At 64.9% G+C, this 54616-nt stretch carries 62 protein-coding genes and 2 pseudogenes (1 of these 64 cut by a window edge); 18 read left to right on the top strand and 46 right to left on the bottom strand.

Features of this window, described 5'->3' with window-relative positions:
* Positions 1–353: 353 nt before the first annotated feature.
* Positions 354–782, bottom strand: a complete 429-nt coding sequence (locus RMO25_RS04410) for a CBS domain-containing protein (RefSeq protein WP_309661390.1) — start codon at positions 780–782, stop codon at positions 354–356.
* Between the two features lie 103 nt (positions 783–885).
* Here RMO25_RS04410 and RMO25_RS04415 point away from each other — a divergent pair, with 103 nt between their 5' ends.
* Both RMO25_RS04415 and RMO25_RS04420 read left to right on the top strand, forming a co-directional pair.
* Positions 886–1188, top strand: a complete 303-nt coding sequence (locus tag RMO25_RS04415) for a hypothetical protein (RefSeq protein ID WP_309661391.1) — start codon at positions 886–888, stop codon at positions 1186–1188.
* Complete coding sequence (locus tag RMO25_RS04420; RefSeq protein ID WP_309661392.1) at positions 1185–1562, top strand: acyl-CoA thioesterase; 378 nt, start codon at positions 1185–1187, stop codon at positions 1560–1562. The genes RMO25_RS04415 and RMO25_RS04420 overlap by 4 nt, the downstream gene beginning before the upstream one ends.
* 11 nt (positions 1563–1573) lie before the next feature.
* On the opposite strand, the gene RMO25_RS04425 is transcribed toward RMO25_RS04420, so the two are convergent.
* From RMO25_RS04425 to RMO25_RS04450, 6 genes and pseudogenes are all read right to left on the bottom strand, one after another.
* Positions 1574–2029 (bottom strand): hypothetical protein, encoded by a 456-nt coding sequence (locus RMO25_RS04425; protein WP_309661454.1) that lies wholly within the window; start codon positions 2027–2029, stop codon positions 1574–1576.
* 162 nt (positions 2030–2191) lie between these two features.
* Positions 2192–2374: pseudogene (locus RMO25_RS04430) on the bottom strand (DUF4167 domain-containing protein); the annotation flags it as partial.
* A gap of 269 nt (positions 2375–2643) precedes the next feature.
* Positions 2644–3456 carry a peptide chain release factor N(5)-glutamine methyltransferase gene (prmC, locus tag RMO25_RS04435; RefSeq protein ID WP_309661393.1) on the bottom strand — a complete coding sequence of 271 codons (813 nt, stop codon included), beginning with the start codon at positions 3454–3456 and terminating at the stop codon, positions 2644–2646.
* Positions 3453–4538: a peptide chain release factor 1 gene (prfA, locus tag RMO25_RS04440; RefSeq protein ID WP_309661394.1), complete on the bottom strand. Its 1086-nt coding sequence runs from the start codon at positions 4536–4538 to the stop codon at positions 3453–3455. Before prfA ends, prmC begins: the two co-directional genes overlap by 4 nt.
* Positions 4535–5773: a histidine--tRNA ligase gene (gene hisS / locus RMO25_RS04445; RefSeq protein ID WP_309661395.1), complete on the bottom strand. Its 1239-nt coding sequence runs from the start codon at positions 5771–5773 to the stop codon at positions 4535–4537. The genes prfA and hisS overlap by 4 nt, the downstream gene beginning before the upstream one ends.
* Positions 5774–5813: 40 nt before the next feature.
* Entirely contained in the window at positions 5814–8600 is a 2787-nt protein-coding gene (locus RMO25_RS04450; protein ID WP_309661396.1) for a TonB-dependent receptor plug domain-containing protein, read from the bottom strand.
* On the opposite strand from RMO25_RS04450, the gene RMO25_RS04455 reads away from it, so the two are divergent.
* Positions 8506–10014: an amidase gene (locus RMO25_RS04455; RefSeq protein ID WP_309661397.1), complete on the top strand. Its 1509-nt coding sequence runs from the start codon at positions 8506–8508 to the stop codon at positions 10012–10014. The genes RMO25_RS04450 and RMO25_RS04455 overlap by 95 nt on opposite strands.
* Here RMO25_RS04455 and RMO25_RS04460 read toward each other — a convergent pair.
* On the bottom strand, positions 10004–10318 hold the full coding sequence (locus RMO25_RS04460) for a multidrug efflux SMR transporter (protein WP_309661398.1): 315 nt from the start codon (positions 10316–10318) through the stop codon (positions 10004–10006). The two genes, RMO25_RS04455 and RMO25_RS04460, sit on opposite strands and share 11 nt — an antisense overlap.
* A gap of 50 nt (positions 10319–10368) precedes the next feature.
* On the opposite strand from RMO25_RS04460, the gene RMO25_RS04465 reads away from it, so the two are divergent.
* Positions 10369–11019 (top strand): DUF1345 domain-containing protein, encoded by a 651-nt coding sequence (locus RMO25_RS04465; RefSeq protein WP_309661399.1) that lies wholly within the window; start codon positions 10369–10371, stop codon positions 11017–11019.
* Here the strand turns inward: RMO25_RS04465 and RMO25_RS04470 are convergent.
* The 6 genes from RMO25_RS04470 to RMO25_RS04495 are packed head-to-tail and all read right to left on the bottom strand — an operon-like array spanning position 11016 to position 14603.
* Entirely contained in the window at positions 11016–11921 is a 906-nt protein-coding gene (locus tag RMO25_RS04470; RefSeq protein WP_309661400.1) for a DMT family transporter, read from the bottom strand. The two genes, RMO25_RS04465 and RMO25_RS04470, sit on opposite strands and share 4 nt — an antisense overlap.
* A 17-nt stretch (positions 11922–11938) precedes the next feature.
* The gene (locus RMO25_RS04475) at positions 11939–12076 is read right to left on the bottom strand and encodes a hypothetical protein (RefSeq protein WP_309661401.1); all 138 of its coding nucleotides are present in this window, start codon (positions 12074–12076) and stop codon (positions 11939–11941) included.
* A gap of 33 nt (positions 12077–12109) precedes the next feature.
* Positions 12110–13249: a flavodoxin-dependent (E)-4-hydroxy-3-methylbut-2-enyl-diphosphate synthase gene (ispG, locus tag RMO25_RS04480; RefSeq protein WP_309661402.1), complete on the bottom strand. Its 1140-nt coding sequence runs from the start codon at positions 13247–13249 to the stop codon at positions 12110–12112.
* 40 nt (positions 13250–13289) lie between these two features.
* Positions 13290–13535, bottom strand: a complete 246-nt coding sequence (locus RMO25_RS04485; protein ID WP_309661403.1) for a hypothetical protein — start codon at positions 13533–13535, stop codon at positions 13290–13292.
* A complete protein-coding gene (locus RMO25_RS04490; RefSeq protein ID WP_309661404.1) occupies positions 13532–13738 on the bottom strand; it encodes a toxin-antitoxin system HicB family antitoxin in 207 nt (68 codons plus the stop codon). Before RMO25_RS04490 ends, RMO25_RS04485 begins: the two co-directional genes overlap by 4 nt.
* Positions 13739–13757: 19 nt before the next feature.
* The gene (locus RMO25_RS04495; protein WP_309661405.1) at positions 13758–14603 is read right to left on the bottom strand and encodes an SPFH domain-containing protein; all 846 of its coding nucleotides are present in this window, start codon (positions 14601–14603) and stop codon (positions 13758–13760) included.
* 145 nt (positions 14604–14748) lie between these two features.
* On the opposite strand from RMO25_RS04495, the gene RMO25_RS04500 reads away from it, so the two are divergent.
* On the top strand, positions 14749–15672 hold the full coding sequence (locus RMO25_RS04500) for an isoaspartyl peptidase/L-asparaginase (protein WP_309661406.1): 924 nt from the start codon (positions 14749–14751) through the stop codon (positions 15670–15672).
* Here RMO25_RS04500 and RMO25_RS04505 read toward each other — a convergent pair.
* The 6 genes from RMO25_RS04505 to RMO25_RS04530 form a co-directional block, all read right to left on the bottom strand.
* Positions 15648–16787 (bottom strand): GNAT family N-acetyltransferase, encoded by a 1140-nt coding sequence (locus RMO25_RS04505; RefSeq protein WP_309661407.1) that lies wholly within the window; start codon positions 16785–16787, stop codon positions 15648–15650. The two genes, RMO25_RS04500 and RMO25_RS04505, sit on opposite strands and share 25 nt — an antisense overlap.
* Positions 16774–17484 (bottom strand): glycerophosphodiester phosphodiesterase family protein, encoded by a 711-nt coding sequence (locus tag RMO25_RS04510; protein ID WP_309661408.1) that lies wholly within the window; start codon positions 17482–17484, stop codon positions 16774–16776. Before RMO25_RS04510 ends, RMO25_RS04505 begins: the two co-directional genes overlap by 14 nt.
* The gene (locus RMO25_RS04515) at positions 17459–17920 is read right to left on the bottom strand and encodes a RidA family protein (RefSeq protein WP_309661409.1); all 462 of its coding nucleotides are present in this window, start codon (positions 17918–17920) and stop codon (positions 17459–17461) included. The genes RMO25_RS04510 and RMO25_RS04515 overlap by 26 nt, the downstream gene beginning before the upstream one ends.
* A 155-nt stretch (positions 17921–18075) precedes the next feature.
* On the bottom strand, positions 18076–18822 hold the full coding sequence (locus tag RMO25_RS04520) for an SDR family NAD(P)-dependent oxidoreductase (protein WP_309661410.1): 747 nt from the start codon (positions 18820–18822) through the stop codon (positions 18076–18078).
* Entirely contained in the window at positions 18819–19451 is a 633-nt protein-coding gene (locus RMO25_RS04525; protein ID WP_309661411.1) for an HAD family hydrolase, read from the bottom strand. The genes RMO25_RS04520 and RMO25_RS04525 overlap by 4 nt, the downstream gene beginning before the upstream one ends.
* Positions 19448–19654: a DUF3572 family protein gene (locus tag RMO25_RS04530; RefSeq protein WP_405051841.1), complete on the bottom strand. Its 207-nt coding sequence runs from the start codon at positions 19652–19654 to the stop codon at positions 19448–19450. Before RMO25_RS04530 ends, RMO25_RS04525 begins: the two co-directional genes overlap by 4 nt.
* A gap of 108 nt (positions 19655–19762) precedes the next feature.
* Here RMO25_RS04530 and RMO25_RS04535 point away from each other — a divergent pair.
* Positions 19763–20110 (top strand): annotated as a pseudogene (locus RMO25_RS04535) (response regulator); the annotation flags it as partial.
* A gap of 118 nt (positions 20111–20228) precedes the next feature.
* Here the strand turns inward: RMO25_RS04535 and rpmG are convergent.
* Complete coding sequence (rpmG, locus tag RMO25_RS04540; protein ID WP_309661413.1) at positions 20229–20396, bottom strand: 50S ribosomal protein L33; 168 nt, start codon at positions 20394–20396, stop codon at positions 20229–20231.
* Between the two features lie 161 nt (positions 20397–20557).
* Here rpmG and RMO25_RS04545 point away from each other — a divergent pair, with 161 nt between their 5' ends.
* The 3 genes from RMO25_RS04545 to RMO25_RS04555 all read left to right on the top strand — a co-directional run bounded on the left by RMO25_RS04545 (position 20558) and on the right by RMO25_RS04555 (position 23818).
* Positions 20558–20866 carry a hypothetical protein gene (locus RMO25_RS04545; RefSeq protein ID WP_309661414.1) on the top strand — a complete coding sequence of 103 codons (309 nt, stop codon included), beginning with the start codon at positions 20558–20560 and terminating at the stop codon, positions 20864–20866.
* 114 nt (positions 20867–20980) lie between these two features.
* Positions 20981–22276, top strand: a complete 1296-nt coding sequence (locus RMO25_RS04550) for an amidohydrolase family protein (protein ID WP_309661415.1) — start codon at positions 20981–20983, stop codon at positions 22274–22276.
* Positions 22277–23818: a S10 family serine carboxypeptidase-like protein gene (locus RMO25_RS04555; protein ID WP_309661416.1), complete on the top strand. Its 1542-nt coding sequence runs from the start codon at positions 22277–22279 to the stop codon at positions 23816–23818.
* Between the two features lie 63 nt (positions 23819–23881).
* Here RMO25_RS04555 and RMO25_RS04560 read toward each other — a convergent pair whose 3' ends face one another.
* Positions 23882–24715 carry a cold-shock protein gene (locus RMO25_RS04560; RefSeq protein ID WP_309661417.1) on the bottom strand — a complete coding sequence of 278 codons (834 nt, stop codon included), beginning with the start codon at positions 24713–24715 and terminating at the stop codon, positions 23882–23884.
* A gap of 232 nt (positions 24716–24947) precedes the next feature.
* On the opposite strand from RMO25_RS04560, the gene RMO25_RS04565 reads away from it, so the two are divergent.
* Genes RMO25_RS04565 through rpoN form a run of 5 tightly spaced genes read left to right on the top strand, consistent with a single transcriptional unit; the run spans position 24948 to position 29014 of the window.
* Positions 24948–25571: a ribonuclease D gene (locus RMO25_RS04565; protein WP_309661418.1), complete on the top strand. Its 624-nt coding sequence runs from the start codon at positions 24948–24950 to the stop codon at positions 25569–25571.
* Positions 25572–25579: 8 nt separating this feature from the next.
* A complete protein-coding gene (locus RMO25_RS04570; protein WP_309661419.1) occupies positions 25580–26218 on the top strand; it encodes an LPS export ABC transporter periplasmic protein LptC in 639 nt (212 codons plus the stop codon).
* Positions 26219–26223: 5 nt separating this feature from the next.
* Complete coding sequence (locus RMO25_RS04575; protein WP_309661420.1) at positions 26224–26751, top strand: LptA/OstA family protein; 528 nt, start codon at positions 26224–26226, stop codon at positions 26749–26751.
* Between the two features lie 2 nt (positions 26752–26753).
* Positions 26754–27527 (top strand): LPS export ABC transporter ATP-binding protein, encoded by a 774-nt coding sequence (gene lptB, locus RMO25_RS04580; protein WP_309661421.1) that lies wholly within the window; start codon positions 26754–26756, stop codon positions 27525–27527.
* A gap of 11 nt (positions 27528–27538) precedes the next feature.
* Complete coding sequence (gene rpoN, locus RMO25_RS04585) at positions 27539–29014, top strand: RNA polymerase factor sigma-54 (RefSeq protein ID WP_309661422.1); 1476 nt, start codon at positions 27539–27541, stop codon at positions 29012–29014.
* Positions 29015–29081: 67 nt separating this feature from the next.
* On the opposite strand, the gene RMO25_RS04590 is transcribed toward rpoN, so the two are convergent.
* The 12 genes from RMO25_RS04590 to RMO25_RS04645 form a co-directional block, all read right to left on the bottom strand.
* The gene (locus tag RMO25_RS04590) at positions 29082–29852 is read right to left on the bottom strand and encodes an endonuclease/exonuclease/phosphatase family protein (RefSeq protein WP_309661423.1); all 771 of its coding nucleotides are present in this window, start codon (positions 29850–29852) and stop codon (positions 29082–29084) included.
* Positions 29853–29886: 34 nt separating this feature from the next.
* Positions 29887–32433, bottom strand: a complete 2547-nt coding sequence (gene gyrB / locus RMO25_RS04595) for a DNA topoisomerase (ATP-hydrolyzing) subunit B (protein WP_309661424.1) — start codon at positions 32431–32433, stop codon at positions 29887–29889.
* Positions 32434–32531: 98 nt separating this feature from the next.
* The gene (locus RMO25_RS04600; protein ID WP_309661425.1) at positions 32532–33959 is read right to left on the bottom strand and encodes a DEAD/DEAH box helicase; all 1428 of its coding nucleotides are present in this window, start codon (positions 33957–33959) and stop codon (positions 32532–32534) included.
* A gap of 222 nt (positions 33960–34181) precedes the next feature.
* A complete protein-coding gene (recF, locus tag RMO25_RS04605; protein WP_309661426.1) occupies positions 34182–35240 on the bottom strand; it encodes a DNA replication/repair protein RecF in 1059 nt (352 codons plus the stop codon).
* A gap of 17 nt (positions 35241–35257) precedes the next feature.
* Positions 35258–35578: a hypothetical protein gene (locus tag RMO25_RS04610; protein ID WP_309661427.1), complete on the bottom strand. Its 321-nt coding sequence runs from the start codon at positions 35576–35578 to the stop codon at positions 35258–35260.
* Entirely contained in the window at positions 35575–36678 is a 1104-nt protein-coding gene (gene dnaN / locus RMO25_RS04615) for a DNA polymerase III subunit beta (protein ID WP_309661428.1), read from the bottom strand. The genes RMO25_RS04610 and dnaN overlap by 4 nt, the downstream gene beginning before the upstream one ends.
* Positions 36679–36772: 94 nt before the next feature.
* Positions 36773–37342 carry a fasciclin domain-containing protein gene (locus RMO25_RS04620; protein ID WP_309661429.1) on the bottom strand — a complete coding sequence of 190 codons (570 nt, stop codon included), beginning with the start codon at positions 37340–37342 and terminating at the stop codon, positions 36773–36775.
* 72 nt (positions 37343–37414) lie between these two features.
* The gene (locus tag RMO25_RS04625) at positions 37415–38644 is read right to left on the bottom strand and encodes a hypothetical protein (protein WP_309661430.1); all 1230 of its coding nucleotides are present in this window, start codon (positions 38642–38644) and stop codon (positions 37415–37417) included.
* Between the two features lie 100 nt (positions 38645–38744).
* Positions 38745–40001, bottom strand: a complete 1257-nt coding sequence (locus RMO25_RS04630) for an MFS transporter (protein ID WP_309661431.1) — start codon at positions 39999–40001, stop codon at positions 38745–38747.
* The gene (locus tag RMO25_RS04635) at positions 39998–41161 is read right to left on the bottom strand and encodes a class V aminotransferase (RefSeq protein WP_309661432.1); all 1164 of its coding nucleotides are present in this window, start codon (positions 41159–41161) and stop codon (positions 39998–40000) included. Before RMO25_RS04635 ends, RMO25_RS04630 begins: the two co-directional genes overlap by 4 nt.
* 13 nt (positions 41162–41174) lie before the next feature.
* Positions 41175–41942 carry a tryptophan 2,3-dioxygenase family protein gene (locus RMO25_RS04640; RefSeq protein WP_309661433.1) on the bottom strand — a complete coding sequence of 256 codons (768 nt, stop codon included), beginning with the start codon at positions 41940–41942 and terminating at the stop codon, positions 41175–41177.
* Positions 41943–41985: 43 nt separating this feature from the next.
* The gene (locus tag RMO25_RS04645; RefSeq protein WP_309661434.1) at positions 41986–42462 is read right to left on the bottom strand and encodes an outer membrane protein assembly factor BamE; all 477 of its coding nucleotides are present in this window, start codon (positions 42460–42462) and stop codon (positions 41986–41988) included.
* A 150-nt stretch (positions 42463–42612) separates the two neighbouring features.
* On the opposite strand from RMO25_RS04645, the gene RMO25_RS04650 reads away from it, so the two are divergent.
* Both RMO25_RS04650 and RMO25_RS04655 read left to right on the top strand, forming a co-directional pair.
* Positions 42613–43128 (top strand): ubiquinol-cytochrome C chaperone family protein, encoded by a 516-nt coding sequence (locus RMO25_RS04650; RefSeq protein WP_309661435.1) that lies wholly within the window; start codon positions 42613–42615, stop codon positions 43126–43128.
* Positions 43125–43652, top strand: a complete 528-nt coding sequence (locus RMO25_RS04655) for a DUF177 domain-containing protein (protein WP_309661436.1) — start codon at positions 43125–43127, stop codon at positions 43650–43652. Before RMO25_RS04650 ends, RMO25_RS04655 begins: the two co-directional genes overlap by 4 nt.
* Before the next feature lie 9 nt (positions 43653–43661).
* On the opposite strand, the gene ssb is transcribed toward RMO25_RS04655, so the two are convergent.
* Entirely contained in the window at positions 43662–44141 is a 480-nt protein-coding gene (gene ssb, locus RMO25_RS04660; protein ID WP_309661437.1) for a single-stranded DNA-binding protein, read from the bottom strand.
* Positions 44142–44209: 68 nt separating this feature from the next.
* Positions 44210–44674 carry an Lrp/AsnC family transcriptional regulator gene (locus RMO25_RS04665; protein WP_309661438.1) on the bottom strand — a complete coding sequence of 155 codons (465 nt, stop codon included), beginning with the start codon at positions 44672–44674 and terminating at the stop codon, positions 44210–44212.
* Between the two features lie 89 nt (positions 44675–44763).
* Here RMO25_RS04665 and RMO25_RS04670 point away from each other — a divergent pair, with 89 nt between their 5' ends.
* Positions 44764–45177 (top strand): GNAT family N-acetyltransferase, encoded by a 414-nt coding sequence (locus RMO25_RS04670; RefSeq protein ID WP_309661439.1) that lies wholly within the window; start codon positions 44764–44766, stop codon positions 45175–45177.
* 15 nt (positions 45178–45192) lie between these two features.
* Positions 45193–45552 (top strand): VOC family protein, encoded by a 360-nt coding sequence (locus tag RMO25_RS04675; protein WP_309661440.1) that lies wholly within the window; start codon positions 45193–45195, stop codon positions 45550–45552.
* A 13-nt stretch (positions 45553–45565) separates the two neighbouring features.
* Here RMO25_RS04675 and RMO25_RS04680 read toward each other — a convergent pair whose 3' ends face one another.
* The 10 genes from RMO25_RS04680 to RMO25_RS04725 all read right to left on the bottom strand — a co-directional run.
* Entirely contained in the window at positions 45566–47533 is a 1968-nt protein-coding gene (locus RMO25_RS04680) for a cytochrome c/FTR1 family iron permease (RefSeq protein ID WP_309661441.1), read from the bottom strand.
* A 51-nt stretch (positions 47534–47584) separates the two neighbouring features.
* Positions 47585–48235, bottom strand: a complete 651-nt coding sequence (locus RMO25_RS04685; protein WP_309661442.1) for a COQ9 family protein — start codon at positions 48233–48235, stop codon at positions 47585–47587.
* A 7-nt stretch (positions 48236–48242) separates the two neighbouring features.
* The gene (locus RMO25_RS04690) at positions 48243–49136 is read right to left on the bottom strand and encodes a DMT family transporter (RefSeq protein WP_309661443.1); all 894 of its coding nucleotides are present in this window, start codon (positions 49134–49136) and stop codon (positions 48243–48245) included.
* A 9-nt stretch (positions 49137–49145) separates the two neighbouring features.
* A complete protein-coding gene (ribH, locus tag RMO25_RS04695; protein ID WP_309661444.1) occupies positions 49146–49577 on the bottom strand; it encodes a 6,7-dimethyl-8-ribityllumazine synthase in 432 nt (143 codons plus the stop codon).
* 4 nt (positions 49578–49581) lie between these two features.
* Positions 49582–50865: a 3,4-dihydroxy-2-butanone-4-phosphate synthase gene (gene ribB / locus RMO25_RS04700; protein ID WP_309661445.1), complete on the bottom strand. Its 1284-nt coding sequence runs from the start codon at positions 50863–50865 to the stop codon at positions 49582–49584.
* A gap of 43 nt (positions 50866–50908) precedes the next feature.
* Positions 50909–51523 carry a riboflavin synthase gene (locus tag RMO25_RS04705; protein ID WP_309661446.1) on the bottom strand — a complete coding sequence of 205 codons (615 nt, stop codon included), beginning with the start codon at positions 51521–51523 and terminating at the stop codon, positions 50909–50911.
* 9 nt (positions 51524–51532) lie between these two features.
* A complete protein-coding gene (ribD, locus tag RMO25_RS04710) occupies positions 51533–52486 on the bottom strand; it encodes a bifunctional diaminohydroxyphosphoribosylaminopyrimidine deaminase/5-amino-6-(5-phosphoribosylamino)uracil reductase RibD (protein WP_309661447.1) in 954 nt (317 codons plus the stop codon).
* Positions 52487–52496: 10 nt separating this feature from the next.
* On the bottom strand, positions 52497–52820 hold the full coding sequence (locus RMO25_RS04715; RefSeq protein ID WP_309661448.1) for a hypothetical protein: 324 nt from the start codon (positions 52818–52820) through the stop codon (positions 52497–52499).
* Between the two features lie 47 nt (positions 52821–52867).
* The gene (locus RMO25_RS04720) at positions 52868–53518 is read right to left on the bottom strand and encodes an energy transducer TonB (protein WP_309661449.1); all 651 of its coding nucleotides are present in this window, start codon (positions 53516–53518) and stop codon (positions 52868–52870) included.
* Positions 53519–53605: 87 nt separating this feature from the next.
* Positions 53606–54616, bottom strand: the 3' portion of a protein-coding gene (locus RMO25_RS04725; protein ID WP_309661450.1) for a glutamate--tRNA ligase. It continues 309 nt past the right edge of the window; 1011 of the gene's 1320 nt are visible here — the last part of the coding sequence; the start codon falls outside the window, past its right edge; the stop codon is at positions 53606–53608.

The raw sequence follows: 54616 nt of genomic DNA on the forward strand, positions 1-54616 counted from the left end.
GGAGGTTCCAGGAGACCGGGCCGCCGCCCACATGTCCCTTCATCAAAACCAACAATGTCAAAGAGCCGACACGCATCCAGCCCCGGTTCGAATCGCTCCGGGCATCGGTTGTACCGACAAAGTAGAAGCGCGAACAAAGGCCGTCCCCGTTGGGGCCGCCTCTGCTTGCTGGGGCTGCCTATATGGGCCGACCCCGGTTGCGTCAACCGCCTTGGTGCGATTTCTCGCCCGGGCCGCCTCACACAGCGCGAGATCCGGACACGCCGGCACGCCTTCGCTGAGGCCAAGATAGGGCGGAAACTTGCCGATTCAAGGGCGTAAGCCGCTGATTCCGGCCAGTTTGGGGTCTCGCCTCAAGCGCTCTGAATATAGCTGCGCATCGCATCCGCTTCGGCTTCGATGCGGTCCATGCGATATTTCACCAGGTCGCCGATCGAGACGATGCCGATGATCCGACCGCCTTCCATCACGGGTAAATGGCGGATCCGGCGCTGCGTCATCAGCCCCAAGGCGGACATCACTGGGGTCGTCGGATCGGCGGTGATCGCCGGTGCGCTCATCACCCGCGACACCGGCCAGCCGAGCGCTTCGGCGCCATGATCGCGCAGGCAATAAATGACATCGCGTTCGGACATTATGCCAACAATGCGGCCATCCTCGACCACCGGCAGCGCACCGATGCGGCGCTGGCCGAGCGTCTCAACCGCGGCACTGACCCGATCCTCGGCGCCGATCGTCGCAACCTCGCTGCCCTTGGATGATAGGATTGCCGCGATGGTCATGGAAGCCTCCCGCTGAGTCGGAACCGAACCTTGATAGGCGCTGCGGCTGGCCTTGATAATCCCGCAGGGTTGCTAGTCGAATTGGGCGCGGCCAAAGGGAGCCATGCCCAGCCCCGACCCGGTCCCCAGCCCTAACCTCAACCCTAATCCCAACCTGTCGTTGCTCCGCCGCTTCCGCAAGATCATGGCGTGGCTGGCGCTTTTCTCGATCGTCATCGCCGCCATCGCCGTCTTGCTGGTGGCGCGCGGCGACAGCGGTATGCACATCCATATGTTGATCGCCACGGCGCTTGGCGTCGGGCTGACTGTGCTGCTGGCGACGGGACTGATGAGCCTGATGTTCCTGAGTTCAGCGAGCGGGCACGACGATGCCGCGGCAAGGCCCACACATGAGGATGACCTATGAGCAGTCTTGAACGGGTGCCGGTCCTGCGCGTCGTGCCGGGGCCGGGCGACATTAACGCCAACGGCCACATCTTCGGCGGCTGGGTGCTCTCCCAGATGGACATCGCCGCGGGTATCGTCGCCTCGTACCGCGCCAACGGATCGGTCGCGACGGTGGCGATCGAGCGGATGGAATTCCTCGCCCCGATTCACCTGCGCGACCTGATTTCGGTGTTCGCCACCGTCGAGCGGGTCGGGCGGACGTCGATGGGCGTGCGGATCGAAGTCATCGCCAACCGCGACCGCGGCGCCACCGAGATCAAGGTCACCGAGGGCCTGTTCACCTTCGTTGCGCTGGACGACCAGAACCGGCCACGGCCGGTGGACCCGGAGTAATTCCTTAAGGACTAGCCCGCCGGAGCGGCGTCGGTATCACCACCGGTGGCGCGCGGCTTGCGAACCGCGCGGCGCTTAGGGCGCGGAGCGTCCTCTGGGTTGTCCGGCTCGACAGCGTCAACGCGGCCGATCGCCGGCGGCAGCGCGTCGAAGGCGATGCTTTCGGGGCTGGCGGCGAGCGGCGCATTGCCACCGCGGTCGGCGGCCTCTTCGCCATTGCGATCGTCGCGCGCATAGCGCGGACGGCGCGGATTGCGCTCGGCAGCCTGGGGCCGGTCGTTACGCTCCGGGCGCTCGCTGCGCTCCGGACGGGCGTCGCGCTCAGGGCGCTCATTGCGGTCTGGACCCTCATAGCGGTCGCGCGATTCGCGCGGCTGCGGCCGGTCGCGTTCGTAGCGATCGTTGCGCTGCGGGCGATCATCGTCGCCGCCATCATCCTGGGATCCCTGATCGTCGCCGGCATCCATCTGATCGTCGTCGCCAGGCTGAAAACCAGGCTCGTTATAAGACGAGCCGTTGTCAGCATCATCGACGTCTTCGCCGCGGGCCCGGCGCTGCTCATCAAAACGGGCGCGGCTTTCACCGAGAATGCGGTAATAATGATCCGCGAACTGCAGATAATATTCGGTCTGGACGCGATCACCCGCAAGCTGCGCATCGCGGGCCATGCTCTTGTATTTTTCCAGGAGCTGGGCGGCGTTGCCACGCTGGCGATTGTCCTGACGATTGCCGTCTGGCCGTCCACCGAGATTCTGGGGCCGTTGGCCTCCGCGGCCGCGACGGCGACCACCCTGTTGTCGATTATTGATCAAATGCTACTTCCCTCAAAGTAGAAGCTATCCCTTTCGCTTCTGGCGGGCAGGGCGGCGACCTTCTCCTAAAGCAGGATCGGGCGCGGCTCTGACCCTTTCGTTCCGGTCTGCGCTAAATGCGCCAAGCGAACGGCCGAAATGCGTCGGGGGTGGAGACGGGCTGCGCTCAATCGTTAATGGTGGAGCGGGCCCGACCCTGTCCAACGATGTAGTGCCGCATTGGATGAATGCCAAGCGATTTCGTTCAAGCGCATGTTATCAAACACAGGTTAGCAAGCCGTTAGCAGAATAGCGCGGGGCCGGCCGGCGAGATCGCGTGCCAGGTTCGCCGAAAGTCCGCCGTTCGCCAGCAGGGCAGCGGCGGCGTCCGACTGGTCGTAACCAATCTCGACCGCCGCGAGCCCGCCAGCGCCGAGCAGCGGTGGCAATTGCGGGGCCAGCCGGCGCAGTGCATCGAGGCCGTCGTCGCCAGCGAACAAGGCCGTGTGCGGCTCATACTCGGCGACCCCCGGGCCGAGCGTGGCGGATGTGGCGACGTAAGGCGGGTTGCACAGGATCAGGTCGAAGCGCTCGGTCATGCCGGCGGCCCAGTCGCCGTGGCGGAATTCGGCACGGTTGGCCATGGCGAGCCGTTCGGCATTGCGCTGCGCAATGGCGAGTGCGGCGGGCGAGCTGTCGATGCCGAGGCCGGTGGCTTGTCGCCACTGATCCAGCGCGGCGAGCAACAGCGCGCCCGAGCCGGTGCCGAGATCGAGGATGCGCCTGGGACCCGGTGTGTCGCGAAAATGCGCGACCGCGGCATCCATCAGCGTCTCGCTGTCGGGGCGCGGGATGAGCACGCCCGGACCGACGTCCAGGTCGATCGACCAGAAGGCGCGCGTGCCGAGGATGTAGGCGATTGGTTCGCCAGCCAGACGCCGCGCCAGCAAGGCTTCGAATTCAGCCGGAACGTCGGCGGGCGGTTTCAGCAGCAGCTGCTTGCGGTCGACGCCAAGCGCGTGCGCGAGCAGCAGTTCGGCATCGAGCAAGGGCGTGTCGGACACTTGGCCCAGCCGCTGCGCCGCGTCGGCGAGCGGGGTCACACCTCGTCGAGGCCGGCGAGCCGCTCGGCTTCGTCTTCCGACACCAAAGCTTCGACCAATTCGCTCAGGCCCGGACCTTCGAGGATCGCGTCCAATTTGTGCAGGGTCAGATTGATGCGGTGATCGGTGACGCGGCCTTGGGGGAAATTGTAAGTGCGGATGCGCTCCGACCGATCGCCCGATCCGACCATCGACTTGCGCGCCCCGGCGCGTTCGTCGGCCAAGCGGTTGCGCTCGAGTTCGTAAAGCCGCGTGCGCAGCACCTTGAGCGCCTTGGCCTTGTTCTTGTGCTGCGATTTTTCGTCCTGCTGGATGACCACCAGACCGGTCGGCAAATGGGTGATGCGGACCGCGCTGTCGGTGGTGTTGACCGACTGGCCGCCGGGGCCAGACGAGCGGTAGACGTCGATCCGCAGATCGTTGTCATTGATCTGGACGTCGACGTCCTCGGCCTCGGGCAGCACCGCGACGGTCGCCGCCGAAGTGTGGATGCGGCCGCCGCTTTCGGTCGCCGGGACGCGCTGGACGCGATGGACGCCGCTTTCGAATTTCAATTTGGCGAACACGCCCGAGCCGGCGATCGAGGCAATCGCTTCCTTATAGCCGCCGATGTCGGATTGGCTGGCCGAGATCAATTCGAAGCGCCAGCCGCGTTCCTCGGCGAAGCGCTGGTACATCCGCAGCAAATCACCGGCGAACAAAGCCGCTTCATCACCGCCGGTACCGGCGCGTACTTCGAGCATCGCGGCGCGGTCGTCGGCGGCGTCGCGTGGCAACAGGTGCACCGCCAGCGCCCGCTCCGCCTCGGGCAGGCGGACGCGAATATCACTGGCTTCAAGCTCGGCCATTTCGCGCAGCTCGGCCTCGGCGCTCTGATCGGCGGCGAGATGGGTCAGCACCTGAAGCTCGGCGCGCAGGCGGCGCACTTCGCGGGCGGCGTCGGCGACCGGCTCAAGCGCCGCATATTCCTTGGACAGCCGGACGAAATCATCGCGCCCGAGATCCTCCGCCGCCATCGCCGCCGACAGCTCATGCTTCCTCGCCTCGATCGAGGCGATCCGTTCCGGCGAAATGGTGGTCATGCCGCGCTTGGCTCCGGCCAGACAAAGCCCCTCAATGCGGCCTCGATTTTTGCCGGGGAAACGCCACTCAAGCGCATGGTAATGCGGTCTTCACCGATATCGAGAGTCAAAATGTTCTCGGCACCCCTTTTGACAGCTCGATCGCGCCTTTTGCGGGGTGAGCCGGTCGCATAGATTTCTGCTGACAGGCCCTTGGCGCGCAGTTGCGCAACGACGCCGACGGCTGACATGTTGGCGCGATTGTCCTCAGCCACGATAGCCACATCAATGACCTCGGTCGCGGGAGCCTTGATCATCATCGCCAGCCGCTCAATGCCGGCCGCCCAGCCGACCGCTGGGGTGGGTGGGCCGCCGAGGGCTTCGATCAGGCCGTCGTAGCGGCCGCCGGCGATGACCGTACCCTGCGATCCCAAGCGGTCGGTGACGAATTCGAATGCCGTATGGCGGTAGTAATCGAGGCCGCGCACAAGGCCCGGGCTGCGCGTCCAGGCAACGCCTGCAGCATCGAGCCCGGCCGTGACGGCTCCGAAGAAATCGGCCGCTTCCGGCGTCAGATAATCGTCGATCGCGGGGGCCGACGCAGCCAGCGCTCGGTCGCGCGGATCCTTGCTGTCGAGGATTCGCAGAGGGTTGCGGTCGAGCCGGGCGACGCTGTCTTCGGACAAGGCCGAACGATGCGCGCTGAAATATTCGACCAGCTTGGCGCGCCAAGCATCGCGCGTTTGCGGATCGCCGAGCGTGTTCAACTCGAGCGTCACACCGTCGGATATGCCGAGCTCGCGCAGCAGTTGGTCGCCGAAGCACAGGATTTCTACGTCCGCCTGCGGCTCGGCGGCGCCGATGATCTCGGCGTCGAGCTGGTGGAATTGGCGGAAGCGGCCTTTCTGCGGGCGCTCGGAGCGGACCGCGGGTCCGTGGGTCGCGACCGTCCCCGGCGCATGCTGCTGCCAGCCTTCGGAGAGATAGGCGCGGGCGATGCCGGCGGTGAATTCGGGGCGAAGCGTGATCGAATCGCCGCCGCGATCCTCAAATGTGTACATTTCCTTGGAGACGATGTCGGTGGTTTCGCCGATCGAGCGGGCGAATACCGCCGTATCCTCGATGATCGGCACTTCGACCCGCTTGAAGCCGAACAGCCGGCGCACGCGATCGAACGCCGCCACGACCGCGGCCAGGCGGTCGGCGTCCTCTCCCAACAGGCTTTGCGTCCCCCGGACCGGCTGCAGCGTGGTCATTGGCCGCGCTAAAGCACATTTCGGCGACGCGCGGAAAGACTTAGCTTGCCGGGGTCGGCGGCGCTGAGCGGCGGAAGAAGCTTGGCGGCGGCGAGAACAGCTTGCGGATCGAGACGCTGACGGTGCGGCCCAAGGGGTCAAGAAGGTCGGGCTGATAACTGTTCGGCACCAGGCCGGCGGCGTCGCGAACATTAGGTTTGGCATCGAACATGTTCTTAACCTCGAGCCGGACCTGGGTGCCGCGCAACCAAGGATGCTTGGCGACCAAATCGAAGCGCTCGCCAAGGTTGGCGAACAATCGCAAGTCGAACGTCGCCAGCGACGAGAAATGCAGATTGCCGGCAGTCGCGCTGTCGACCGTGGTGCCGCTGCGCCAATTGCCCGATAGCCGAGCGCCGAGACCGTTGTTCGACCAGCCCGCTTGGGCCTCTACCTCGTGGCGCGAGCGCCCGCCGGACGACCCGAAAGCGTCCCCGTGCAGATAGTCAAGCTCGGGCAAGCCGGGCCGGATAGTCACTCGATCGACGAAAGTGATGGTGTCGGTCAGAGAGAAGGTCAGCCGGCCGCCCTGCCGCCTGCCACCAAAGCCGCCACCGCCAAAGCCGCCCCGGCCACCGCCGCCAAATCCGCCGCCGCCGCCACGATCGCCGCCATCGTCCGGCCGCCCGCCTTCGGGCGGAGCGCCGCCGGCAGCTGCCCGACGCGCGCGAAACTGGTCAATCAACGCCTGCGATGGTCGCGCCGATTTCAGCGGCTTGGTGCAATCGAACCCCCAGCGCAGCGTGTCGCGCGTCGCGCTGTCGAAATTGACCGGACGGAGGTCGGCGCTGATCAGCTGGCCGGAGCCATTGCGGACGAAGCGTTCGGGGAACGCGGCCTCGAGCGCCGCGCTCGGCCCAGGGAAGCTGGCGATCGGCCGGTCGATGGTCGAGTGGACGTAATCGGCGCGCAGCCGCAAATCGAGCTTGGTCGAGGGCCGCCAGTTGGCGCCGAACTTGAGCACGTTGCGGCGGTCGGCCTGGAGATCGGGATTGCCGCCGGTGGTGACGTTGGCCACCACGGTTTCCCCCGAGGTGAACTCGAATATTCGGGTACCCGGCGTGTCGAGGATCGGGTCGCCAAGCTGCGCGACCGACGGCGCGCCTTCCTCGCGGGTCCAGCTGGCGATCAGGTTGAGCGGCGGCTTTGGTGACCAGTTCGCACCGGCACCGAAGAGGGCCAGCGTACCGAAGTCGGACAATTGGTCGACCTCGGCGTTGGTGTTCAGCGACAGATTGCCGAGCGCGCTGAAACCGCGACCCCGGCGCGAAATTGGCAAGTCGAAATTGGCCGACGCTTGGCCTTGGGTGCGACCGAGCGAACCGGAGGTAATTACGTCGCCTCGGCGCGTACGGCTGTTCTGGTGCAAGGTGCTGCCGCCGACCCGGAAAGTGGCGGTAGCATCGCCGGCGGGAAGCTTGAACAATGGCCCGTTGGCATTGAGATCGAGATTCCCGGAAGCGCGATTGGATCGGCTGCTGTCACGAAACGCGGGCGGCTCGTTTGGATCGCTCAGGGTGAGATTGCGTGACAAGTCGGCATTGCTGGTCGCCGACCAGCGCCATTTGTCCTTGTCCCAGTTGAGCGCCACGCCGGCATGGGCCGTGTCGGCCGACGTATCGCGCACTCTGGGATCGAGCGGCCCGGAGAGCGGGAAGCCGATCAGGGACTTGCCTTCAGAATGTTCGAGCTCGCCGTTGATCGTCGCCGACACGTTGCCGAGAATCTTGCGATTATGGGTGATCGTGCCGCGCAGGTCGCGCTGCGACCCGATCAAAGTCCGCGCATCGGGAGAATTGATATCGCGCTCGCTTTCGGTCAGCGCGCTATTGCCTTCGGCGTGGAGATTGACCGTCGTCCGGCTGTTGCGGCTGAGCATGATCCGGGTGACGTCGGCAAGACCGCTCACCTCGCCGCCTTCGGTCGCGGCGCCGGCCTGAAGCTGGACTGCAGTCGAGCGGAAGCGTTCCCGCAGAACGATATTCACCACGCGCTGGTCGGCGCGGTAGCCATATTTAAGGGCGACTTCCTCGGGCAAGATCTCGACCCGCTGAATGGCTTCGGTCGGGATGTCGCGAAGTTCGCGAAACCCGGAGATCCGCTGTCCGTTCAAGAGTAGGATCGGCCGCTCGCCGCCGCGGCCACGCGCGCTGCCGATCTGCGGGGCGAGCGCGTCCAGCAGTTCCGTGATGTTGGTCGCCCCAGTGGCGCGGACGTCGCGGCCGGTCAGCGTGTTTTCGGGCGGGATGTCGCCGACCACCGACCCGCGCGGACGCTGGCCGGTGACGACGATGTCTTCCTCGTCGCCACTTTCGTCAGGGTTGGCCTGCGATGCAGGGGCAACCGTCGCCGGCTGGGCAGTTCCGGGGGACTGCCGGGGTGGCGGCGTGTCCTGGGCGAAAGCCGGCACGGCGACAACGAAAGCGGAGCCGGCAAGGAGAATGCAGCGCTTGGTTGAGTTAGTCATGGGCGCGGCGGTGAAGGCGGGGACGTGAACATCCGCTGACAACATGCCACGCTTCGACAAAGTGCCGTGCCGGGCCGACGAGTCGCCAAGCCGCGATCCGTCGATTAGGCAGTGTCCGGCGACCAAAGGTGGGGAACCCGTGATGAACAAGATTGCAGTTTTGAGCCTGATGGCGACGCTAGGTGGCTGCTCGACCACGCCGTCCCCGCCGGCAGCCGTAGCCCCGGTGCCGATCATCGCCGCGTCCGAGCCGGTAGCCGCCGCGCCCGTGGTCGCGGCGGGGCCGGCCGAGGCCGCGACCTTGGAGGCGATCGCGCGCATTCAGCAGATTGACCCGCAGCTGGGATCGATCATTGCGATCGATCCGACCGCAGTTGAGCAAGCGCGGCGCCTGGATGCATCGGGGACCAGCGGGGCACTCGCTGGGATAGCGATGGTGATCAAAGACAATATCGAAATGGCCGGCCCGGTGCCGACCACCGCCGGCAGCCTGGCGCTGGCCAACAACGTCACCAATCGCGATGCGCCCTTGGTGGCGCGGTTGCGCGCAGCGGGTGCCATCATCGTCGGCAAGACCAATTTGAGCGAATGGGCCAACATCCGTTCCAATAGTTCAATTTCGGGCTGGAGCGCGGTCGGCGGCCAGACCCACAATCCCTACGCGCTCGATCGCAGCCCATGCGGATCTTCGAGCGGCAGCGGCGCGGCGGTTGGCGCCGGCCTGGTTCGCATGGCGATCGGCACCGAAACCGATGGGTCCGTCACTTGCCCGGCGGCAATCAACGGCATCGTCGGCTTGAAGCCAACCGTCGGCCTGGTCAGCCGAACCTATGTCGTCCCCATCAGCCACAGCCAGGACACGCCGGGGCCGATTACGGCCAGCGTCCGCGAGGCGGCCGAACTATTGACTGTGATCGCCGGCAGCGACCCGGCCGATCCGGCAACGCGCGAGGCCGACCAGCGCAAGACGAATTATGCCGCGACGCTCGACGCTGGCTCGTTGCGCGGCAAGCGCATCGGCGTGATGCGCTTCGCCTCGGGATTCGGCACCGACGCCGCTCTCGAAACCGCGCTTGCGGTACTGCGCGAACGCGGCGCGACTTTGGTCGAGATCAAGAAATTCGACGACAAAGCGATCGGCGGCAACGAACTGACGGTGCTGCTCACCGAGCTCAAGGCGGACCTCAACGCCTATCTGGCGGGCAGCCCGGCGCCGATCCCGGTGCGCACGCTGGCCGACGTGATCGCGTTCAACACCGCCCATTCCGCCGAGGAATTGGCGCTGTTCGGGCAGGAGACATTCGTCAAAGCGCAAGCGACCAAAGGCCTCGATGATCCGGGCTATAAGAAAGCCCGCCAAACCAGTTTTCTCGCCGCTGGACCAAATGGGATCGACCGGCTGTTGAAAGCCAACATGCTGGACGCGCTGGTCGGGCCGACGATGCCGCCGGCGTGGAAGATCGACGCGGTCAACGGCGACCAGGTTTCGGGCGGCGGGGCTGGCTCGCTGGCGGCCGTCGCCGGCTATCCGCACCTCACCGTGCCGATGGGCCTGGTCAAGGGGCTGCCGGTCGGGCTGAGCTTCATCGGCCCCAAGTGGAGCGAGGCGCTGCTGCTGTCGCTGGGCTATGCCTACGAGCAGGCGCGGGGGCCATTTCCGACGCCGAAATTCTATCGCTCGATCGAGGAAAGCCCCGACATCGCGCCGCTTTTGAAGCCGGCGGTTAGGCGGTAAGTCGCAAGCCGGCGATGGCGGCGACGATTGCCAGGATCAACAGCGCGCGAACCACCGACGCCGGCTCGCCGAACCATAGCATGCCAACGATAACCGTTCCGATCGCGCCGATGCCGCCCCACACCGCATAAGCGGTACCCATCGGGATAGTGCGCGCGGCAAGCTCGAGGAGCGCCATGCTGATCGCCACCGAAACCAGGAAGGCCAGCGTCCATGGGCCGTTGCGGAAGCCGTCGACGAAACGCAGCGTCGTGGTGAAGCCGACTTCAAACAGCCCACCGACGATCAGATAAACCCAGGGCATCGGTAACCTTTCGCTGGACCGGCGCGGATCGCGCACTAGGTTGCGCGGCCATGGCAAAGCGCAAAGGCATCGGCAATCGCTTCGCACCGATGCGGTTCCTGCTGTTTCTCGCGATGCTGATCCTGGGCGTCGGATCGTCGGTGCTGGTTTCGCCCTGGTGGCTGGGCGTGATGTACGGTTTCGACTTTGCCGCGCTGGTGTTCGTCCTGAGTTGCATCAACCTGTTCCGCCACAAGGAAAAGGAGATGCGCCTCGCGGCCGAGGAGAATGACGCGAATCGCGGTGTGCTGCTGATCGTCGCCTTCGCGCTGACCAGCGTCGTGCTGGTCGCGGTCGGCAGCCAGCTGGCGATGACCACCAAGACCAGCCTGGCAGATATCAGCCTGACTATCCTCACATTGATCATGGCCTGGGTGTTCGCCAACGCGGTCTATTCGCTGCATTACGCGCATCTGTTCTACACCTCGGACGACGGCGGCAAGGACATGGCCGGGATTGAATTTCCCGGCACCGGCAAACACCCCGAATTCGCCGACTTCGTCTATTTCGCTTTCACCATCGGCTGCACGCTGGCGGTGTCCGATACCAATGTAACCTCGCCCCACATCCGCAAGGTGGTGACCGCGCATTCGGTCGCCGGTTTCATCTATAATGTCGGGGTGTTCGCACTGACCGTGAACCTGCTCGCCGGGCGCAGCTAGGCCGCGACTTCCATCTCGGGCGCGGCATCGCTGGGCTCGCGCCGCGCCGCCACCAGGCAGCCGCCGACGATCAGCACCGCGCCCGCCAGCGTGTACAGCGACACCGGCTCATGAAACACCAACCAGCCCAAAGCGGCCGCCCACAGGAAGCCGGTATATTCGGTGACCGAAAGATAGCCCGCCTCCGCCCGGGCATAAGCAAACGAAAACAGCAGCACGCCGGAAAATGACATCAGCGCGGCGACGACCACCCAGCTCCACTGCAGCCCGGGCCACGCCGGGGGGCCGAGAAACGGCACCGAAGCGACCAGCAGCGCGGTCACGGTCAGGCTCTGAAAGAAGCTGATCTCGAGCGGCTTGGCGGCCAGCGCCTGGTGGCGCATGAGCACAATGTTGCCGGCGTAGCAGATCGCCGAGCCGAGCACGGCCACGCTGCCGACTAGCACGCCCGGGCCAAGCTCGGCGCGGAGCTGGCCAAGGACGATGACGATCACCCCGGCGAACGCTGCGAACGAACCGATGATCGAGCGTGGGCCGATGTGCTCCCCAAGGAACAGCGCGGCCAGCACCAGCGCGATTAGCGGCGAGATGAAGGTCAGCGCGATCGCCTGGGCCATCGGGATTCGGCCCAGGCCCCAGAAAAACAGCAGCCCCATCACCGTCACCAGGACGCCGCGGCCAACATGAATCTTGAGCGTCGCGCGGCGCGGCCACGGCAAGCGCCGCGGCAAATAGAAGGTGCCGGCAAGAATCAGGCCGACCAGCGCCCGCCAGATGCTGACCGCATAAAGGCCGATGGCCAGCACCAGCGCTTTCATCACGGCGTCCATCGCCGACAGCACGCCGACCGCGGCGAGCGCGACAAGGAAAGCCTGGACCGGATGTTGGGCGACGCGGTTCACGCGCCGCGCTTAGCAGGCTAGTCGGGGACGTCGAGAGATGCGGTGCTGGTCGGGGCTGGTGAAGCGTCGATCAGGAGCGGCGGATCGGACCGCGATGTTGCAAGCTGATCGGCGAACGCGCCGCCCAGAATCAGGATCAGTAACAGCTTGGTCATGGCGCCAAGGTGCGCCCGGAAAGTGAAAAAAAGCTAAACCTGCTCGGCGGCGTGGAGCTTTGTTTCCGCCATTTCGGCAGCGTCGATTTCCGCCGCTTTGGCTTCGACCAAATGGACGATGTGGTCGATCATCGCTTCGTCGCGGATGTGATGGTCGGTAACCCCCGACAGATAGACCATGTGGGTGCCATTGCCGCCGCCGGTAATGCCGATGTCGGTCTCGCGCGCTTCGCCGGGGCCGTTGACGACGCAGCCCAGCACCGACAGCGACATGGGTGTGCGGATATGCTGCAGCCGCTCCTCCAGCGCTTCGACGGTGCGGATGACGTCGAAACCCTGACGGGCGCAGCTCGGGCAGGACACGATGCGTACCCCGCGATTGCGAATGCCGAGGCTCTTGAGGAGCTCGTAGCCGACGCGGACTTCTTCTTCGGGCTCGGCCGAGAGCGAGACGCGGATGGTGTCGCCAATCCCCGCCCACAGCAAGGCGCCCATGCCGATCGACGATTTGACGGTGCCGCCGATGAGGCCGCCAGCTTCGGTGATGCCGAGGTGGAGCGGGCAATCGACCTGGTCGGCGAGCTGCTGGTAAGCGGCGACGGCCAGGAACAGGTCGGACGCCTTGACCGCGACCTTATAGTCGCGAAACCCATGGTCCTCGAGAATGCGGATATGGTCCATCGCGCTTTCGACCAGCGCCTCCGGGCACGGCTCGGCGTATTTCTCGAGCAAATCCTTCTCGAGGCTGCCGGCGTTGACGCCGATGCGGATCGCGCAGCCATTGGCGCGGGCAGCGGCGATGACTTCCTTGACCCTTTGCTCCGAACCGATGTTGCCGGGATTGATGCGCAGGCAGGCGGCGCCGGCGTCGGCCGCTTCAAGCGCGCGCTTATAGTGAAAGTGGATGTCGGCGACGATCGGCACGTTGGCCGCGCGGACAATCTCCTTCAATGCCGCGGTGCTTTCGACGTCGGGGCACGACACGCGGATAATGTCGGCGCCGGCTTCCTCGCAGCGGCGGATCTGGTCGATCGTTGCCTTGGCGTCGCTGGTCGGCGTATTGGTCATCGTCTGCACCGTGACTGGCGCATCGCCGCCGACGGCGACATTGCCGACCATGATCTGGCGCGATTTGCGCCGCACGATATCGCGCCAGGGACGGATTGAGGACATGGGCCACGATATAGGCGCGGAACCCGCCGTGATCAAAGACCTAGTCGTCTTTGCCCCAGCGCCAGCGCCAGCCGCCGCGCGTGGTGCGGGCGGTAATCACCAACAGGATGGCAACTGCCGGAACCAGGATCGAAGCAAGAATCAATGGCTGCCTGGCGAAGACGGCGGTGGCGCCAGCGGTAATCGCGAAGAATGCGGCCAACACCACCCAGCCCTGCCAGGCAATCGGCATGCCCGAGCCAAGACCGTAGCGCTTCGGGGCAAACCATTCGGGATTATCGCTCATTTTGCCTCCTTGGGTGGGCGGCCGCGCTTGCGCGGGACCGCGGCCTTCAATTTGACGCCGCGGGCGCGCAAGGCCTCGCGCAGCAGGCATTCAACCTCGGCGTTGATGCTGCGCAAGTCGGCGGCGGCGCAACGTTCGACCGCGCTCCACAGGGCCGTGTCCACCCTGAGGGGATAGACTTTTCGCTCGGCGCCGCCGTTCATTTAATTGGCCGCCATCGACCTACTGGTAGAGCGTTCCGGTGTTGACCACCGGTTGAGTGTCGCGCTCACCGCACAGCACGACCATCAGGTTCGAGACCATCGCCGCGCGGCGATCGTCGTCGAGCTCGAAGACCTTTTTCTCGCTGAGCATGGCCAGCGCCATCTCGACCAACCCGACCGCGCCCTCGACCAGCGTCTTGCGCGCCGCGACCACCGCTTGTGCCTGTTGGCGGCGAAGCATCGCGCCGGCGATTTCCTGCGCGTAAGCCAAGTGGGTGAAGCCGCATTCGTCGACCGTGATGCCGGCCACCGCGAGGCGCGCCTGCAACTCGCCGCGCAGTTCGACCCCGACTTGGTCGTGATTGCCGCGCAGCGTGATCTCCTGATGTTCGAAATCGTCATAGGGATAGCGCGAGCCGATGGTGCGGATCGCGGCTTCGACCTGGACGCGGACAAATGCCTGATAATCATCGACGTCGAATAACGCCTGCGCACTATCGACGACGCGCCAGACGATTTGCGCCGCCATCTCGATCGGGTTGCCGCGCAGATCGTTGACCTTGATCTTGTCAGAGATGAAATTGTTGGCGCGAACCGAGACTTTCTTTTTGCCCATCCACGGCCAGGTCCAGCGCAATCCCGTCACTCGATCCGTTCCGCGATAATCGCCGAACAAGGTAATCGCGACCGCCTGGTTGGGTTGCAGCATGTAAAAGCCGGGGGCGATCAGGATCAGCAGGATCGGCCCGACAATCACGCTCAGGACCGGTAGCCAGCCCGCCGCATGGTTACTCAGGTTGACGACCCCCGCCACCTGCAGGGCAATCACCACCAGCAGCGCGAACAGCATTGCAAAACCGCTCATGGTCGACGCCAGTCGTTCCCGGCTCGACGTCAACGCGATCACATCATCTTTTGCCACAACATCCTCCCTTAATTTGATATCATAATAATATCACTCGACGATGAGTCAACTGGAATCGTCGGATGGGTGCGGCTATGGGCCGCCCATGACAGGCAATTGGAAACTGGTAATCCACGGCGGCGCGGGGGCGATGGGCGTCGCCGACATGGACCGCGAAAAAGAGTCGAGTGCGCTCGACGGGCTCGACGAGGCCATGGCCGCCGGTGGGGCAATTCTCGATAGCGGAGGCAGCGCACTTGATGCGGTCGAAGCCGCGGCCCGCGTACTGGAAGAGGATCCGTGCTTCAACGCCGGGCGCGGCAGCGTGCTCGCCCACGACGGCCACATCGAACTCGATGCAGCATTGATGGACGGCGCCACGCGCCGCGCTGGAGCGGTCGCGGGGTTGCGCACGACGCGGGCCCCGATCAGTCTTGCCCGGCACCTGCTGGAGCACGGCCCGCATGTCTTCCTGTCGCACAGCGGCGGCGATGCATTCGCCCGCACGGCGGGTTTGGAGCAGGTCGAGAACAGATGGTTCGAGATTCCCGAGCGGCGGCGCCAGCTCGAGGAGTTGCTGGCTGGCGGCGGCTTCGACGACCAGATGAAATACGGCACCATCGGCGCCGTCGCGGTCGACATGAATGGCCATGTCGCGGCGGCGACCTCGACCGGCGGCCTGACCGCCAAGCGCTGGGGCCGGATTGGCGATTCGCCTTTGATCGGCGCCGGCACCTACGCCGACGACCGCGCCGCTGCCATCTCCGCGACCGGATCGGGCGAATATTTCATCCGTGCTGTCGCCACGCACGAAGTGGCGGCGCGGGTGCGGATCGGTGGCGAACCGCTGCAACAGGCGCTCGACGCCGTGCTCGCCGACATCAAGGCGCTCGGCGGCAAGGGCGGGATGATCGCGGTCGCGCCGTCGGGCAAAATGGCATGGGGCTTTACGACCCCGGCGATGTACCGCGGCGTCGCTGATGCCAGCGGCCGCCGCGTCGCGGTCTATCCGGACGATGCCGCGCGATAAGGCAACGCCGCCCGCTCCCATTCCGCCTCGGCCGCGATCGCCGCTCTCTCACCGCCGAGGTAGGTTGCGACCGCCTGGCGCAGGCCCGGATCGGCGAGGAAATGGGCCGAGCGGGAAATCACCGGCTCATAGCCGCGAGCGAGCTTATGCTCCCCCTGCGCGCCGGCCTGGACTGACGACAGGCGATGCTCAATCGCCCATTCAATCGCCTGATAATAGCTGAGCTCGAAATGGAGGAAGGGGACTTCTTCGATGGTGCCCCAGTAGCGGCCATAAATGATGTCGGGGCCAACCAGGTTGAGCGCGCCGGCGATCGGCCTGCCGTCGCGGTAAGCTAGCAATAGCAGCAGACGGTCGCCCAACTCCTCGCCGATTCGGTCGAAAAAGGCCCGGGTGAGATAGGGCTGACCCCATTTGCGGCTGCCGGTGTCCTGGTAGAACGCCCACATTGCGTCCCATTCGGCCGCGCCGATGGCGCTGCCGGCAAGCGCGGCGAACTCCAAACCGTCGCGGGCGGCGGCGCGCTCGCGGCGGATCGCCTTGCGCTTGCGGCTGGTCAGCGCGGCGAGGAAGTCGTCGAAGCTGCCATAGCCGCGGTTGTGCCAATGATATTGGATGCCGTGGCGGATCAGCCAGCCGCGCCGATCACACTCGGCCGCGCCGGCGTCATTGAGAAAGGTGATGTGGGCCGAAGACAGGCCATTTTGCACCGTCACTGCTTCCGCCGCGGCGAGCAATTGTTGCGGGAAATGGCCAAGCAGCCGCGGACCCGGCACGGGCGTGAACGGCACGGCGATCTGCAACTTGGGATAATATTGCCCGCCGGCCCGCTGATACGCATCGGCCCAGCCGTGGTCGAACACATATTCGCCCTGGCTGTGGGTCTTCAAATAGGCCGGTGCGGCGGCGGCCAGCGCGCCGGTTTCGTCCTCGATGATGATCGGGGCCGGCGTCCAGCCGGTGCCGGGGCCGACGCTGCCCGAGTCTTCAAGCGCGCTCAGGAACGCGTGGCTGAGAAACGGGTCGCTCCCGGCCAGGCGGTCCCAGGCGCCGGCATCGATGGCCGCGACCCCCGGCGCGAGGCGCACGCTCAGCTCGGTTTCACGGTCGGCCATCGGCTTCCCAAATGAGGGCGTCGGCGTGAACCGAGGCTGTCCGCCGTTGCTCGGCGGTATCGACTGCCCAGGCGTAGACCGGCAGGCGCTGACGCCCACGGGCGACCCAGTCCTGACCGAGCGCGGCCTTGTCGATGGCGAGAAAGTCGGGCGCAGCCAGCCGTAGCGCCAGCCAGCGCTTGAGCGGCGACATGGAATGGCGAATTACAAGCCCTCGCCGAATGGCCGGAAGGTTGGTCTTGAGGAGACGCGCCAAACGCGGATCGAAACTCATCACGCCAAAGCGCCCGCCATAGCCATCAAGATCCCGACGAAGGGCCGGAATCCAGCGCCAGAGGTCGCCGTCGACCTTGACTTCGAGCAGCAGCGGGACGCGCCCGGCGACCAGGGCCAGCAGGCTGGGAAGGGTCGGAATCGGCCCCTCGCCGACCCGAAGCCGATCGAGCTGGCCATGGGTCGACGCGCCAATCCGCAGCGGGCTCGCGCACATCCGCCAGGCATCGGCATCGTGAAACACGAGGATTTGGTCGTCGGCCGTCAGCCGCAAATCGCACTCGATCCCGGCGCCGTATTCCACGGCGGCAGCGAAGGCGAGCAGACTGTTTTCGGGGAAGCCGGCGCCATAATGCAGGCCGCGATGGGCAAAGCCAGCGGAGCCGGGATCGAGCGGATCAGGCCTTGATGGCGACGATTGCATCGACCTCGACGGCAACACCCAGCGGCAGGACGGCGACGCCGACCGCGCTGCGGGCATGGCGGCCCGCTTCGCCGAACACTTGCTGCATCAATTCGGAGGCACCGTTGGCGACTTTGGGCTGGCCGGTGAACGCCGGTGTACTGTTTACGAACACGCCCAGCTTGACGATCCGTTCGACCCGGTCGAGCGACCCGAGCGCCGCCTTGATTTGCGCCAACAGCATCACGCCGCAGCGCCGGGCCGCCGCGATGCCGCCTTCCAAATCGACGTCCTCGCCCAGCCGGCCGGTGATCAGGCTGCCATCCTCGGCGAAACTGATCTGGCCGGAGACGTGGAGCAAACCCCCGATTTCGACCGCGGGGACGTAAGCGGCGACGGGCGCGGCGGGTTGCGGAAGGGTGATGCCAAGCTCGGTAAGGCGCTGATCAATGCTCATGGCTGCGCCCTCAACACCGATGCTCGGTTTCGGTCAACCTCAAAAGCCCCTCCCCTTGATGGGGAGGGGTTGGGGAGGGGTGGAGTCTCCGGAAGGAAGCTGAGGCAGCGCCACCATCACCCCCACCCTGCCCTCCCCCATCATGGGGGAGGGTTTTATTGGTCGCGGGCGACGGCAAAGCCGGCGAAGCTCTGACTGACCGGCATCAATTCGATCGCGTTGATGTTGAGGTGCGGCGGCAAAGTCGCGATCCACCAGATGGTCCCGGCAAGATCATCGGCCGTCATCGGGTCCATCTTGGCATAGAGCTCGTCGGACGCCTGTTGGTCGCCGCCGGTGCGGACCAACGTGAACTCGGTTTCGGCCATGCCCGGGTCAATCGCCGTCACCCGCACCCCGGTGCCGGCAAGGTCGCAGCGCAGGTCGAGCGAGAATTGCCGGACGAACGCCTTGCTGGCGCCGTACACCGCGCCGCCGCGATAGGGGTAAGTCGCGGCCACCGACGACAGGTTGATGACCGCGCCCTGGCGCTCGATCAGCATGGGCAGCAACGCGTGGGTCAAGGCGACAAGGCCGGTGATGTTGGTCTGAACAGTGTTTAGCAGCGGCTCGAGCGCGGCGCCCTGCAGCACGTCCATCGGCGGGGCGAGCCCGGCATTGTTGAGCAGCACGTCGATCTCGCCCCACGGCGGCGACAGCTGGGCGAGCTGGGCGGCGGCATCCACGTCGCGAACGTCAATCTCGAGCGCCAAGCAGGCATCGCCAAGCTCATCAGCCAAAGCGCGCAGCCGATCGCCCCGGCGGCCGGTCGCGATTACGCGCCAGCCACCGGCGGCAAAGCGACGGGCCGAAGCGGCGCCGATCCCGGCTGTCGCGCCGGTGATGAGGATGGTCTTGGTCATGGCTGTGCCTCGAATCGCCGGTCGTCAAATCGATCGAGGACCCACTGGCATGCGGCTGGCCACGCGTCGATTCGCACATGGGCATCGGGCGCCGGCGGCACCGCGGACGCCAGCCGCGGTTCGGCCACCATGTGCAGCCGCCAGACGTCCGGCGCATGCTTGGCGACCGACGCGTGATGAACCGGAAGATCGTCGACGAACACCGTGGTGGTTGGCCGATAACGGTCGATAATCTCGCGCAATGGCCGGCCCTTGCCGCCACGGTTGCAAACGACTTCATGCCGGATACCGTGGCCGGCGAGCTGCTCGACCCGCCAGCTGTGCGCTTCGTCGCCGAGGTTGGTCAGGATGACGATGTCGGCGGCCTCGCCGATCCTCTGCAGCGCTGCGAGCGCGCCCGGGACCAGCGTCTGGCGGTGCATCTGGCCGCGAAAGAAGCCTTCAAGCAGCGGCCACACCTGGTCGGTCGGCACGGTCTCACCGGTGCGGCGATCGGTCAGCGCGTCGTCAAACTGGCCGCTTTCGAGATCGAAATGAATGCCGTGCGCCTCGTCGAGCCAGTCGGCGAAGTGCGCAACCATGTGCAGCAGCACTTCGTCGCAGTCGGTGATCAAGAGCGGGCGGCTCATGACTCGAGTCCGCGGCGAGCGGAGACCAAGGCTTCGGGCTTGACCCCGATTGCTGCCGCGACCGCGACCAGGTCCGGTTCGTGCGCTTCGAGGAACGTGAGCAGCGCCACCAGCAAGGCGGGATCGGCGGCCCGCTGTCTCATATCGGGAGGGTCGATGCCGCTCAGGGAAAGAAACCGTTCCGCCAGCCGTTGGTCGGCCAAGGTGGTAGCAAGCGCGCGCAGCGCCAAGGCCACGGGATCATTTGTCGCCGCGCCCGTCATGGCTTACGATCCGCGAATGTTCGCGACTGGGGAGGTAGTTTGGCCAAGATCCTGATCGTCGAGGACAATGCCCTCAACATCAAGCTGTTCTGCGATCTGCTCGCCGCGCACGGCCACGAGCCGCAAGCGGTGACCGACAGCCGCTTGGCGCTCGACGCGGCGCGGAGCTTTGGCCCGGAGCTGGTGATCACCGACATCCAGCTGCCGCATGTCAGCGGGCTGGAACTGATTCGCCTGCTGCGCGCGGACAAGGAGCTGGGCAAGGTGCCGATCATGGCGGTGACCGCCTACGCCGCCCCGGGCGACGAGGAACGTATTCGCGGCGCCGGCGCGCAATCCTATGTGTCGAAGCCGATTTCGGTGGTGAAGTTCGTCGCCGCGGTCGAAGAACTGCTGGCGCCGCAGCTGGTCGACGCGGGCGGGATCGAAGGGGATGGGGCGGATAATTCGGATCGCTCGATGAACGACGGGACTAAGGGTCCAGGACCGCGGGAAACCGGCGGCGAAGAGGGCTCTACTTGATCTTCGTTTCCTTGAACTCGACATGCTTGCGCACGCGCGGGTCATACTTTTTGAACACCATCTTCTCGGTCTGATTGCGCGGATTCTTCTTGGTCACATAGAAGAAACCAGTGTCGGCGGTGCTGACGAGCTTGATCTTGACGGTTGCCGGCTTGGCCATGACGAGTCCCACTGACTAAAAATAAGAAAAGCGGCCCGCGCGCGGCGCCGCTCGATCGACGCGGTCATTGGCTGCGGCGGTCGTTTTTGTCAAGTTGACGCACGGTTGTAACGCGGCCTTAACCTAAGCCTGTCACCTCTGGGGCGCAGAGGGGCAAGACTATGGCCAGTGATCCGCTCACGCTCGTTCGAAGCCAGATCGGCGCCCGCGTCGCCGAGATCCAGCAGCTTGGGCAGCGCCTGTCGCCGCTCGACTTGCATGCGCGCATGGACTCCATTCGCCAGCTGGCCGCCGAACATGGCATGGTCGCGCTGGAAGGCCTCGCCCGTTACACTACGCAGCTGGCGCTGCTGCCCGGCCACCGGGTGGCGATGCGCTCGTGCCTCGAGCATATCGACGAAGCGCTCGACAGTCGCTCGAGCCGCGATTGCACGACAATTCTTGCCGCGCTGGCGGTGCGACTGCACTAAGCCCATCCGATTGGCGCCCAGCCGATCGCCCAAACTTTGTGACTGTCCCTGTCGATCGAGACTTGAAGACAGATTCTTCCTCGCTACGGTCCTCCGACCGCAAGGGGGAATTTCATGTTCAAGACGCTTATTGCCGCAACCGCGCTGCTCGCCGCCACCACCGCCAACGCTGAAACCTTCGCGATCCAGGCCGGCCGGCTGATCGTCGACGCGTCGCAACCGGCGCGTGGGCCATCGACGGTTATCGTTGAGAACGGCCGCATCGAGCGGATCGAAAGCGGCGCCACAGCCCCTGCGGGCGCGACCGTGATCGACCTGGGCGGCAAGACGGTCATGCCCGGGCTGATCGACGTCCATGTCCATTTGACGCAAGACAGCGGCACGCCCTGGTACCAGGCGATCACACCGAAATATTCCGAAGCCTATGCCGCAACCGTCGGCCTCAAGAACGCCTTGGTGATGGCCCGCGCGGGCTTCACGACTGTCCGCGATCTCGGTAGTCCCGGTGTCGCCGGAATCGCCACCCGCGACGCCATCCGCGACGGCAGCTTTCCTGGCCCGCGCGTGTTGATGTCGGGGCCGGCGCTATCGATGATCGGCGGCCATGCCGACGCGGCGGTCGGCTTCGCCCCCGAGCTCTCGGCCGCGATCAACCAGCGTGGCCAGATTGGCGTTTGCACCGGCCCCGACGAGTGCGCGCGCGAAGTGCGGCGGATCGCCGCGTTGGGCGTCGATGTCATCAAATTCATGGCCACCGGTGGCGTGCTCGATCCGGGTACGCTCGGCCTCGAGCAACATTTCTCCGACGCCGAAATGAAGGCGATCGTCGACACTGCTCATTCACTCCATCTCAAGGCCGCGGCACACGCGCATGGCGCGAGAGGCATTCTGGCCGCGGTCCGCGCGGGGGTCGATTCGATCGAGCATGGCACCTTCATCGACGACGAGGGCGTCAAGGAAATGAAGGCCCACGGTACGTACTTCTCGGCCACGCTGATGGCGTTCAGCGGCCTCAATATGTACATCGGCAAAAATATCTTCACCGCCAGTAGCGAAGCCAAGGCGCGCCAGGCGCTGGGGCTGTGGGGCAATGGCCTCAACAAAGCCTATCGTGGCGGAGTGAAGATCGCGCTTGGCACAGATTCGGCGGTCGCGCCGCACGCGCTGGCGGCCCAGGAACTCGGTCTCATGGTCAGCAAAGGCGGCATGACTCCACGCGACGCGCTGGTCGCCGCGACCAAGGGCGGCGCCGACCTGCTCAGCCTGTCAAGCGAGACCGGGACGCTCGATCCCGGCAAGTCGGCCGACCTGATTGCAGTCGAGGGAGACCCGTTGGTCGATCCGTCCGCTGTAACTCACGTCGCTTATGTCATGGTGATGGGGAAACCCATTCCCATGAAAGGCCAATAAATGCGGTTGTCCCTGATTGCCCTGTCGCTACTTCTTTCCAGTGCAGCTTTTGCGGCGGATTCCCCGGCCCCGGCCGCGGGCGACGTCCCGTCCAAGGACGCCAAGGCTGACGCTGCAAAGCCCGATCCCGATGTCGCCGCTGCCAGTGTTACTGAGTCAGCCCAACCGCAGAAACGCTCCGTCGCGATCCGTGGCCGGTCGCTGGCTTACACGGTCACGCCCGGCACTTTGACCATCCGCAATGACGACGGCGCGCCGACCGCGAGCATGTTCTACACCGCTTACACCGTGGACAATGGCGGGCGCCCCAGGCCGGTGACTTTCCTGTTCAACGGCGGTCCAGGGTCCGCGACCATGTGGCTGCATATGGGCTCGTTCGGACCCATCAAAGTCGATGCCTCGACGCCGGAAATGGTGGCCGGCCCACCATTCCGCTATGGTCCCAATCCCGACACTCTGCTCGACGTCAGCGACCTGGTGTTCATCGACGCGCCAACCACCGGCCTGTCGCGGCCGATCGGCAAAGCCGAGGCCAAGGACTTCTTCGGGGTGGACAAGGACATCGATGCGTTCACGCGCACGATCCAACGCTATCTGACCAAATACGGCCGCTGGAATTCTCCCAAATTCATCATCGGCGAAAGTTACGGGACCACGCGGGCGGCGGGCTTGTCGAAGCGGCTGGCCGACAAGGGCATTCAACTGAACGGCATCGTCCTGGTGTCGACGGTGCTCAATTTCGCCGATTTTGCCGGCGATCAGTCGTTGATCAACTTCTTCCCGACCGAGGCCGCCAATGCCTGGTACCACGGCAAGATCGATCCCAAGCCCGAACTGATGAGCTTCCTCGATGAAGCCAGGGCGTTCGCCAGTGGGCCCTATGCCAGCGCCTTGCAAAAAGGCCGCGCGATCGGCGACGAGGAGAAGCAGTCGATTGCCCAGCGGATGGCGCACTTCCTTGGGATTTCCGCCGATTACATCCTGCGTTCGAACCTGCGCGTGTCGGACGACCGCTTCCGCCGCGAGCTGCTGCGCGACCGCCACGAAATCATCGGCCGAATCGATTCGCGCTATGTCGGCACCGAGGCTGATGCCGCCGGCGCCGGGACCAGCTACGACCCGCAGGCAAGCTCGATCACTGGCGCCTTCGTTGGGGCACTGAACGATTATCTGTTCCGCGATCTCGGCTACAAGACGCAGCTTAGCTATCGGCCCAACAATTATGCCGGGATTGGCGACGATTGGAGCTTGCAGCACAAGTCCGCCGATGGCGACCAGCCAATCGCCGATACCAGCGTCGATCTTGCCGCCGCAATGCGCGAAAACCCGCGGCTCAAGCTGTTATCTGTGAACGGCCTCTACGACCTGGCGACGCCGTTCTTCGGGGCGGATTATGAGATCGGACACATGGCGCTCGAGCCGGCGATCGCGCGCAACATCAGGTACGTTTATTATCCGGCCGGCCATATGATGTACACGGACCCCGGCTCAGCGCGGCAGCTCAAGGCGGATCTCGCCGAATTCTACGCCAGCGCGATGTAGACCAAAGAAAACGCCCGCCCGGCACAGGCCGGACGGGCGATTTTCATTCGCAATGACGCGAGCTTACTGAGCCGGCGAAAGGTTCACCGCGGCATATTTGCCGCGACGGTCCACTTCGATTTCGAACTCAAGCCGGTCGCCTTCGTTAAGCGTCGGCATGCCGGCGCGTTCAACTGCCGAGATATGCACGAACGCATCGGGCTGCCCATCGTCGCGCTGAATGAAGCCAAAGCCTTTCATCGCATTGAAGAACTTGACCGTGCCGCTGGCTTTTTCGCCGGTTAGCTGACGCTGCGGACCACCGCGATCGCCGCCAGCACCGCCACCACGATCACCATAGCCGCCACCACCAGCGCCGGCACCACCGCCGCCGCCGCGCACGACTTCCATCGGCTCGCCGACGATCCGAAGGTTGGTCGCCGAGATGCGGCCACCACGGTCGACGAGCGTGAATTCAAGCGGCTGGCCGTCGGCCAGATCGGTCAGGCCAGCCTGCTCGACCGCGGAGATGTGCACGAACACATCTTCGCCACCGTCATCGCGAACGACGAAGCCGAAACCTTTTTGCGGATTAAAGAATTTGACGACGCCTTTGCCTTCGCCAACGACCTGGGGAGGCATGCCGCCACCCGCGCCACCACCGGCACCGCCGCCACGAAAACCACCGCCGCCACCGCCACCAGCGCCGCCGCCGCGGAATCCACCGCCGCCGCCGCCGTAGCCGCCACCGCGATCACCGCCACCGCCGCCGTAGCTGCGCGGAGGTCCGCCGCTGAAGCCGCCGCGATCGGCAAACCCGCCTCGGTCACTACCTGAACTCTCTTCCGCGAAAGCCCCTTCACGCTTATCTCGTCCGCGACCGCCCCGGTCGCCCTTACGCCCTTTATCGAAACCCATGCCCGTCCAAACTTCCTTGTGCCCAAAACCATTCAAACCAACGCGCTGGACCCATAGGCGCAACCGGTCGCGGCGCGTCCTGCTCACGCACCGTCGGTGGCCCTTACAGGAAAAATGGCGGCTTCTCTAGTGACTCAATCGGAGTAGGACTGGCCACTCCCGCGCAACAGCGACTAGAGTGCCGGCCTGAGGCGCGTAACGCGAGGTCAAAGGGACGGTTAAGGACGATCGAATGAGCATTCATTTTCACGAGGAGGACCTGCCGGCCGGACTGGCATTTGCCGACGGACCGATCGCCGTCGATACCGAGGCAATGGGCTTGCTGCCGGGCCGTGACCGGCTGTGCCTGGTCCAGCTTGCCGACGGCAAGGGCGACGAGCATCTGGTGCGCTTTGCCATCGGCAGCGACTATGCGGCGCCGAATCTCAAGGCGCTGCTTGGCGACCCTAAGCGGTTGAAGTTGTATCATTTTGCACGCTACGATGTGGCCATGATGCGCGCCTATCTGGGGATCATGGCGGCGCCGCTTTACTGCACCCGGACCGCGTCGCGGCTGGTCCGCACCTATACCGACCGTCACGGCCTTAAGGATCTGGTCAAGGAATTGCTCGGCACCGAGATTTCCAAGCAACAGCAGACCAGCGACTGGGGGGCAGCCGTCCTAAACGATGCGCAGCGCGAATATGCGGCCAGCGACGTGCGTTTCCTGCACGCCTTGAAAGACAAGCTCGACGAGCGGCTGCAGCGCGAGAATCGGGTCGAGCTCGCCCAGGCCTGTTTTGATTTCCTGCCCCACCGGGCGCTGCTCGACCTCGCCGGCTGGTCCGAGCGGGACATTTTCGCCCATGACGGTTGAGTGCTAAATTGTCCGAGGCCGCAACCCGCGAGCGCGCGTTCCGCCAGCTGTGGGCAGTACCCGGCAGTCGCCACGACCGGCTGGTACGTTTCGCCAAGGCGGCGCTACCGAGCGCGGTCGGCGTGCTGATCGCGGTGCTGGCGTTCGCGCCGCTGCACAAGGAAGGCGATGCGAGCTTCATCCTCGACAAGACAAAGGTCGGCAATGCGCCCGAGCGGATGAAGGTCGAAGCCGCGCGCTATGTTGGCGAGGACAATAAGGGGCAGAAATTCCTGATCGAAGCCAACACCGCGGTCCAGCGCAGCTCGCAGGTTCCCATCGTTGACATCAGCGGGATGATGGCTCGACTCGCGCTCGAGCAAGGCCCGTTGATGATCATGGCCAACCTTGCCCGCTACGATCTCGACTCGCAGAAGATCGCAATTCGCGGACCAGTCCGAGTGACAGGGCCCGACGGCTATCGGCTCGAGACTCGCGACGTGCTGGTCGATTTGAAGCAACACCATTTGTCGAGCCCTGGACCAGTAGCAGGCGCCATGCGGCTCGGACAGTTCCGTGCCGGCAATCTGAGCGCCGATCTCGACGAGCGTACGGTCGTACTCGGTGGAGGTGCTCGCTTGAAAATCGTCCAAGGTGCAGTCAATTGAAGGACATGCGCCGATCAACACTCCTGATTGCCATGGCGGCCGCCTTCCTTGGCTTCGCCGGCCTGGCCCGAGCCGCCGATCCGGTTTCGGCCTTAAAGGGTCATGACAGCAGCGCGCCGATCGACGTCACCGCCGACCGCATCGAGGTCCAGGACCGGTCCGATCGAGCGATCTTCGCCGGTAATGTCCACGTCAAGCAAGCGACGCTGGCGCTCGACACCGAGCGTCTGACCGTATCCTATTCCGGGGGCAGTGGAATTCAGATCCGCAGGCTCGATGCGGCCGGCGGCGTGGTCGTCCGCAGCCCGAGCGAAACCGCGCGGGGCAATTTCGGCATCTACGACCTCGACAAGAAACTGATCACTTTGATTGGCGCCGTGCAACTTAACCGCAACGGATCGCAGGTGATGGGTTCGCGACTGGTGATCGACCTCGATACAGGGCGCGCGGTGATCGACGGCGGCGCGCCGGGTGTTGGCCAAAGCGGCGGTCGCGTGACCGGCCACTTCACGGTCCCGAAGAAAACCCCCTGACGATGAACGACGCGGCGATCATCGCCCGAGCGGCGGCCGAAGCGCCGGTGAAGGCTGGTGCGCTCGAGGTGCGGTCGATCGCCAAGGCCTATGACCAAAGAGCGGTGCTTCACGACGTGTCGCTGACCGTTTCGCGCGGCGAGGTCGTCGGGCTGCTCGGCCCGAACGGCGCCGGCAAGACGACCTGCTTTTATTCGATCATGGGCCTGGTCAAACCCGACAGCGGCCGCATTTTTCTCGACGAGCAGGAGATTACCGAGCTGCCGATGTACCGCCGGGCGATCCTCGGCATCGGCTATCTGCCGCAGGAAACGTCGATCTTCCGCGGCCTGACGGTCGAGGAGAATATCCTCGCGGTGCTTGAGGTGTCCGAGCCCGACCGCGACGCGCGCAGGGCGCGGCTCGAACGGCTGCTGGATGAATTCGGCCTTGCCAAATTGCGCGATTCTGCCGCGCTGTCGTTGTCGGGCGGCGAACGGCGGCGCTGCGAGATTGCCCGGTCGCTGGCCGCGGACCCGTCCATCATGCTGCTCGACGAGCCGTTCGCCGGCATCGACCCGATTTCGATCGCCGACATCCGTGAACTGGTGCGCGAATTGAAACAGCGCGACATCGGCGTGCTAATCACCGATCACAACGTCCGCGAGACGCTCGACATCGTCGATCGCGCCTGCATCATCTACGATGGCCAGGTGCTGTTCCAGGGCACGCCGCAGGCGTTGGTCGCCGACCAAGAGGTCCGCCGGCTCTACCTCGGCGAAAGCTTCGCGCTTTAGGCGGGCCAGCCATGGGGCTCGGCCCACGCATCGACATTCGCCAAACCCAGTCGCTGGTGCTGACGCCCCAGCTGACCCAGGCGATCAAGCTTTTGCAGCTCAGCAACCTCGAACTCGAAGCCTTCATCGCCGAAGAGATATCCAAGAACCCGCTGATCGAAGAAATCGGCGGCGAGGAAGAGGGTGAGGCCCCGGTTGTGACCGATGCGGACAGCGGCGGCGGCGATGAACCGCCGCCCGATCCCGGCGCCGACGAGCTGATCGCTGCGCTCAACGCCAGCGACGACCAGCCGCTCGACATCGACTGGCGCGACCAGGCGCTGGAAATCGACAGCTATGCCGACGTCGCCGGTTCGGCCAGCGCCGGAGCGAGCGACGAGGGCTTCGACTTCGACCGACTGGAAGCGGGCGAAGCGTCGCTGGCCGAGCATCTGCTAGCCCAGCTGCACGGGCTCGGCGGACCGGACGGGGAGCTGGCGCGGGCGATCGCCGAGATGCTCGACGAGACCGGATATCTGTCAACGCCGCTGGTGGACATTGCCGACGACCTCAAAATTTCGCGCGCCGAAGCGGAACGGGCGCTGGCGATCGTCCAGACTCTCGACCCGCCAGGAATTGGCGCCCGTGACCTCGCCGAATGCCTGGCGCTGCAAGCCAAGGCCGCCGATCGCTACGACCCGGCGATGGCGCGGCTGATCGACAATCTCGAACTACTGTCGCGCGGCCAGATGGCGGCGTTGAAGCGGATTTGCGGGGTGGACGACGAGGACCTCGCGGACATGGTTCGCGAGCTGCGTGCCTACGACCCCAAGCCCGGGTGCCGCTTTTCGGGCGAAGCGGCGGACGATGTCTCACCCGACGTCTTCATCCGCCGGACGGGCCAGGGCTATGCCGTCGAATTGAACGCCGCGACGCTGCCGCGCCTGCTGGTCAACCGCCGCTATTATCAGGAGCTCAAGACCGGGCCGCAGGACAAGGCGTCAAAGGCGTGGCTGAGCGAATGCCTGACCAGCGCCAACTGGCTGGTCAAGGCGCTCGACCAAAGGGCGCGGACGATCGTCAAGGTCGTGTCGGAGATCGTCAAACGCCAGCAAGGCTTTCTGGAACGCGGGGTCAGCGGCTTGAAGCCCCTCACTCTGCGCGAAGTCGGCGACGCGATCGAAATGCACGAATCGACCGTCAGCCGGGTCACGTCCAACAAATATGTGCTGTGTGATCGCGGCCTGTTCGAGCTCAAATATTTCTTTAGCTCGGGGGTTGGATCGAGCGACGAAGGCGGCGAGGGCGCCGCCGCCGGCGCGGTCAAGGCGGCAATTGGCGAATTGATCGCCAAGGAGCGCGACATCCTCAGCGACGACACGTTGGTTGAGCTATTGCAGGAGCGCGGCTTCGATCTCGCCCGGCGCACGGTCGCCAAATACCGCGAGGCGATGGGCATCGGCTCGTCGATCCAGCGACGACGCGAACGGAAAATTTTGGGGGGTTAGTGTCCCGGCGAAGGCCGGGATCCAGCTATCAAAAATGCCTGGGCCCCGGCCTTCGCCGGGGAACAGACTACACGAAGATTCGCGCCCACACCGGCAAATGGTCGGACGCGCGCTTTGAGGCTGCACTCACGTGCACGCCGGCGGCCTCGATTGTCAGATCATTGTGGACGATGATCCGGTCGAGGCTGGCGACGGGCTTGCGCGAATGAAAGCTCGGGCCGGTCAGCGCGACCTGATAGTTCGGGCCGAGGTCCTTCAAACAGCCGGCCGCGTCGCGCCAATCATTGGTGTCACCCATCAGCACCGTCGGCATCTTTTGCACGCGCGCGGCGATCGCGTGAAGGATCGCGCGCATCTGCCGCCGCCGCCACAGCCCGCTCAAATCGAGATGCATGCCGATCACCCGCACCGCCCGGTCGCCGATCAGCAACTCGGCCATGACCGCGCCGCGCGGCTCGAGCGTCGGCAAGTCGATGGCGCAGACATCAATCACGCCGATGTGCCGCTTCACCAGCAAGGCATTGCCGTGCCAGCCGATGTTGCGGGTTTTCAACTTGATCAGCTTCTCGGCCCGGTCGCCGCCCGGAATCCGCTCGAGCGTGCGGCGATGGCGAAGGCCGAACTGGACCGGCTTGTACAGGCCATGCTCGTCGATCAGCTCGTGCGGCACCGCCGATGCCCGCCCGCCGAAGCGCTTGTCCGCCTCCTGCAGCGCGACGACGTCGGCGTCGATTTCGTGCAGCACGTCGAGCACCCGCTGCGGATTGCGCCGCCGGTCGGTGCCGATCGCCTTGCGCATATTATAGCTGGCGACGGTGATGGTGGGCGGTGAAGTCACTGTGCCGCCAACATCCGCCACAGGCGCCGGTTCCTCAAACGTCCAAATTGGCGACGTTGAGGGCGTTCTCCTGGATGAACTCGCGGCGCGGCTCGACGACGTCGCCCATCAGGCGAGTGAAAATCTCGTCAGCGACATCGGCCTGCGTAACTTCGACCCGCAGCAGCGAGCGGTTGGCGGGGTCGAGCGTGGTTTCCCACAATTGCTCGGGGTTCATTTCGCCCAGGCCCTTGTAGCGCGAGATCGACAGGCCGCGGCGGCCGGCAGCGAGGACCGCGTCGAGCAATTCGGACGGGCGCGAGATGGGAATCGTCTTGCGGGTGCTTTCGACCTCGATCGCGTCGGCGGCCTCGGCTGCGTCAGCGGCGTCCTCACCTTCCAGCGGTTCGGGAGTCGGCGCGGTTTCGGTGACTGGGGCGGCGCCTTTCTTGTGCACGCGCAGGATCGACGGGCCGGCGTAAGCGGGCAATTGCTCGGATGCGAGGGCGTGAAGCTTGCGGCCCTCGGCCGAGACCAGGAAGCCTTTTTCGATGACGTGGGCGTCGGTGACGCCGCGCCACAGCCGCTTCAGCAAATAGCCGCCTTCTTGCCCGACCTCGCCGGTCCAGCCGGCTTCGGGGTCGGCGGCGTCGAGCCAGGCGGCGACCTTGGCAATCGCCTTGGCGCGGCCGTCATCGTCCAGCGTCGGCTTCAAGGCGCCGTTGATCGCCAGCGCTTCGACCAGCGCCGGATCATATTTGCGCTGCACATAGCCCATCAGCGTCCGCACGCGCCGCGCGTGATCGACCAGGCTGCGCAAATCGGCGCCGCTGCGGTGGCTGTCCGGGCCTTCGAGGACCAACCCGTCGAGGCCGACGTCGACCAGATATTCGTCGAGCGCGCTGTCGTCCTTGAGATAGACTTCGGAGCGGCCGCGGCTGACTTTGTAGAGTGGCGGCTGGGCAATGTAGAGGTGGCCGGCCTCAATCAGGTCGGGCATCTGGCGATAAAAGAAGGTCAGCAGCAAAGTGCGGATGTGGGCGCCGTCGACGTCGGCGTCGGTCATGATGACGATCTTGTGATAGCGCAATTTCTCGAGGCTGAATTCCTCGCGGCCGATGCCGGTGCCGAGCGCCTGGATGATGGTGCCGATCTCGCGCGACGACAGCATGCGGTCGAACCGCGCCCGCTCGACGTTGAGGATCTTGCCGCGCAACGGCAGGATCGCCTGATATTTGCTGTCCCGTGCCTGCTTGGCCGAGCCGCCGGCGCTGTCGCCCTCGACCAGGAACAGTTCCGATTTGGCGGGGTCCTTTTCGGTGCAATCGTGGAGCTTGCCGGGCAGCGACGAGATGCCCATCACCGACTTGCGGCTCGCTTCGCGCGCCTTGCGGGCGGCTTCGCGGGCGGCGGCGGCGTCGATGACTTTCTGGATGATCATCCGGGCGTGCGCCGGATTTTCCTCGAGCCATTCGGCGAGCTTGTCGGCGATCAGGCTTTCCAGGGGCTGGCGCACTTCGGATGAGACCAATTTGTCCTTGGTCTGCGAGCTGAACTTGGGATCGGGCAGTTTGACCGAGACGATCGCGGTCAGGCCTTCGCGCATGTCTTCGCCGGTCAAGTTGACCTTCTCACGCTTCAAAGCGCCGGATTTCTCGGCGTAATTATTGAGCGTCCGGGTCATCGCCGCGCGGAATGCGGCGAGGTGAGTGCCACCGTCGCGCTGTGGGATGTTGTTGGTGAACGGCAGGACGTTCTCATAATATGAGTCGTTCCACTCCATCGCGACGTCGATGCCGATCTCGTCGCGCTGGCCGTGGATGGCGATGGGGTCGGGGACCAAAGGGGTTTTGGCGCGGTCGAGATATTTAACGAACGCGGCGGTGCCGCCTTCGTAGTAAAGCTCGATTTCGCGGGGTTCGGCGTGGCGCGCGTCGACCAGCACCAGCCGCACGCCCGAATTCAGAAACGCAAGCTCGCGGAAGCGGTGCTCGAGGCGTTCGAAGTCGAAATCCATCGTCTTGAAAGTGTCGCCGCTGGGCAGGAAGGTGACCCGGGTGCCGCGCTTGTCGGACTTGCCGACGATCTTCAGCGGAGCTGCCGGAACGCCGTGGCGGAACAGCATATTATGCTCGTCGCCGTCGCGCCACACCGTCAGGTCGAGCCATTCGGACAAAGCGTTGACGACCGATACGCCGACGCCATGCAGCCCGCCCGAGACTTTGTAGGCGTTGTCATCGGACGCGTTCTCGAACTTTCCGCCGGCATGCAGCTGGGTCATGATGACCTCGGCCGCCGACACCCCTTCCTCGGCGTGGATGCCGGTGGGAATGCCGCGGCCATTATCCTCGACGCTGACGGAGCCGTCGGCGTTGAGTGTGATCAGGACCCGGTCGCAATGGCCGGCCAGTGCCTCGTCGATGGCATTGTCCGAGACTTCGAACACCATGTGGTGAAGCCCGGAGCCATCGTCGGTGTCGCCAATGTACATGCCGGGGCGCTTGCGCACCGCGTCGAGGCCGCGAAGGACCTGGATGCTGTCGGCGTCATAGCTGTTCAGATTGGGAGTCTGGTCGGGGATTTGATCGGGGTCGCTGGCCATATCAAAGGATATAGTGAGTTCGACCGCAAAGTCACGCGCGCGCACGTGCGTATACGGGCGCGCGCGTGAGTCGTTGGAGAGCTATACGTGAGCTTGAATTAGCCCTGGGCACGGCCTTGGCGGCCACCGGGGCGTCCGCGATAGCCACCGCCGGGACGACCGGTTGGCCGCGCGCCGTCGCCGCGATGGGCGGGGTTGCGGTTGGGGCGATGGTCGCCTTGCGGACGCGCGCCCTGGGGACGCTGGCCTTGGGGCTGTTGGCCCTGAGGGCGCTGGGACTGCGGACGCTGACCTTGGGGACGCTGGCCCTGGGGACGCGAGGGTGCGCCGCGATAGCTGCGCTGTTCGCGAACTTCCGGCGCTGGCCGCAATGCCCGGGTCGAGCGCACCGCTTCGGCGAAATTGCCGGGCAGCGCTTCGATATTGAGCTTCTGCCGAGTCAGCCGCTCGATATCGCGCAGCAACGGCCGCTCATCATCGGCACAGAAGGCAATCGCAATGCCCGAGGCGCCGGCGCGCGCAGTGCGGCCGATGCGGTGGACATATTGATCGGGGACGTGCGGCAAATCATAGTTGAAGACGTGGCTGACGCCGGGGATGTCGATGCCGCGGGCGGCGATATCGGTCGCCACCAGCACCTTGATCTCGCCCGAGCGGAACAGCGCAATCGCCCGCTCGCGCTGCGGCTGACTCTTATTGCCGTGGATCGCATTGACGTTGATCCCGGCCGCGCTGAGCATGCGGACGATCTTGTCGGCGCCGTGCTTGGTGCGGCTGAACACCAGCGCCCGCTCGACCGGAGCGGTCTGCAAGAGGTGGATCAGCAGCGCCTGCTTTTCGGCCTGGTTGACGAAGGTCACGCGCTGCTCAACGCGCTCGACCGTAGTCGCGACCGGCGCCACCGAGACTTCGGCGGGATTGGTCAGATAACGGTCGGCGAGTTCCTTGATCGCGCGCGGCATGGTGGCCGAGAAGAACAGGGTCTGGCGCTTGGGTGGGACCAAGGCGACAATCCGCTTCAACGCGTGAATGAAGCCGAGGTCGAGCATCTGGTCAGCCTCGTCGAGGACGAGAATTTCGAGTTCGCGCAGGTTAAGGGCGCGCTGGTCGACGAGGTCGAGCAGCCGGCCCGGGGTGGCGACCAGGACGTCGAGCCCGCGCGAGACTTCGCGCACGCTCTTGCCGTTGGGTGTGCCGCCGAAGATGACGCCGACCGACAACTTCATGAAGCGGCCGTAGGTGCGCGCCGAAGCGGCAATCTGGGCGGCGAGTTCACGCGTCGGGGCCAGCACCAGCATGCGGATCTGGCCGGGTTTCAGATATTCCCGGTTGGCGGCGAGCCGGTCCAATGACGGCAGCACGAAGGCCGCCGTCTTGCCGGTCCCGGTTTGGGCGATGCCCAACAGGTCGCGGCCGCTAAGGACGGTCGGGATGGCCTGGCGCTGGATTGGCGTAGGCACGTTATATTTGGCGTGCGCGAGCGCATCGAGAACGGGCTGCGAGAGCCCGAGAGTTTGAAAAGTCACTGTAGTTAAACCTTGAACGAATGCCGGCAGCGACCGCGATCATCGCGGGCGCCAGCGGCGGGGGATAAGCACCCCGCGTGATATGGGAGAGCAAGTTGATCGAGACGCGGGCCGGTCGTTGCCTTTGCTGGCTAGACCGATCACGCCGCTTGATGGCGTCTCGTGCTGCAGTGCAACATAGAGGCAAATCCTTAAATGTCCACCCCCGCCTCCGAAATGGACTCAGGCGGGGACGATCTGTCCGCCTTCGACATGGAAGCGCGAGGCCTCGCCAATGCCGTCGAACAGCGAAGCTTCGGTCGCCGTCATCCACACTTGCCCGCGCCCTTCGAGCCGGTCGAACAAGGCCGCGCGCCGGCCAGGATCGAGGTGCGCGGTGACTTCATCGAGCAGCAGGATCGGCGCTGCGCCGCGGCGGTCCGCGACCAATTCTGCGTGAGCAAGAACAAGGCCCAGAAGGAGTGCTTTCTGCTCGCCAGTTGAGGATTGGGAGGCCGGCATTTCCTTGGCGCGATGAGTGACACAGAGGTCCTGACGGTGGGGGCCGACGGTGGCGCGCCCGGCCGCCGCGTCCCGCCCTCGGCTGGCCTTCAATCCTGCGGCGAGGTCGGTGTCTGCCCAGCCGTCGAGCGCCAACTTGGCGGTCGCGAAGTCTGTCTCCGATGTATTGGCCAGCTGCGAATCCAGCGCGGCCGCCGTGCGCGTTCGCGCCTGCGCCACGGCTGCGCCATGCTCGGCCATGCCTGCTTCCAATGCCGCCAGCCAAGCGGGGTCGGCACTATCCGGCTCGGCGAGCAATTTATTGCGGGCGCGCATGGCTGCTTCGTACCGGGCAGAATGGTGAGCGTGTCCTGGCTCGAGCGCCAATACCAGCCGATCGAGAAAGCGCCGCCGAGCACCCGCGCTGTCGGCGAACAGCCGGTCCATCGCCGGGGTCAGCCACAACACCGACAACCACTCGCTGAGCGAGTTAACCGCGGTGGGCGCGCCGTTGATCCGCACCTGCCGCCGCTCGGGCGCGGTCGCCAGCGTGCCGGTGCCGATGTCGGTTTCGCCCAAGCGCGCCGCGACCCCGAACCCGCCGGGCCCGTCCTTGCGCGCCATGTCCGCCAGCGCCGCGCCGCGTAATCCGCGCCCCGGCGTCAGCAGCGACACCGCCTCAAGCATGTTGGTCTTGCCCGCGCCATTGTCGCCCGACAGCAGGACAAAGCCCGGCCCCGGCTCGATCAGCGCCGTCGCATAGGAGCGGAATTCGGTTAGGGCGAGGCGGGTGACGGGCACGTCCACGGGCTTAGCCGCTATTGTTCGCGCCGGTCGAGGACCTCGAAATGGGCGACGCGTTCATCGAACCGCGCTAGCACCGCGCGTGCTGCCTCGGGAACATGCGCGACCTCGTAATCCTCGCCGACGAACGCCTTGATCGCGCCGAGGTTGTCGAACCACATGCAAGTCAGGAACTCGATTGCGTCGCCATCCTCGCGGCGCATCAGGTCGATGTGGCGGAAACCGGGGATATGGCGCGCTTCGATGCCCGGAATTACCTCGCCGCGAACGATCCGCTCATAAGCCTCGGCCTTACCCGGCGAGGTCCAGCCCCGCCAAACGCGACAAATCGTCACACCCGCATCGGCATCAGGACGTAGAGCGCGTTGGATTTGTCGTTTTCGCGCAATAGCGTTGGCGCCGCGGCGTCGGCCAAGTGGACCTCGACACTATCGCCCTCAATCTCGTGGAGGATGTCCATCAAATAGCGGGCGTTGAAGCCGATCTCGATCCCGTCCGAGCCATAATCAGCCGGCAGCTCCTCGGTGGCGAGGCCGTTTTCGGGGCTGGTCACCGACAGCGTCACCTTGTCGCGGTCGACGCTCATCTTGACCGCGCGGGTCTTCTCCGAGGCGATGGTCGAGACGCGGTCGACACCGGCCAGGAAGCTCTTCGGGTCGAGCTTCAAAAGCTTATCGTTGGCGGTCGGGATGACCCGGTTATAGTCGGGGAAGGTGCCGTCGATCAGCTTGCTGGTCAGGACCGCGCTGCCAAGCCCGAAGCGGACTTTGGTCGGCGACAGCGAGACTTCGACCGTGCCCTCGACCTCGTCGAGGAGTTTTCTGAGCTCAGTGACGCATTTCTTGGGGATGATCACATCGGGCATGCCGTCGGCGCCGTCGGGCTTAGGTACCGTCACCCGCGCCAGCCGGTGGCCATCGGTGGCCGCGGCCTTCAACTGATCGTCGGCGACGTGGAGGAAGATGCCCATCAGATAATAGCGCGTTTCCTCGGTCGAGATGGCGAACTTGGTCTTGTCGATGACCTGGCGAAGCGTTGCCGCCGGAAGCTCGAACCGAGTCGGCAGCTCGCCTTCGGAAATTACCGGGAAATCGTCGCGCGGCAGAGTCGACAGGTTGAACCGCGAGCGGCCCGAATTGACCTGCATCTTGCCTTCGGCCGCGGCTAATTCGACCTGGCTGCCTTCGGGCAATTTGCGAATGATATCGAACAAGGTGTGGGCCGAAACGGTGGTCGCGCCGGCCTGTTCGACGGTGGCGGCGACGCTTTCGTCGACCTGGAGATCAAGGTCGGTCGCCATGACCCGCAATGAGCCATCGTCGCGCGCTTCCAGGAGGACATTCGAGAGGATCGGAATGGTATTGCGGCGCTCGACCACCGACTGGACGTGGCTGAGGCTCTTCAAGAGTGTCGCCCGTTCAATCGTCGCCTTCATTTTACCGTCCCTGCCCCGTTCAACGCCACGCCGGGTCGTTATAGCGAGCGTTGAGCGGGGTTCCAGTAGGAAAGGACGGTTAGCGGCGTCTCGACTACGCTTTCGCCGGCATCAGCACCGCATCGATAGTGTGCACGACCCCGTTCGACCGCTTCTCGTCGGGCCCGGTGACGGTCGCCTTGGTGCCAGCGCCATCGGTCAAGACGATCTTGCCGCCTTCGCGCGTCGCGGTCAGCGTGCCGCCGCCCATGGTCGCCAGGATGGCTTTGCCCTTGCCGTTGTCGATGGCTTTGCCAATGTCGTCGGCCAGCACCGTCCCCGGCAGGATATGATAAGTGAGGACGCCGGTCAGCTGGGCCCGAGACTCGGGCTTGGCCCAGCTGTCGGTGATCGCCTTGGGCAGCTTGGCGAACGCCGCATCATCGGGCGCCAGGACGGTATAAGGTCCGGGGCCGGCCAGCGTTGCGTCGAGGCCGGCAGACTTCGCCGCCTGGAAGAAGCGGCTGTTCTGGTCGAGCCCGGCGGCGATGGTCTTGTCGCCGGCCGCTTTGGTCGCCTCGCTCGACTGGGCGGCACCGGGTTCATTGGCTTTCTGTCTATTGTCGCAGGCACTTAATGTGACGGCGGCCGCAGCGACGACGAGCGGAAGCACAATCCTGTTCATGTCGAATCTCCTGATGCTCATTGAGCGCGAATTGGCCCGGCAACGCTCGCCGGGCCATCGCGATCCATTTATTTAGACGAGGGCGTTGATTACCGACGTGACCAGTTGGGTGGTCGGGTCCACACGATAGATATAGCCGTCGTTATAACGGTACCAATTGTCTGCCGTGTCGTAATATTGGCTGCGATAGGACAGCGGCACATTGTAGGCGCTGTAGCCTTCCGGCAGTCGGTTACCGACGCCGATATCGCCCGCCAATAGCGATGCGACCGCAGTGATCAGATTGCTGCTGCGATCGACCTGGTAAATCGCGCCGGGCGCATAGCGGTACGAGTAATCCGACGTGTCGTAATACATGCTGCGATACTGGTATGGCACATTGTAATAACTGTAGCTCGGCGGCAGCATCTGCCCGTAGCCATAGCCGCTGTCATACATCGGGATCACATTGTCGATCATCCCGCTGTAGGGGTCGATCCCGTACACATTGCCATTGGCGTAGCGATAATAATTGTCCGACGAATCCGGGTAGAACGACTGGTAATAGCTCGGGACATAGCTGTTCATATAGCTCGACGGGAACTGCTGACCGGCAGCGTAACCACCACCGAGCAACGGCAGCAGCGCCTCGATCAGATTGCTGCTGCGATTAACGCGGTACATGTTGCCGTCGCCATAGCGATAATAATAGTTCGGCGTGTCACCATACAGATCCTGCAGGCCCAGCGGCACGATGCCGTTGCGATAGGCGACCGGGATCACCCGACCGAGCAGGCTGTTCTTGAGCTGGCCCGGGGGCATGCAGCCATTGTGCTTCTTGGCGAGGCCGGGAGGACAGCCGTCGATCAGGCCACGCGAGGCGAAGCGATCGCCGATCCGACTGTCGAAACGGTTGTCGCCGCGAAGGTCGCGTACGACGTCGCGACGATTGCCACGGTCGTTGCCGGCGAACCCGTTGACGTGGCGGTCGGCCTTGAAGGCTTGCCGTTCGGACTTGAAGGCGTGGCCCTTGCCGCCGTTGCCGCCACCGTGACCGCCACGATCGAAATTCGCGAACCGCTGTCCGCCGCCATGGCGATCGACGTTGGCCGCCTTGAATCCGCCGCCGCCTTCACCGCCGCCATTCTGGGCCCGGGAGCCCCCGCCGCCGTGCTGGCCCCCGCCATCGGACTGTGACTGGGCGGCATGGTCGCCATTACCACCGCCGTGGTCACCGCCGCCGCCACCACCGCCGGGCTTGGCGCCGGCTGACGCGGCAATTGCCAGCGCGGCAACGCCGGCGGCTAGGATAAACCTGGTCATGACAAAACTCCTATGAACCGACCTTAACGGATGGCTCCGCCGATCCGTTCCGTCATTGACCAGTAAAGCCACGCGATCGAGCGATGGATCCAGGGCCTGATTAGGCGTCGTCGACCCAATCCGAACGCAGGTGCCGCGCCGCGATCAGCATCAGCCCGCCCGCCACCAAATAGAAAGCCGTGCAGCCGACGGCCGCGTAGCGCAGCGATTCGACCCCATAAGTCGCCTTCAACGCGTCGGAGATGCGGCCAAAAAGCAGGGGCCCGACGCCGAGTCCGATAAGATTGTTGATCAACAGGAAGCTCGCCGATGCCGTCGCCCGCATCGGCCGCGGCACCAGGTGCTGGACGGCCGTCGTCACCGGGCCGAGCCAGAGGATATTGAGCGCATTCGGCACCAGCAGCAGCGGCCAGGCGACGGCCAGGCTGGAAACGGACAGACCGATCGCGAACATCGGCGCGGTGATCAGCCAGGCAATGGCTGGTAACCAAGCGTACCAGCGCCGGTCGCCGGTCCCCAGCCGATCCGCTAACACCCCACCCAGCAGGACGCCGGCGGTGCCGCCGATCAACAGCAGCGAAGCGAAGAAATGCGCCGTGCCGACCAGGTCGAGGCCGTAGCTGCGCATCAGGACCGACGGCGTCCACAGGGCAAGGCCATAGCCGCACAGCGAACTGCATGAGGCCGCCAAAGCCATCAGCCAGAACGTGGGCTTGCGAGCCAGTAGAGCGAAAACGGCGGAGATGGGGGCGGAGTCCGCGGTCGCGGCGGTTTTGCGCGGTGGATCGCGGACGACCCAGAACAGGATCGGTGCCAGCACTACGCCGGCGACACCCATGACGAGGAACGCCGCGCGCCAGCTTATCCAGTGGGTGAGATAGGCGCCGAGCAACGTGCCCGACGCGAGGCCGATCGGGACCCCGAGCGAGAAGATCGCCAGCGCCCGGGCGCGGCGTTCTGGCGGATAATATTCGGCGATCAGGGCATAAGATGGCGCGACGCCACCCGCTTCGCCGACGCCGACGCCGAGACGATAGAGGAACAGCTGAGAAAATCCGGCCGCGGTGCCGCACAAAGCCGTAAAGCCACTCCACACGGCAAGCGCGCCAGCAATCACCGCGCTGCGGCTGGTGCGGTCGGCAAGATAAGCCAGCGGCACGGCCAGCACGGAATAAAGGATCGCGAACGCCAGTCCGGCGATGGCGCCAAACTGGGTGTCGGTCAGCTGGAGGTCCTGCTTGATCGGTTGGGCAAGGATGCCGAGGATCTGCCGGTCGAGGAAATTGAAGATGTAGGCGAGCAGCAGCAGTGCCAGGACCAATGTTCGGTTGCGATTGGCGGCGGCGGACGCGTTCACGTCAGCTTCCCAAGCAATGCGGCGAGGCGATCGACGTCGGCGTCATCGTGATACAGGCCGAAGCCGATCCGCAGGACATCGCCACGCACATCGGTGATGCAGTTCATTGCTTTCAACTGGTCGTACCAGCCCAAAGCGTTGGAACTCCGAAACGCCAAGAAGCGGGCATGCGGGCGGCCGTCGATCGGATTGAGCAACTCGGCGGCGCCGAGCATGGTCCCGGCAATGGCGTCGAGCAGCAGGCTTTGCAATTGCTCGACACGCGCCGAAATCAGCGCAGTGGTGAGGTTGTTTTCGACCAGCATCCGGCGCACCGCGTTGAAGCGATAGAGCGCCGACGGATCGAAGGTCGCGCCCATGAACCGCATCGCGTCGGTGGCATAGCCGACCATGCCCGGCGGCAGGCTCAGATCCTCGAACTCGGCGAACCAGCCGGTGACCGGCGGCCGCGGGCCGAAGCCAAACGGCGCGTGGAGGAAGGCGCAGCCCTCGCCCGACATCGCATATTTATAACCGCCACCGAGATAGAAAGCGGACTGAGCAGCGGTTTCCTTAAACGGCGTCGGGAGCGCCATGAAGGCGTGATAACCATCGACCACCACCCATGGCCCCTCGGGTCGGGAACGCTGGGACAGCCGGGCAACGCCATCGAAGCGGCGGCCGCTGCCAAATAGGATCTGGCTGACGAGGATGAGGTCGTGGCCTCCCCCTTGCGCAGCGGCAAGGAAGCGCGCGGTGAAGGTGTCGAAGGGCTCGGCGGCGACGGTCTCGAGCTCGAGCCAGCCTTGCTCCGCCCAGCGCGCAAACTGGCGCCGGGCGCTGTGAAATTCGCCGTCGCTCATCAGCACTTTCACGCGCCTGGCATCGGCGCGCGGAACGGAAGCGACGAGACGGATCAGGAAATCATGGGTGTTGGACGCGAACACCACCGCGTCGGACATGCCGGTGCCAAGCTCGGCGGCGACGTGGCGCTGCGCTTCCGGCCAGACCTCGTCCATTACCGTGTCCCATTTGCGGTCGGCGAGGCGGGCTGCGTCATTCCAGCATTCGACCTGCCCATCGAAGCTGGCGTCGGGCCATAAGTGGTGGCTGTGCGCGGCGAAGTGCAGGCGGGTGGGATCGGCGCCGAGGCTGCGCGAAAACAGCTCTTTGAAACTCAAAGGCCGATTCCCGTCACAAACCGGTCCTCATCGACCACAGCTCGGGGAACGCACGCTTGTCGAGCGTCGAGCGCAGATAAGCGGCCCCGGCCGATCCGCCGGTACCCATCTTGTTGCCGATGATCCGCTCGACCGTCAGCACATGCTTGTGCCGCCACATCGCCAAGGCATCGTCGATATCGACCAATTTCTCGGCGAGCTGGTAAAGGTCAAACCAGCGGTCCGCATCCTGGTAGACCTTGAGCCAGGCTTCGCCGACCGCCGTTTCGGAGCGGTCGCCGAGGTCGAAGCCAGCCCGTTCCAGCGCGGCATGCGACGCCTCGCGCAGCCCCGGTTCGTCGAGCGCCGCCTGCAGCCGCGCCCGGGCTTCGCTGCCTGCCGCATATTGTTCGATAAAAGCCGGGTTCTTGATCCCGAGCCGATATTCAAATTCGCGAAACTGCACCGATTGGAACCCCGATGCGGTCCCCAGCACGTCGCGGAACGCGGTATAATCGACCGGCGTCAAAGTCGACAGAACGTCCCATGACAAGGTCATCACCGACTGGATCCGGCCGATCCGTGCCATTGCCTTGTAGGATGCGGCAAAATGGTCCGTATCGAGCAGCGCAATCGCTAGCCTGAGCTCATGAAGCATTTGCTTCAGCCACAGCTCCTTGGTCTGATGAATGACGATGAACAGCATTTCATCGTGCAGGCTCGACTGCGGCTTCTGCGCCGTCAGCAGCTGGTCGAGCGCGAGATAGTCGGCGTAGGTGATGCCGGCAGGCGTAGCAGTCATGCGAGCGGGCTTACGGCAAAGGTCGCAAGCTGCCTAGCAAGGCTTATTGCGGGGGGCCACCGCCGCCGCCAGGCAGCCCGGGCTGGCTGATGGTGCCAATATTGCTGAACAGTTCGTCAAAGAAGCTGCGCTTGCGCCCCAATGTCGGCGTGTGGCCGCTTTCTGGGTCGATCGAAGCAATCAATTCCTTGCCGGTTCTGTCGACGCGGGTGACGGTGCCGGCCGCATCGAAGCGGATATGCAGGACGGTCTGGTCGATCACCTTGGGATCACGAAAGGCGATAGTTTTGGTGTCGCGGGCGACATAGTACCAGTCGTTGGGCGCGAATTGCCCGGTGAAGCTCGGCCGCCCAAGCGTCTTGCTGACCGAATCCTTATTGTCGACACCGACCTGGATCGCGGAGGCGAGTTCCTTGTCGATCACCGCCCCACGGTGGTCACGGACGCCCATGCTCGAGCAGCCGGCCAGCATGGCCACGCTCGACACTGCCACAACGATCTTCAACGCCGCACCACTCATTATTGTGAACCTCATTCCTCGCACGCGGGGATGCGTGAACCCCATAACCCATGACACGCATCACTTGCGTCGCGGCCGGGTGGCCTCAATATGCGCCGGACATGCGGAGGCGCAAGCCTTTGCCGCCCGAGGACTATTCAAGCGACTCTTATGCTAAGCTTCCTGTTCCCCCGATTAACGCCCGACAGGAGCCGAGGAGCGGCGCTGTTCGCGGCGCTGGTCGCCGCCGCCCGTCAGCCTCACTGGTTTGTCGGGGGACAAGTGCCCGACACCATCGATAGCCGATTCGCAGTACTGGCGACGATTGTTGCGCTGGCGATTGTCCGGCTCGAACGCGGTGGCGATGGCGCCACGGCCGCCGCGGTGGCGCTGACCGAGCGCTTCGTCGAGGCGATGGACGCCGAGCACCGCCAGTTGGGGATCGGCGACCCGACGGTTGGCAAGACCGTGCGCAAACTGGTTGGCGCGCTCGACCGCCGGGTGGATCTGTGGCGCCAGTTTGTCGACGGCGGCGATGGCTGGGATCAAGCGGTCCGCGTCAGCCTGTTCCGGGACGCGGCGTTGCCGGCCAAGGCACTGGACCATTGCGATGCGGCGCTGCGGAATGTTTGGGCAAAGCTCACGGCGGCGTCCGACGAAGCTCTGGCCGAAGGGAGGTTCGGATGATCGAGGATTTCGCCCATCGCCTGACGCTCGACCGCATCCGCGACGGCGAGCGAATCGATCTTGTCGCCGACGATCAGGAACGCGCGGCGATTGCCGAACGGCTGGACCTGCCGTCGCTCGATCGACTTGAGGCGCACGCCTGCTTGGCCTGCGAAGGTCTAAAAGTGCGGGCGACCGGACGCGTCGTCGCCTCGCTCGAGCAGCGCTGCGTCGTCACTGGCGATGCGGTCGGCGCCCATGTCGACGAAGCGTTCGAGATTGCCTTTGTCCCCGAGCCCAGGATTGGACCCGAGGAAGAGGTCGAGCTTGGACCCGAGGATTGCGACGTGGTGTTTCACGACGGCATTGCGATCGACCTCGGCACCGCGATCGCCGACACGCTGGCGCTCAGCCTCGACCCTTATCCACGCAGCGCGTCGGCCGAGACGGCATTGCGAGAAGCGGGCGTGCTGAGCGAGGAGGAAGCCGGCCCGTTCGCGGTACTAGCGCGGCTCAGGAAAGACCTCGGCGGCAACGACGCTTAAGCGCTGACCTCAGAACGGAACGTCGTCGTCGAGGTCGGTGTCGAAGGCCGCCGGCTGCGGGCGCGATTGAGTGCGCGTGGCACTGCCGCCATCATCAGCGAAATCGCCGCCGCCGCCCTGCGATTTGCCGCCACCGCCGTCGCCACGGCTGTCGAGCAGCACGAGCTCACCGCGATAACGCTGCAGCACGATCTCGGTCGAATATTTGTCCTGGCCCGACTGGTCCTGCCACTTGCGGGTCTGAATCGCGCCTTCGAGGTAAACCTTGGAGCCTTTGCGCAGGTAGGATTTGGCGACGCGGCCAAGATTTTCATTGAAAATCACGACCCGGTGCCATTCGGTCCGTTCCTGGCGGTTGCCGTCCTTGTCTTTCCAATTTTCGGATGTCGCAACGCGCAGATTAACGACCTCGCCGCCGTTGTTGAGCGAGCGTGCCTCCGGATCGTCACCGAGATTGCCGACCAGGATTACCTTGTTCACGCCCGCCATACCGCACCTCTTACACTCGCCAGATTGGCGACCGCTATACCCGGCACATCCCGCCCGCAAGCCGAAGCTTACTCAACCGGGACAAATAGCCCCCGCTTGATCGCCATCATGACGACGTTGGTCGTGAACCGGCGGACATTGGGGTTTTGCTGCATCATTCGCGACATCAGCTGGTCGAATGCCGCGATGTCCGGCGCGGATATGAGCAGCAGATAATCCGACGTACCGGTGACATAATAGGCTTGTTGAACGGCGGCTTCGTCGCGCAACCAGGCGCGCAGGGGCTGCACCAGTTCCGGCCGTTCCCGTTCCACCTCAAGTCCGACGGCATAGAGGGCGCCGCTGCCGACCTTGGCCGGATCGACGAGCGCAAAGCGCCCCTCAATAGCGCCGCTCGCCTGGAGCTTTCGAAGCCTTCTGTGGATCGCCGACGGAGACAGGCCGATCCGACCCGAAAGCTGATCATTGGTCAGCGACGCGTCTCGCTGCACCAGTTCGAGCAGGCGGCGATCCAGCCGATCCAGTTTTTTCACCAAATCACTCCGATATTGAACGCAGGAATTTTGCGCTGCCAGTGCATAACACGCAAATTTCTTGCAACCGCGGCTGTTAGGCTCTGGAGGTGAATCAATCGATCTCTTATCGCCTGGAGCCGGATTTGGACGCCGCAAGCTTTGTGGAAGTCCTGATCGCTTCCGGCCTTGCGACACGCCGGCCGGTCGCAGACTCCGACCGCATCGAGCAGATGCTGCGCGGAGCATCGATCATTGTGACCGCCAGATCGGAATCCAAACTTGTCGGAGTCGCGCGGGCCCTGACCGACCACGCCTTTTGTTGCTATTTGTCGGACTTGGCGGTCGACGCTCGTTGGGTGGGACAGGGCATCGGGCGCGAGCTCATCCGTCGCGCGCACAGCGAAGCTGGGCAGCCAATTGTTGACCTCATCCTGCTCGCCGCGCCCGAGGCGGAGACATATTATCCGCACATCGGGCTGACCCAATTTCCCCATTGCTTCATCATCAAACGCGCAAATTGAACGGAGTGCCCTCAATTGATCGATCATCTCGAACTGCAGACCCGCAAAACCGAAGCAACGGTGAACTTCTATCGCGATACACTAGGCCCACTTGGCTATCGTTTAATCTTGGACGGGGCGGCAAAGGGCTTCGGATTGGCTGGCGCAATGGACTTGTTCATCGTCGAGGGTGAACCGTCTGCCAACGTCCATTTTGCCTTCGCCGCGGAATCGCGCGCGAAAGTCGACGAAGCATGGCGCGCGGGCGAGTTAGCCGGGCATGTCACTGACCGGCCGCCAGCGCTCGCGCCCAAGGTTCATGCCAATTATTACGCGGGCTATTTGCGCGATCCTGATGGGCGGCTGGTCGAACTGGTCTGCCAACGCCCGGAATAGGCCAGCGATCGGCTTATTCCGCCGGCATCGGGTGCGGATGGCGCCTAGTCGCCGAGCGAAAACCCCAGATGACAGCGATCAGCATGGCAATTTGGGTGGCGAGTGATTCCATCGTCGGGAACAGGCCGAGCACGGCAATGCGGGGAACCCAGCCGAGCGGCGTGATGCCAATGATACCAGCTTCCTGCAGCGCGCCGACGCCCTTGCCAGCCAGGACCACGGTCAGGATGGCGATGAGGATGGCGCTGTAGCGGAAGAATTCGGTGATCGGCAGCGAGCGGCTGTAGCGCAGCATCGCCCAGGCGATGATGGCCAGCATGGCGACCGCGGACAGCGCACCAGCCAGAATGGTCGTGCCATTATCCGGCGTCCACAAGGCGGCGTAGAACAGGATGGTCTCGAAGACTTCGCGATAAACGACGATGAATGCGAGGCCGAACAGGAACCAGGCCGAGCCTTTCGACAAGGCGCCCTGCATCTTGTCGCGGATATAGCGGCGCCATTCCTCGGCCTGGCTCTTGCCATGCATCCAAATGCCGACCGACAGCAGGATGACCGCGGCGAGCAAGGAACCGAAGCCTTCGGTCAACTCGCGGCTCGCGCCGCTGATGCCGATGGCATAAGTCGCGATTGCCCAGGTCGCCGCCCCGGCAGTCAGCGCCGCGACCCAGCCGCCATGGACATAAGCCAGCGCCTCGGCGCGATCGGCCTTGCGCAGAAAGGCGATCATCGCCACCGCCACCAGCAATGCTTCCAAACCTTCGCGAAGCAGGATGGTGAACGCGCCCAGAAAAGTCGACGCATCATTCGCCTGGTCGGGCGCCAGCGCCCTTTCGGCCGCAGCGAATTCGGCATCGATCGCTGCCACCCGCGAGCGGACGTCGGCCGCGTCATCGCCCCTGGCGATGGCCGCACGCAATTCGCCCATGCCCTGTTCCACCCTCGCCAGCAGCGCCGGATCGCGGGCGCCAAGCGCGCCTTCGACCGGCTCAAAACCGTCGAGATAAGCGGACAGCGCGAGATCCTTTGCCTTCGCCTGGTCGCCGCGCTCGTAGGCTGCGAGGCTCGCTTGGAGACGTTTCCGGGCAAGCGCGAGCGTCGGCTGCGCAGCTGCTGAGGCGCTGGCCGAGACGGCGGCGGGGTCGGCCCTCAAATAAGCAATCACGGCGCCGGCGCGATCCGGTCCGATCTGTTGCGCCAGCGCGTTTTCCGAGGTGCCGCTCAATCCGTCGAGATTTGGAACCAGCGTCTTGAGCGATGCGTCGTGGTCCCAGATAGCTTTGCCTTTGGCAGCGAGCGAAGCGGGATAAGCAAAGCGGCCGGCATGGAAGGCGAGCGCCCATTTATCCGCAGCCGACAGGTTCGCGAAGCTGACCATTGCCGTGCCTTCGAGGCCCTGATCGATGACCTGGTACAAAGCGAATGGCGTGCGGTCGGCGGCGCGGACGCGGTCGGCAAAGGTAATTGGCGGCGGCTTCAGATGCTGCGCTATCGCGGTCTTGGCGTCGCCATTGAGGCCGTGGCAACTGGCGCAATTCTGGCTGTAGAGCTGGGCGCCGCGGACCGCGTCGGGGGCGCCCGGCGGTCCCATCGTTACCGGATAGGCGCGCAACAAATCGCTGCCGAGGGTGCGGGCGAGCCGCGCGACTTCGGGTGGCGCGGCCTTGCGCTCGATCGCGGCCTGCAGCCGCGCCGCGCTCGCCAGCAGCTGAGCCTTGGCGGGATTGGCCGGCAAGGCGCCGACCCGGTCGTGCACCGAGGCCGAGAATTCGCGCATTTCCGCATATTCCGACGCGCTCGCCACCTTGCCGCCCGACACCGCGCCGCCATAGTCGACCGCCAGATAGTCCAGCAGCCGCCAGGCGGTCTGGACATCGGGGCCGGCAGCAGCAGCAGCGGTCACCGCAAACAGCCCCAAAACTGCGAACAGTATCGCCCTGAAGACTCGGTTGACCGGCTGGTGGCGGCGCATGCGATCCATCGTCCGCCTCTAGCATGATGCGACTAATTCGCAATAGCGGCTAAGCTTGGGCTATCTGGGCGGGTAACGCAGCCGGCCAAGGAATCGCGCGACGCTCACATGCTCGCCCGAGCCCTTCCATTCGGCCTTCCATTTCTCGAACTTCATTACGTCATCGATGCGCCGGTCGAGAAAGGTGCCGGTGTCGCTCGATTGGTCGCTGCCATCGTCGAGCCAGGCCAGTAGAGTCGAGGCGTAGACCGCGCCCAGCGTCATGCGCTTGGTGTAATGGTTGAAGTCGGTGCTGGTGTCGCCAGCGAGTCGCCACATGAGGTCGGCGGAGCGCCAGCCGATACGCATCGCCAGGGGCAAATTCTGCGGCCTGGCAAGGATGGCGAGGCCGCGACGAACCGCCTCACGCGCCAGGGCCATGATTTCCAGCCGCTGCCACACCAGCGCGCGGATCTTGGCGCGGATTTTCATGCCCGCCAGCCGCTCGGGCGTTAAGTGTTCCTGCAGCGCGCGGTCGACACCCTGGATATAGGTGTCGACGAGGCCGGCCTGCGTCTTGGGCATCGCCAGCCGCGCCTGGGCCCGATCGATGCCGAGCTTGTCGGCGGCCGAGTCAACCGCCGCGCGCGACCAGCCGTCGAACACCGCCTGCTCGCCGACCGAAAGGGCCAGCCGCTGGCGCAACACTTCGAGAGGACTCGGGTCATCCATCGCAAGGCTAGGTGGGCTGCTCCGGCAAGCGGCGCAACCCCCGCTCGGGCAAGCGCACAAGGACCAGTGCGAAGCCAATCGCGGCAGCGCCGAGCCAGTCGAGCCGCGACAGGGTTTCCTGGTAGACGACCCAGCCAATCAATGCCGAAATCGCCGGTTGAGTAAGCAAGGCGAGGCCGACGACCAGCGGCGGCACTGAGCCGATCGCATAAACCAACAATCCTTGCCCCACCACCTGACTGCCGAGCGCCAGCATGAATATCGGCCCCCAATTGGCGGGGATCACTTGTTCGCCCAACAACAGGGACAGGGGCAGCAACATCGCCGCGCCGAAGACACTGGCGAGGAACAGCAAGGGCAGAGGCGCCAGAGCTCCCCGCGCCCGCTCGACCGCGATCAGATAGCCGACGTAGAGCAGGCCGGCGAACAGAGCGAGCAGGTCGCCGCGGACGTGGCGCGCCGACAATTCCGCACTGCTGCCCATCAGCAACGCCGCACCCAATGCCGCGAGCAACAGTGCTGCCGCTTGCATCAGCGACGGCCATCGCCGCGCCAGCCACAGCCCCCAGGCGGCGAAACCGAAGCTCGAAACATTGCCGAACAACGTCGCATTGCCGAGCTTGGTCATGTGAATGCCGGTGTGCCAGGCTGCGAGGTCAGCGGCAAAAAAGAAGCCGGCGAGAACGATAAGAATGACAAGTCCGCGCCGGGGCCAATGGACTGGCTGGCCGATTGCCGACGCGATGACGAACAGGAATGGCAGGGCCAAGGCGAGGCGCCAGAACCCCGCGGCCACCGGCCCGACGCCCGACAGTCGCACCAGCCAGGGACCGAACGCGAGCGCGCAGCTGCCGATGATCAACGCGGCAAAGGCGAATGGGTGCGACTTGGGATGGCTCACGCGGCGCGCTTAGCGCGGAGTGATGCCGAAACGCGACCGCAATTCCATCATTGTCAGCGCAGTGCGGGCGGCGTCGCCGCCCTTGTCGCCTTGCTTCGGATTGGAGCGGACGATGGCCTGCGCTTCGTCCTCGACGGTCAAAATGCCGTTGCCGACCGCCAGCCCGTCAAGCGTCAGCGCCATGATCCCGCGGGCGCTTTCCTGGGCGACGATCTCGAAGTGAAAGGTCTCGCCGCGAATGACGACGCCAATGGCGACATAAGCGTCGAAGCGACCGCTTTCCGATGCCAACAGGATTGCCGCCGGCAGCTCGAGCGCGCCGGGCACGGTGACCGTCTCATGACTATGCCCAGCCGCTTCGATCGCGGCCCGCGCGCCAGCCAGCAACATGTCGTTGAGATGGGCGTAGAAACGCGCTTCGGCGATGAGGACCCGCGCCATGACGTCAGTGCGCCAGTTCGATGCGGCGTTCCTCGATGATTGCCAGGCCATAGCCCGACAGCGCGACCGGCGAGTGGCAGGTGTTGGACAATAGGATCATGTCGTGGATGCCGAGCGCGGCGAGGATCTGGGCGCCGATGCCGTAGCTGCGCAGACCTTCGCCACCTTCCGTCGGTTTGCCCGAGCGCAGATCGGTGGCGCGCGACAGCGAACCCGGCGAGGCCGCATGGAGCGCGACAATGACGCCGGCGCCTTGCGCCTCGATCATCGCCATCGCGCCGGGCAGCAGGCCGGACCGCTCGCTTGCCTCCCCCAAAACGTCGGCGAACAGGTCGAGGCTGTGCATCCGCACCAGCACTGGCTGATCGGGGTTGATGCTACCGTGAACCATCGCCAATTGCTCGGCCCCCGTCGCCTTGTCGCGGAACACTTGCGCCTGCCACTGGGCGCCGCTGCGAGCGGTGAAGCCAGTGGTCGCCACCCGCTCGACCATGTGGTCCTTCTTCAACCGGTAGGCGATGAGGTCGCGGATGGTACCGATCTTCAAACTGTGAACAGCGGCAAAGCTCATCAAATCGTCGAGCCGAGCCATGGTCCCGTCTTCGCGCATGACTTCGCAAATCACGCCCGACGAGTTCAAACCGGCCAGGCGCGCGACATCGACCGCGGCTTCGGTGTGGCCGGCGCGGACCAGCACACCGCCCGGCTGGGCGACCAGCGGGAACACATGGCCAGGCGAAACCAAAGCTTCGGGCCCGTGGCTGGCGTCGATGGCGACGGCGATGGTGCGCGCGCGGTCGGCGGCGCTGATCCCGGTCGAAATGCCCTCGGTCGCTTCGATCGAGACAGTGAAGGCGGTCGCATTGCGGCTGCGATTGGAACTGGTCATCGGCTGCAGGCCGAGCGCGTCCACTCGCTCCTTGGTCAGAGCGAGGCAGATCAGGCCGCGCCCGTGCCGGGCCATGAAGTTGATTGCGTCCGGCGTTGCCATTTGCGCCGGGATGACCAGGTCGCCCTCATTCTCGCGGTCGGCATCATCGACCAGGATGAACATCCGCCCGTTGCGGGCTTCGTCGATGATCGCTTCGGCGCCGACCAATAATTCCGTATTGCCGCGCTGGAGCAGCTTTTCGAGCCGTCCGAGCGTGTCGGCGGTTGGGTTCCAGTCGGGCGAGCCCAATTTGCGCAAGGAGTTGGGGTGAAGGCCGGCGGCGCGGGCGAGACCCGAGCGGCTGACTTCCCCGGTGGCGATCACGGCGTTCAGCCGCTCCATCAAATTGGTGCTCATAGTCACGAAGTAATCACACTGTAATGTGATGACAAGCGCAAACTTATGTCCTGGACTGTCCTCGGCCTGCCAACATCCGCTCCAGATAGCGCGCGATCACGTCGATTTCGACATTCAACTGTCCGCCGACGGCAATGTCACCAAAAGTCGTCTGTGCGGCGGTGTGGGGGATGATGTTGACGGTGAAATCGGGTGCGCGATCGCCGTCCCGAACCTCGTTGACGGTAAGGGACACGCCATCGAGCGTGATCGACCCCTTTGGTGCGAGATAAAGCGCAAGATTGCCGGGCGCGCGGAGGGTAACGCGGGTCGAGCCGCCTTCGGCCTTGACGTCGATCACCTCGGCGACGCCATCGACATGGCCGCTGACGATATGACCGCCAAGTTCATCACCAACGCGCAATGACCGCTCGAGGTTGAGACGCGCACCTTCGCGCCACAGGTCCCTCGCGGTGCGCGACAGGGTTTCCGCCGATACGTCGACAGCGAACCAGTCATCACCTTTGTCGACGACAGACAGGCACACGCCCGAGCAAGCGATGGAACTGCCGAGATCGACCGAATTCATGTCATAACCGCTGGCGATGGTCAGCCGCAGGTCGCCGCGCTGTTCGGCGCTGCGGACCGTGCCGACGTCGGTGGTTATCCCGGTGAACATAGTCGCGCCCTAGCTTTCGCGGACCCGCTCGTAAACTTCGAGCCGGTCGACGCCGAGTGCGCGTCCGTCGCCGGCGCGCCAGCGGCCGTGGGCGTCGGCAATGCCTTCGAGCCCGACATATCCAAACGACGACTTGCCTTCGCCAACGATGATCGGGGCGCGGTAGATGAGGATACGGTCGACCAGATCCTCGGCCAGGAACGCGGTCGCGGTTGCCGACCCGCCTTCGACCAGCAGGTCGTTGACGTCATGAAGCCGATAGACATCCTGCGGAGAATGCAGCGTTTCCCAGCCGTCGACCGCGTCGCCACGGGTCAGTAGCGCCCGGCGCGGCGACCAATCTTCAAGCCCCGGCAAGCGCACATCGAGCCTGGGCGCGTCGGCGAGGTAAGTTCCGCGCCCGACCAGGATCATGTCCGTATGGGCGCGCTCGAGATGGACGTGGGCGCGCGCGTCCTCGCCCGAAATCCATTTGCTTGTCCCCGACGGCATGGCGATCTTGCCGTCGATCGACAGCGCCAGCTTCAACGTGATTCGCGGCCGGCCGAACGTCATGCGGGTCAGATAGCCGGCCATCGATTCGGCAGCCGCAGCCGCGCCGCAGCCGACGTCGACCGTGATTCCCGCTGCCTTAAGGCGTTCGATCCCTTGGCCGGCCGTGCGTGGATCGGGATCTTGCAGGGCGACAATGACGCGGGCCGGCGCGGCCTCGACCATCAGGTCCGAACACGCCGGGCCACGCTCGCTGTCATGCGCGCAAGGTTCGAGGCTGGTGAAGAGGGTTGCGCCCTTCGACCGCGCGCCAGCTTCCGCCAGCGCAACCGCTTCGGCATGTGGCCGGCCGCCGGGCTGGGTGGCGCCACGGCCGACGATTTCGCCGTCAGAGACGATCACGCAACCGACATTGGGATTGGGCGCCGAGCGCCCGCGTGCGGCCAAGCCAAGCCCGATCGCCTCGGCCATTGCCTCGGCGTCAGTCCATGCCAAGCTTTTTCTCGAGCTTCTGGAACTGGCGCTGCTTCTCTTTTTGCGCTGCTTCCTTCGCTGCCTGGTCGACCTTTTGCTGGGCGATGATCTCGGCATCCGTGCGGTTGGCGCTCCATTGCTGGACGTAGATAATTTGTTGCGGCGGCGCGGTGTTGATCCGCGAATCGACCAAAAATTCGATAATGATGATGATCGTCACCAGCACCGCGAGCGCGGCGCCGATCCATTGTTCGCGGCCGCGCTGGCGCAGGAAAGCACGAAAATCCTTCCATGCTGCGCGCGGGCCGACCGGACGGGGGAACACTGACATGGCCACGAGATAGGCGCTGGCATGTGCGCTCGCCAGCCCTGTCGCGATTACTCGTTGAGCTCGAAGCGCAGGGTAATCACCGTCGCCGACACCATGGCCCGGCCATCCTCGGTCGCCGGCCGGTAGCGCCAGTGCGCCATCAAATGGCGGCGGGCCGCAGCGAGGAAGGCTGGGTCGGCCTTGCCGACCGCATCGACCGCGACCACCCGGCCATTAGCATCGATGGTCAGCTTGAGCCGGAGGACCGCTTCCTCCTCGCGGTCGAGTTTCGAGGGCGGATAGGGCGGGCGAACTTCGGACGGCGGCGTAGCGAAGCGCGGACCGACCCGGACGGGGACCAGCGTGAGCGTGGGATCCTGGGTCCCGATCGTCTCGCCCCCGCCGATCGGCGGGCGGCTGGTGTCGACGATGATCTTGTCGCCGGTCGGTTGCGGCGGCGGCACGATGGTGCGGGCGTGATCGATGGTCGTCGTCGCCTTGGTCTTGATCCTGCCTTCCGCCAGGATCGGCGGCGGCGGTGGCGGAACCTTGATATTCCTGATCTTGATCAACGGCGGGAAAAATCGGGGCGGAAGTTCCATCCGGGCGCTCATGACGGCGGCGATCACCGCGATATGCGCGGTGACAATCAGCATCATCACATGCGGTGCGGAATGGCGTTCGGCGACACGGCGCCCGTGGGCTGCGTAGGCCAACATATCGATCTCCTTCACCACGAGATGATGGAAGAGATGTTACATTATATCTTCGCAGTTTCAAAGCGAATTGTTGGCGTAACGAAACGGCTAGTGATTGGCGGCTGCGGCAAGGCGGGCAACAGCCTGGTCCTGGCCCATGCGGTCGAGCAAGCCGGCCATTTCGGGGCCCGATTCGCGGCCGGTCAGCGCCCGCCGTAGCGGGTGGAACAGCGCCTTGCCTTTGAGGCCGGTCGAGACTTTGAGCGCCTCGGCCAGGGCTTTCCATGGCTCGTTCGACCAGTCGAGCGTCGGCGCGATTTCGGCCGCCTTGGCGACCAGCGCGCGCTCGTCGTCGCCAAGCTCGGGCGGGGTGATTTCGCCGCCGATCACCGCGAACCAGTCGGCGAAATCGGCAAGGCGCTCAAGATTGCCGCGCAATAGCAGCCAATCCTGCTCGCTAGCGCCTGAGGGCAGGCGCGCGGCAACGTCGGCAAAGTCGAGCCGGTGCAGCAACCGGGCATTGAGCAATTCGACCTCGGCCAGATCGAAATGCGCCGGGGCGCGGCCGAAATGGGCGAAGTCGAGGTCGGCCGCCAGCTCGCCGAGGTCGGTGATGGCCTCGACCGGCCGCGACGTGCCAAGCCGCGCCAGCAGCGACAACAAGGCCATCGGCTCGAGGCCGGCGCCGCGGATTTCCTCGACGCCGATAGAGCCCAGCCGCTTCGACAATTTGCCCTCGGCCGCGACCAGCAGAGCCTCGTGCGCCAGTTCGGGGGCCGGGGCGCCAAGCGCCTCGAACATCTGCAATTGCGCGGCGCTATTCGAGACATGGTCCTCGCCGCGCACGACGTGCGTGACGCCGAGATCGACATCATCGATCACCGACGGCAGCAGATAGAGCCAGCTGCCATCCTCGCGGCGGACGACCGGGTCGGACAGTAATGTCGGGTCGAAGCGCTGCGGGCCCCGCACCAGGTCGGTCCATTCGATGGGTCGGCTGTGGTCGAGCCGGAACCGCCAGTGCGGGCCGCGGCCTTCGGGCACCGGCGCAGCGGGGACCTTGCGCTCGTAAACCGGCGGCAACCCGCGGCCGAGCAGGACCTTGCGGCGAACCTCGAG

Source organism: Sphingomonas sp., from assembly GCF_031361285.1.
Taxonomy (GTDB): Bacteria; Pseudomonadota; Alphaproteobacteria; order Sphingomonadales; family Sphingomonadaceae; genus Sphingomicrobium.

Bases quoted from the DNA above. Each gene is read 5' to 3' on its own strand.
- RMO25_RS04500 (WP_309661406.1), top strand. From the start codon at position 14,749: ATGACAGGCAATTGGAAACTGGTAATCCACGGCGGCGCGGGGGCGATG.
- RMO25_RS04475 (WP_309661401.1), bottom strand. From the start codon at position 12,076: ATGACCAAGCTGTTACTGATCCTGATTCTGGGCGGCGCGTTCGCCGAT.
- RMO25_RS04485 (WP_309661403.1), bottom strand. From the start codon at position 13,535: ATGAGCGATAATCCCGAATGGTTTGCCCCGAAGCGCTACGGTCTTGGC.
- RMO25_RS04465 (WP_309661399.1), top strand. From the start codon at position 10,369: ATGGCAAAGCGCAAAGGCATCGGCAATCGCTTCGCACCGATGCGGTTC.
- ribH (WP_309661444.1), bottom strand. From the start codon at position 49,577: ATGGCGCGGGTCCTCATCGCCGAAGCGCGTTTCTACGCCCATCTCAAC.
- RMO25_RS04460 (WP_309661398.1), bottom strand. From the start codon at position 10,318: ATGCCCTGGGTTTATCTGATCGTCGGTGGGCTGTTTGAAGTCGGCTTC.
- RMO25_RS04685 (WP_309661442.1), bottom strand. From the start codon at position 48,235: ATGGATGACCCGAGTCCTCTCGAAGTGTTGCGCCAGCGGCTGGCCCTT.
- RMO25_RS04555 (WP_309661416.1), top strand. From the start codon at position 22,277: ATGCGGTTGTCCCTGATTGCCCTGTCGCTACTTCTTTCCAGTGCAGCT.
- RMO25_RS04515 (WP_309661409.1), bottom strand. From the start codon at position 17,920: ATGAGCATTGATCAGCGCCTTACCGAGCTTGGCATCACCCTTCCGCAA.
- RMO25_RS04495 (WP_309661405.1), bottom strand. From the start codon at position 14,603: ATGAGCGGTTTTGCAATGCTGTTCGCGCTGCTGGTGGTGATTGCCCTG.
- lptB (WP_309661421.1), top strand. From the start codon at position 26,754: ATGAACGACGCGGCGATCATCGCCCGAGCGGCGGCCGAAGCGCCGGTG.
- RMO25_RS04490 (WP_309661404.1), bottom strand. From the start codon at position 13,738: ATGAACGGCGGCGCCGAGCGAAAAGTCTATCCCCTCAGGGTGGACACG.
- RMO25_RS04640 (WP_309661433.1), bottom strand. From the start codon at position 41,942: ATGACTGCTACGCCTGCCGGCATCACCTACGCCGACTATCTCGCGCTC.
- rpoN (WP_309661422.1), top strand. From the start codon at position 27,539: ATGGGGCTCGGCCCACGCATCGACATTCGCCAAACCCAGTCGCTGGTG.
- RMO25_RS04560 (WP_309661417.1), bottom strand. From the start codon at position 24,715: ATGGGTTTCGATAAAGGGCGTAAGGGCGACCGGGGCGGTCGCGGACGA.
- rpmG (WP_309661413.1), bottom strand. From the start codon at position 20,396: ATGGCCAAGCCGGCAACCGTCAAGATCAAGCTCGTCAGCACCGCCGAC.
- RMO25_RS04415 (WP_309661391.1), top strand. From the start codon at position 886: ATGCCCAGCCCCGACCCGGTCCCCAGCCCTAACCTCAACCCTAATCCC.
- ribB (WP_309661445.1), bottom strand. From the start codon at position 50,865: ATGAGCACCAATTTGATGGAGCGGCTGAACGCCGTGATCGCCACCGGG.
- RMO25_RS04565 (WP_309661418.1), top strand. From the start codon at position 24,948: ATGAGCATTCATTTTCACGAGGAGGACCTGCCGGCCGGACTGGCATTT.
- RMO25_RS04720 (WP_309661449.1), bottom strand. From the start codon at position 53,518: ATGTTGGCCTACGCAGCCCACGGGCGCCGTGTCGCCGAACGCCATTCC.
- RMO25_RS04620 (WP_309661429.1), bottom strand. From the start codon at position 37,342: ATGAACAGGATTGTGCTTCCGCTCGTCGTCGCTGCGGCCGCCGTCACA.
- RMO25_RS04655 (WP_309661436.1), top strand. From the start codon at position 43,125: ATGATCGAGGATTTCGCCCATCGCCTGACGCTCGACCGCATCCGCGAC.
- RMO25_RS04545 (WP_309661414.1), top strand. From the start codon at position 20,558: ATGGCCAGTGATCCGCTCACGCTCGTTCGAAGCCAGATCGGCGCCCGC.
- RMO25_RS04705 (WP_309661446.1), bottom strand. From the start codon at position 51,523: ATGTTCACCGGGATAACCACCGACGTCGGCACGGTCCGCAGCGCCGAA.
- RMO25_RS04425 (WP_309661454.1), bottom strand. From the start codon at position 2,029: ATGGATGCCGGCGACGATCAGGGATCCCAGGATGATGGCGGCGACGAT.
- RMO25_RS04410 (WP_309661390.1), bottom strand. From the start codon at position 782: ATGACCATCGCGGCAATCCTATCATCCAAGGGCAGCGAGGTTGCGACG.
- RMO25_RS04550 (WP_309661415.1), top strand. From the start codon at position 20,981: ATGTTCAAGACGCTTATTGCCGCAACCGCGCTGCTCGCCGCCACCACC.
- RMO25_RS04525 (WP_309661411.1), bottom strand. From the start codon at position 19,451: ATGAGCCGCCCGCTCTTGATCACCGACTGCGACGAAGTGCTGCTGCAC.
- ssb (WP_309661437.1), bottom strand. From the start codon at position 44,141: ATGGCGGGCGTGAACAAGGTAATCCTGGTCGGCAATCTCGGTGACGAT.
- RMO25_RS04575 (WP_309661420.1), top strand. From the start codon at position 26,224: ATGCGCCGATCAACACTCCTGATTGCCATGGCGGCCGCCTTCCTTGGC.
- RMO25_RS04510 (WP_309661408.1), bottom strand. From the start codon at position 17,484: ATGCAATCGTCGCCATCAAGGCCTGATCCGCTCGATCCCGGCTCCGCT.
- RMO25_RS04625 (WP_309661430.1), bottom strand. From the start codon at position 38,644: ATGACCAGGTTTATCCTAGCCGCCGGCGTTGCCGCGCTGGCAATTGCC.
- RMO25_RS04520 (WP_309661410.1), bottom strand. From the start codon at position 18,822: ATGACCAAGACCATCCTCATCACCGGCGCGACAGCCGGGATCGGCGCC.
- RMO25_RS04420 (WP_309661392.1), top strand. From the start codon at position 1,185: ATGAGCAGTCTTGAACGGGTGCCGGTCCTGCGCGTCGTGCCGGGGCCG.
- RMO25_RS04645 (WP_309661434.1), bottom strand. From the start codon at position 42,462: ATGAGTGGTGCGGCGTTGAAGATCGTTGTGGCAGTGTCGAGCGTGGCC.
- RMO25_RS04715 (WP_309661448.1), bottom strand. From the start codon at position 52,820: ATGTCAGTGTTCCCCCGTCCGGTCGGCCCGCGCGCAGCATGGAAGGAT.
- RMO25_RS04505 (WP_309661407.1), bottom strand. From the start codon at position 16,787: ATGGCCGACCGTGAAACCGAGCTGAGCGTGCGCCTCGCGCCGGGGGTC.
- prfA (WP_309661394.1), bottom strand. From the start codon at position 4,538: ATGACCACCATTTCGCCGGAACGGATCGCCTCGATCGAGGCGAGGAAG.
- hisS (WP_309661395.1), bottom strand. From the start codon at position 5,773: ATGACCACGCTGCAGCCGGTCCGGGGGACGCAAAGCCTGTTGGGAGAG.
- ispG (WP_309661402.1), bottom strand. From the start codon at position 13,249: ATGTCCTCAATCCGTCCCTGGCGCGATATCGTGCGGCGCAAATCGCGC.
- RMO25_RS04450 (WP_309661396.1), bottom strand. From the start codon at position 8,600: ATGCGCGCGATCGCCTCCAAGGTCGCGGCCTCGGCCGGCCCCGCCGCG.
- dnaN (WP_309661428.1), bottom strand. From the start codon at position 36,678: ATGAAGGCGACGATTGAACGGGCGACACTCTTGAAGAGCCTCAGCCAC.
- RMO25_RS04650 (WP_309661435.1), top strand. From the start codon at position 42,613: ATGCTAAGCTTCCTGTTCCCCCGATTAACGCCCGACAGGAGCCGAGGA.
- RMO25_RS04680 (WP_309661441.1), bottom strand. From the start codon at position 47,533: ATGGATCGCATGCGCCGCCACCAGCCGGTCAACCGAGTCTTCAGGGCG.
- ribD (WP_309661447.1), bottom strand. From the start codon at position 52,486: ATGGCCGAGGCGATCGGGCTTGGCTTGGCCGCACGCGGGCGCTCGGCG.
- gyrB (WP_309661424.1), bottom strand. From the start codon at position 32,433: ATGGCCAGCGACCCCGATCAAATCCCCGACCAGACTCCCAATCTGAAC.